The sequence below is a fragment of the Actinomadura chibensis NBRC 106107 genome (assembly GCF_001552135.1).
Classification (GTDB): Bacteria; Actinomycetota; Actinomycetes; order Streptosporangiales; family Streptosporangiaceae; genus Spirillospora; species Spirillospora chibensis.
The window spans coordinates 115344-170723 of record NZ_BCQP01000027.1 but is presented as its reverse complement, the minus strand read 5'-3'; the positions used below and the strand labels follow the sequence as shown (position 1 = coordinate 170723).

Here is a 55380-nt window from a genome sequence, read left to right as displayed (position 1 = left end):
CGGTCGCCGGACGGGGCCCAGCCGAGCAGCATCAGGTAGTTGCGCACGGCCTCGGCGAGGTAGCCCTCGGCCTGGTAGTCCTCCAGCGCGACCTTGTCGCGGCGCTTGGACAGCTTCTGCCGCTTCTCGTTGACGACGACGGGGACGTGCGCCCACACGGGCGGCTCCGCGCCGAGCGCCTCCCAGAGGAGCTGCTGCTTGGGCGCGTTCGACAGGTGCTCCTCGGCGCGGACCACGTGCGTGATGCCCTGGCTCATGTCGTCGACCACGTTGGCCAGCAGGAACGTGACCGACCCGTCCGCGCGGGCGATGACGAAGTCCTCCAGGACGGCGTTCTCGAACACCGGCTTGCCGCGCAGCAGGTCGACGACGGTGGTCTGGCCCTCGTCGGGGGTGCGGAAGCGCAGGGCGCGGCCGGGGCCGGGCTCCAGGCCGCGGTCGCGGCAGAAGCCGTCGTAGCCCTTGTGCTGGTCGCCGGTGCGGGCGATGACGGCCTCGCGGGTGCATTCGCAGTAGTAGGCGCGGCCCGCGTCCTTCAGCGTCTGGACGGCCTCGGCGTGCCGGTCGGCGTTGGCGGACTGGAAGTAGGGGCCCTCGTACTGCTCGCCGTCGATCCCGAGCCAGGCGAGGGCGCGGATGATGCCCTCGGTCCATTCGGGGCTGTTGCGGGAGGCGTCGGTGTCCTCGATCCGGAGCACGAGCGTCCCGCCGGACTGCACCGCCATCACCCAGTTGAACAGCGCCGAGCGGGCGCCGCCGACATGGAACATGCCGGTCGGGGACGGGGCGAACCGGACGCGGATCGAAGAGCTCGAAGACATGCCTCAAGGGTAGAGCGCGCGGGCCCCCGCTCGCGCCGGGACCCGCGCGGCTCCGCTAGGGCTTCCAGCGCGGGTCGCGGCCCGCCACGCCGAGGACGCGGTCGAGCAGGGGCGCGTCGGCGGGCACCGGCACCTCGGGCCCGAACACGCCGTACTGGCGGCTCATCTCCGCCGCCGGGACGATCTGCTCCCACGCCGCGTCCACGACGGCGGGCGGGAACGACGGCTCGCGGCCGGTGGCGACGGCGAGGTCCCAGCCGTGCACGACGCACTCCCCGAAGAGGATCCCGGCGATGAACGCGGCGGGCATGCCCTCCTTGTTACCGGTGAGACTCGTGTTGCCCTCCCACGCCGCCGGGTCCTGCCACGCCTCGGCGGTCCGGCGGGCCTGCTCGGCGAACCGCTCTCCCCAGCCGGGCTCGGCGGTGAAGTCGTGGTCCTCCCCCGGTCCGGCGGGCGGCTGCCTGCGCGCCGCCGTCTCGCCCCGGATGGACCAGAAGATCATGTGGTTGACCAGGGCGCGCACGTCCCAGTCGGCGCACGGGGTCGGCGCGTCCAGCCGATCCTCCGGCGTCTCCAGGACGATCTTCGCCGCGGCCTCGGCGGCGGGGACCATCTGGTTCCGGATATCCATCACGCTTTCCTCGCTCATCCGTTCGAACACGTCGCCAACGCTAGGCGGGACCCGGCCGCGCGTCTTGAAAAAACGCGACATCGCACCGGCAGGGGCCGCTTAGCCTGGGGCGATGGGACGTCCCCTACCCGACGGGACGCGGGGCATCCTGCGCCCGCGGACGGCCCTCGACAGCTTCCGGGTCGAGCGGATCGCGCCGCCGCCGGAGCTGGCCCCGTTCGTGGCGCACCTCTGGGTGCTGCGCTGGGACCTGCGCGGGCGTCCGCCGCACCGCCAGCAGGTGCTCACGCGGCCGTCGGTGCATGTGACGTTCACGAGCTACCTGACGTCCGGGACGACCCGGGCCCGCGTCGTCGGCGTGGTCCGCGACGACTTCACCGAGGAGATCGCGGGCGAGGGCCGGGTGGTCGGCGCGGCGTTCCGGCCGGGCGGGTTCCGGCCGTTCGCGGGCGGCCCGGTCGCCGCGCTGACCGGCCGGTTCGCCGGGGTGGAGGAGGTGTTCGGCGCGCCCGGCCGGGCGCTCGCCGAGGAGGTCTTCGCGACCGCCGACGACGGCGCGGCCGTCGCGCGGCTGGCGTCGTTCCTGATCGGGCTGCGGCCGGAGCCCGACCCGGCCATCGAGCGGGCGGCGGGGATCGTGGAGCGGATCGCGGCGTCGCCGGGCCTCGTCCGGGTGGACCGGCTCGCCGCGGACGCGGGGCTGAGCGCCCGCACCCTGCAGCGGCTGTTCCGCGAGTACGTGGGCGTCGGCCCGAAGTGGGTGATCCGCCGGTTCCGGATGCAGGAGGCCGCCGAGCGGGCCGCGTCCGGGTCGCCGCCCGACTGGGCGGCGCTGGCGGCCGAACTGGGCTACGCCGACCAAGCGCACTTCGTCCGCGACTTCACGGCGGCGGTCGGGACGTCCCCCGCGAGGTACGCGCGCGAAAGCGGCCCTGGCAGTATCGACGCATGACGGACGCCCCCCTCGGCCCCCCGGACGCCCCCGGCCCGTCCGACGATCCCGGCCCCTCCGACGGTCCCGGCCCGTTCGACGATCTCGGCGCGTTCCGCGCGCTCGCCGCCGCGCGGCTCGGCGCGTTCGCGCACACGACCGTCCCGGACGCGCCCGGGCTGCGCCGCGCCGGGGTCGTGCTGTGCGCGGTGGAGCACGCGGGCGTCCCGTCGGTGATCCTGATCAGGCGCGCGTACCGGGGCCGCAACGCCGGGCAGTGGGGCCTGCCCGGCGGCGGGCTCGAAGACGGCGAGACGCCCGAGGAGGCCGCGCTGCGGGAGCTGCGCGAGGAGATCGGCCTCGCCGCCGGGCCGGGCGACGTGCTCGGACGGCTCGACGACTTCCCCGCCACGTCCGGCTTCGCGATCACGCCGGTCGTGCTGGCGCTGGACGATCCGGGCCCGCTGGCGCCGAGCGCGGACGAGGTCCACTCCGTCCACCACGTGAGCCTGCGCAGGCTCGCCGCCGACGACACGCCGCGGTGGGTGCCGCAGCCGGACGGCGGCCGCCTGCTGCAGATGCGGCTCGGTCCCGACTGGCGCGTCCACGCCCCGACCGGGGCGATGCTGTGGCAGTTCCGCGAGGTGGTGCTGCTCGGACGGCGGGCGCGGGTCGCCGACTTCGTCCAGCCCGACTGGACGCGCAACTGACGGTCACCCGGCGGGCCGCGCCTCGATGACGTGGTACCCGGCGGGCGGCAGCGGTCCGGTGAGCCAGACGGTCGCGAACCCGGCGCCGTCCAGCAGGGCGCGGAACTCGGCCTCGGTCCGCTCCCGGCCGCCGGTCGAGACGAGCATGTTGAGGTCGTTGCGCACGACGCCCTGCGTCTCCGCGGTGACGATCTCCGGCATGACCTGCTCCAGCACGAGCAGCCGCGCGTCCGGGCGCATCGCGGCGCGGCAGGTCCGCAGGATCGCGGCGGCCCTCGCGTCGTCCCAGTCGTGGATCACGCTCTTCAGGACGTAGGCGTCCGCGCCCTCGGGGACGGACTCGAAGAAGTCGCCCGCCACGATCTCGATCCGGTCGGCGGCGCCGCCGAGGTTCCCGGCCGCACCGGCGAGGCCGGGCGGCAGGTCGAACAGGACGCCGCGCACCTCCGGGTTCGCGCGCAGGATCGCGGCGATGAGGGTGCCGTCGCCGCCGCCGAGGTCGGCGACCGTCCGGTAGCGGCCGAAGTCGTGGGCCGCGACGATGTCCGGCGCGACGGCCCGCGTGTGCTCCGCCATCGCCGCGTTGAACGTCTCGGACAACTCACTGTTCTTCTGGAAGAACTCGAACGGCGTCATTCCGGTGACGCGTTTCCACGCGTATTCGCCGGTGCGCAGGGTCTCGGGCATGTCGCCCCACGTCCGCCAGACGTCGGGTCCGCAGAACAGCCGGATCAGTGAGCGGACCGAGTCGGGGTCGTCGGCGCGCAGCCGCCGCCCCTCGGCGGTGAGGGCGAAGAGGTCGCGCTCCCGCTGCTCGACGACGCCGAGCCCGGCGAGGCCGCGCAGCAGCCGGTACAGGGACGGCGCGTGGGTCCCGGTGTCCGCCGCCAGCTCCGCGCTGGAGCGCGGCCCGGCGGACAGGGCGTCGGCGACGCCGATCTCGGCTGCGGTGTGGAGGAGCTGCGCCGGCATGTAGCCGAACGCGAGGTCCAGCAGCGGCGACCTCGACGGTGTCTGTGCCACGAATGGCTCCCTTCCTCGGTTTCGTTGGCTTCCGCGACGTTACGGGCGGGCCCGAGGAGGTGTCTTGGACGAATGCGACCTGACCCATGACCTGATCATGATCTTCAATTTGATCCGCTTATTCGAGACTGACGGCGTTTATGCTCCCGAGCGAAAAGGAGCTTCCCGTGAAACGCACGGGGATCGCCGTCACCGCCGTCTCTCTGTTCATCGCGGCCCTGGTCGCGCCCGCCGCGGCCGCCGAAACCGCCGCCGAAACCGCCTTCGTGGCCGCGCCGCCGCCACCGCCGGACGCGAGCGTCGCGGCCCAGCACCTCGCCGCCCTGACCGTCCGCGCCGAAGGGTCGATGGACGGATATACCCGCGAGAAATTCCCGCACTGGATCAACCAGGGCAACAATTGCAACACCCGGGAAGTCGTCCTGAAACGGGACGGCGAGAACGTCCAGGTCAACTCCGAATGCCAGGCCGTCTCGGGCACCTGGCGCAGCCCCTACGACGGGGCGACCTGGACCCACCGCGACGACCTCGACATCGACCACATGGTCCCGCTGGCGCAGGCGTGGCGGTCGGGCGCCGACACCTGGACGACCGCGCGCCGCCGCCAGTTCGCCAACGACCTGACGAGCTCGCAGCTGTGGGCGGTCACCGACAACGTCAACCAGGCCAAGGGCGACAAGGACCCGGCCCAGTGGACGCCGCCGCTGGCCTCGTTCCGCTGCATGTACGCCAGGTCGTGGATCGACGTGAAGTACCGCTACGCGCTGACCCTCGACGCCGCGGAGAAGACGGCGCTCGAACGGCTGCTGGCCACCTGCTGACCCGGGCGGGGCCCGCGGCGTTCGCAGCCGCGGGCCCCGGCCGCGCTCCGCGTCACCGCTGGAGGGCGCGCAGCCACCCGGCGGCGGCCTCGATGTGCTCGTCGGTCAGGCCGGTGAGCGGGTCGATCTCCACGAGGAGGTGGTCGGCCACGTCCGGTTCGGCCGCGATGCGGGCGGTCGCGTCGGGCTCGTCCTCGAACCAGACGAACGGGCGGCCCTCCGTCCACGCGGCGACGTGCCGGGCCTTCCACGCGCCGAGCGTCCGCCCCTCGTCGACCCCCGGGAACCGCGGGATCGGGACGAACGGCAGCTCCGGCAGCCCGATCCGCGGGGAGATCCACACGTTGGCGTTGTCGCACCAGTAGCTCGCCCACGCCAGCTCCGCGCCCGACGACTCGGCCAGGCCGAGCAGCGCCGGGCCGTGCGCCGCGTTGAGCCAGAGTTTGAACGTCATGCCGTTCGGCGAGCACCTGTGCCGCCTGTAACCGCGGTGCGGCCTTTCAAATGGATTGAGAACCCCGTCCACGTCGAGCAGAATCACCGGCGACCCCATACCCGGACCGTACGACATCCGGGCCCCGCCGTCGAAGGCCGATTTTCGCGGGCGGGAGTAATAGTCGGCGTCCGCCGGGGCATCGTCCGGACATGTGCCGACTGTTCGGGATGACGACCGGCGGGCCCCGCGCCCACGCGACGTTCTGGCTGGTGGACGCCCCCGACAGCCTCAGCGCGCAGAGCCGCCGCATGCCCGACGGGACGGGCCTCGGCTGGTTCTCGCTCGGCGAGGAGCCCGTCCGCGACCGCGCTCCCATGGCGGCCTACAAGGACGCGGATTTCAATTCCGAGGCGCGCTCGGTCGCGTCGCACACGTTCGTGTCGCACGTCCGGTACGCCTCCACGGGAGCGCCCGACGTCCACAATTCGCACCCGTTCGTCATGGACGACCGCCTTTTCGCGCACAACGGCGTGGTGCGGGGGCTCGACGTCCTCGATTCCTGGCTCACCGACGTGGACCGCGCGCGGGTCCGGGGCCAGACCGACTCCGAGCTCGTGTTCGCCTACGTCACGGCGGAGATCAGGCGGCGCGGCGACACCACGTCCGGGTTGGTCTCGGCCGTCCGGCGGATCGCCGCGGAGCTCCCGGTGTTCGCGCTGAACGTCCTGCTGGCCGAGGCGGGACGGATCTGGGCGCTGCGCTACCCCGCCGCGCACGAGCTGTGGGTGCTGCGGTCCGAGCTGCGCGAGCCGGACTCGCCCCGGCACCTCGGCGCGGGCCGCGAGCCCGGCGCCGTCCAGGTCGCCGCGCACCGGGAGCCCGCGCCCGCCTGCGTCCTCGCCAGCGAGCGCCTCGACGACGACCCGGGCTGGCGGCTCCTCGACCCCGGCGAGCTGCTCGTCGTGGCGGGCCCGGCGGCGTCCTCGCTGCACCCGTTCGACGCGCCCGCGCACCCGCTGACCGTGGCCGACCTGTCGGAGACGGAGTCCACGTCCCAGACGTGACCGGCGGACATGATCGATTGTCGGCGGCGCGACGTAGGGTGGACCGCCGGACGAGCAAGCCCCTCCGAGGAGCCCGGATGACGAGCGAACGAACCCTGATGGCGGTCCACGCCCACCCCGACGACGAGGTCCTCGGGACCGGCGGCCTGCTCGCCCGCAGCGCCGCCGAGGGCATTCGCACCGTCCTTGTGACCTGCACGAACGGCGAGCAGGGCGACGACTCGGGCGGGCTGAAGCCGGGCGACCCGGGGCACGACGCCGCCGGGGTCGCGGCGCGGCGCCTCGCCGAGCTGCGCGAGTCGGTGGGCCTGCTCGACATCGCCCATCTCGAACTGCTCGGGTACCGCGACTCGGGCATGGTCGGCTGGTCCACCAACGACGACCCGCGGGCGTTCGCGAACATCCCGCTGGACGAGTCCGCCGGGCGCCTCGCCGAGCTGATGGAGCGTTACCGGCCGCAGGTCGTCGTGACCTATGACGAGAACGGCGGGTACGGGCACCCCGACCACATCCAGGCGCACCGCGTCGCGCTGGCCGCCGCCGAGCGCACCGGGATACCCGACAAGCTGTACTACACGGCCATGCCGCGCTCCGGTATCCGGCGGATGTTCGAGGCGGCGGAGGCGGCCGGCGTGGAGATCGGCTTCGAGCCGCCGGACGACTTCGGCACCCCCGACGAGCTGGTCACGAGCGTCCTGGACGTGTCCGCGCACGTGGAGGCCAAGCGCAAGGCGCTGGAGGCGCACGCCAGCCAGGGCGAGAACATCTTCTTCCTGAAGATGCCGGAGGAGCTGCAGCACATGGCGTTCTCGCGGGAGGCGTTCGTCCGGCGCTTCTGCCGCGTCGAGGCCCCCGACCACGAGGACGACCTCTTCGCCGGCCTGCGCTGACCGTCCGAGCCTTTACTCATTCGTCCCGACATTCCGGGTATGTCCCCGAGCGCAGCCACACTACGGTCGTTCATTCGGGGGAACCCATGTCCTCAAGGCTGAATCCCTATCTGACCTTCGACGGCGACGCGCGCCAGGCGATGGAGTTCTACGCCGACGTGTTCGGCGGCGAGCTGGCCGTCAACACCGTCGGCGAGGTCGGCGGCGCCGACTCGCCGGACGCCGACCGGGTCATGCACGCGATGCTGGAGACCGCCGACGGCTACACGATCATGGCGGGCGACGTCGTCGGCGACATGCCGTACCAGCCCATGGCCGGATGCTCGGTCAGCGTCAGCGGCGACGACGGCGAGCTGCTGCGCGGCTACTGGGCCAGGCTCTCCGAGGGCGGGACGGTCACCGTCCCGATGGAGAAGCAGGTCTGGGGCGACGAGTTCGGCATGTGCGTCGACCGGTTCGGCGTGCCGTGGATGGTCAACATCAGCACGCCGCAGGGCTGATCTCCGGAAGTGTCGGCGGCGCGGATTACAGTGGCCGCGTGACGACGGACGACGCGAACCGCGACCGGGTGATCGCCGAATGCCTGGCCAAGCGGGGCTCCGCGGAGGACTACCCGTTCGGCGACGGGGTCGCCGTGTTCAAGGTGGCCGGGCGCATGTTCGCGCTGGTCTCGCTCGGCGACGCGCCGGGGAGCGTCAGCCTCAAGTGCGACCCCGACCGCGCCGACGAGCTGCGCGCCCGGCACGCCGCGATCACGCCGGGCTACCACCTCAACAAGCGCCACTGGAACACGGTCGTCCTCGACGGCTCGGTCCCCGACGACGAGCTGCTGGAGCTGATCGACCAGTCCTACGAGCTGGTCGTGGCCGGGCTGCCCAAGGCCCGGCGCGCCGAGCTGACGGGCTGACCGGCGGTGCCCGCCTGGCGCGTCGACGGCGTCTTCCTGCCCGGCGGCGATTCCGGCACGGGCGGCGTCGACGGGCGGGGCCGCTGGACGCCCACTCCCCCGGACGGCGCCGAGCCGCTCCCGGGGCGCTTCGTCCTGCCCGGTCTCGTCGACGCGCACTGCCACCTGTCCGTGGGCCCCGGCCCCGGGGGCCGTCCGCGCCCGCTGACCGAGGGCCAGGCCCGCGCGAACCTGAAGGCGGCGCGCGCGGCGGGCGTCGCCGTCGTCCGCGACCTCGGCGGCCCCGGCGGCGTGGCCCTGCGCCTGCTGGCGGACGAGGACGGCGCGGGCCTGATCGCCTGCGGCCGGTTCCTCGCGCCGCGAGACCGCTACTTCCCCGGCGTGTACACGCCCGTCGCGTCCGGCGACCTCGTCGAGGCGGCGCTCGCGGAGGTCGCGGCCGGGGCCCGCTGGGTGAAGCTGGTCGGCGACTTCCCGCCGGTGGGGCGCGGTGTCCTGCGCGCGAGCGACGCGGTCCCCACCTACCCGGCGGCGGACGTGCGCCGGCTGGTGGCGGCCGTCCACGGGGCGGGGGCGCGGGTCGCGGCGCACACCACGACCTCCCACGCGGGCGAGCTGATCGCCGCCGGGGTCGACTCGATCGAGCACGGGGACGGCATGAGCGAGGCGGACGTCGCGTCCCTGGCCGAGCGGGGCGGCGCGTGGACGCCCACCCTCTGCGCCACCGTCGCGCCCCCGTCGGGCGGCGAGGACGCGGAGGGCCGCCGGGCCCGCCTCCGGCGGCGCGAGCGGATGGCGCACCTGCTGCGCGCCGCGCGGGCCGCGGGCGTGCCGATCCTCACCGGCACCGACGTGGTCGGCGGCATCGCGGAGGAGGTGGCGCTGCTCGTCGAGCTCGGGCTGCCGCCCGCGGAGGCCCTCGCCGCGGCGAGCACGGCCGCCGCCGAGTTCCTCGGCGTCCCCGGCGGGCTGCGGCCCGGGCGTCCGGCGAACCTGGTCTGCTACGCGGGCGACCCGCGCGACGACGCCGCCGTCCTGGCGCGCCCGACCGCGGTCGTCGTGGCGGGCCGCCGCATCGTGTGACGGCGGATCGTGTGACGGCGGATCGTGTGACGGCGGATCGTGTGACGGCGCATCGTGTGACGGCGGATCGCGTGCCGGGATGCCGGGCTCAGGGCCGGTTCAGGGCCGGTAGGTGCCGAAGTACCATTCGTTGCCGTCCAGGTCGTGGGCCGCGTAGTCGCGGGAGCCGTAGTCCTGGTCGGCCAGTTCGCGGAAGATCTCGGCTCCGGCCGCCTTCGCCCGGTCGTGGTGCGCGTCCGGGTCGTCGACCGCGACGTAGATCGCCGACGTGCCGGGCGTGCCCTTGCCGAACATGAACAGGCCGGTGTCGTACTTCATCTCGGCGTGGACGACCTTCCCGGCGTCGTCCCGGTGCACCGCGACGGTCTCGAACCCGAACGCCTTCTCCATCCACTCCATGGCCTTGGCGGGGTCGGCGCAGTTGATCAGCGGGTAGAACGTCCGGCGGATCTCACTGGTCATGGTGTCCTCCCTGTCGTGTGGTCGGCATGCCCAGTCTGGCCGCCCGGGATCCCGCCGGTCTTGGACGAATGTGAACCGCGCGGCACGCCGAGGGCGGGTGTCGGCCACCGGCCCGGGGAATGAACCGGCTGTTACTCTCCGGTAGTCACCCGTCTGGAAAGGGAACCCCGCGTCGTGCAGCCTGAGCAGATCGACCGCGCCCTCGTGGACTTCGACGTCCTCGCCGGATGGATGGACGGGCAGGGCCTGCCGGGCGGCCCGTTCGAGGACGTCCGGGCACTGGCCGGGGGCACGCAGAACACGCTGATCGCGTTCGGCCGGGGCGGGCGCGGGTACGTGCTGCGGCGCGGGCCCGTCCACCTGCGGGCGCGGACGAACGACGTCCTGCGCCGCGAGGCCCGCGTGCTGGCGGCGCTCGACGGGACCGACGTCCCCGCGCCGCGCCTCATCGCGGCCTGCCCCGACGAGACCGTCATGAACGGCGCGGTCTTCTACCTCATGACCCCCGTGGACGGTTTCAACGCGACGGTGACCTTGCCCGAACCGCACGCGGACGACGAGGCGATCCAGCGCGAGATGGGGTTGAACGCCGCCCGCGCGGTGGCGGCGCTGGGCGCGGTCGACCACGAGGCGGTCGGGCTCGGCGGCTTCGGCAGGCCGGAGGGCTTCCTCGAACGGCAGGTGAGCCGCTGGCTGTCGGAGCTCGACTCCTACCGCGCGCTGGACGGCTACCCCGGGCCCGACATCCCCGGCCTGGACGACGTCGCCCGCTGGCTGGAGGAGCGCCGCCCGCTCCACTGGCGCCCAGGGATCCTGCACGGCGACTACCACCTGGCCAACCTGATGTACTCCTTCGCCGGGCCGGAGGTCGCCGCGATCGTCGACTGGGAGATGTGCACCATCGGCGATCCGCTGCTCGACCTCGGCTGGCTGCTCGCCACCTGGCCGGACCGCGACGGCCCGGGCGCGGCGCTCGCCGGGCCGCTCGGCGCGAGCGGCGCCCTGCCCGCGGCCGACGAGCTGGTCGCGACCTACGCCGAGCGCGCGGACGCCGTGGCGGGACGCGACCTGTCGTCCATCACCTGGTACGCGGTGCTGGCCTGCTTCAAGCTCGGCATCGTCCTGGAGGGCACGAACGCCCGCGCCCACGCGGGAAAGGCACCCAGGGAGACGGGCGACCTCCTCCACACGATCACCCTCGGCCTGTTCGAAAGAGCGCGGGGGTTCATCGGCGGCTGAGCGCGAATTTACCTCTTGTAGTACTACGCAGTGTCGTACTACGTTCGGTCGTATTGCTCCGGCGATTCGACCGTTACGGAGGGAATGGGCCATGTCCGCGACCGCGAAGGCGGCCACCGCGCTCGACGAACGCCTCGGGACCACCGGATTCGCGCGCCGGGCCATGCGCAAGGTGTTCCCCGACCACTGGTCCTTCCTGCTGGGCGAGATCGCGCTGTACGCGTTCCTCGTCCTGCTCGCGTCCGGCGTGTTCCTGACGCTGTTCTTCAAGCCGGGCATGACCGAAGTGGTGTACGACGGGTCGTACACACCGCTGCGCGGCGTCCGGATGAGCGAGGCGTACGCCTCGACGCTGCACATCAGCATGGACGTGCGCGGCGGCCTGCTCATGCGGCAGGTCCATCACTGGGCGGCGCTCGTCTTCGTCGCCGCGATCCTCGCCCACATGCTGCGGGTCTTCTTCACTGGAGCGTTCCGCAAGCCGCGCGAGCTGAACTGGCTGCTGGGCATCACGCTGTTCACGCTCGCCATGGCCAACGGGTTCACCGGCTACTCGCTGCCGGACGACCTGCTGTCCGGGACGGGCCTGCGGCTCATCATCGGCGCGGTCCAGGCGATCCCGCTCGTCGGAACCTATCTGGGCTTCTTCCTGCTGGGCGGCGAGTTCCCCGGCACGGACATCGTGCCCCGGCTCTACGTGCTGCACGTCCTGCTCATCCCCGCGCTGATGGTCGCGTTCGTCCCGCTGCACGCGATCGTGCTGCCGTGGGTGCAGAAGCACACCGACTTCCGGCGCGGGCGCAGCACCGCGCGGGCGGTCGAGGGCAAGCCGTTCTACCCCGTCTTCATGGCCAAGACCGCCGCGTTCCTGCTGTTCACCGCCGGGGCGATCGTGCTGCTGGCGGCCTTCCTCCAGATCAACCCGGTCTGGCAGTACGGGCCCTACTCCCCGAGCGCGATCAGCGCCGGGTCGCAGCCCGACTGGTACCTGGCGTTCGGGGACGGCGCGCTGCGCCTCATGCCCGGCTGGGACGTCACCGTCGCCGGGCACACCCTGGCCCTCGGCATCCTCGTCCCGCTGCTCGTGATCACCGTGTTCTTCACGCTGCTGGCCGGCTACCCGTTCCTGGAGCGGCGGGCGACGGGCGACCGGCGCGTCCACCACGTGCTGGACCGGCCGCGCGACGCCGCCACCCGGACGGGCCTCGGCGCCGCGGGCATCGCCTTCTACGGCGTGCTGTGGGCGGCGGCGGGCAACGACGTGATCGCCGACCGGTTCCACGTCTCGCTGTTCGCGACCACCTGGTTCTTCCGCGCGGCCGTCGTGCTCGGCCCGGTCGCGGCGTTCGCCGTCACCCGCCGGATCTGCCTCGGGCTCCAGCGCCGCGACCGCGCGCTGCTCGCCCACGGCCTGGAGACGGGCCTCATCCTGCGCACCCCGGCCGGGGGCTACCGCGAGCGCGTCCGGCCGCTGCCCACCGAGGCCGCCGAGCGGATCCGCCCGCCGGAGCGCGTGGAGAACCCGTCCGGGACGCCGCTCGCCCGCCTCTTCGCCGGCGGCGAGCTGGGCGGGCCGGGCGCTTCCACCGGTGATCGCGAACCTGCGAGGATCGGGCGCACGGAGGAGGCGCCATGAGAATCCGCAGGGGCGGGCCGGACGACGCGCCCGCGATGCTGGCGATGCTGGACGGCGCCGTGGCGTGGCTCGCCGCGAACGGCCGCACCGGCCAGTGGGGCAGCGCCCCCTGGTCGGAGGACCCCCGCCGGGTCGAGCGGATCTCCGGCATCGCGCGCGACGACGAGGTCTGGGTGGCCGAGGTGGACGGACGCCCCGCCGGGGTCCTCGCCACGGCGCCGGGCCCGCCGCACTACGTCGAGCCGGTCGACGAGCCCGAGCTGTACATCACGCTGCTCGTCACCGACCGCGCGTTCGCGGGGCGCGGGGTCGGCGGAGCGCTGATCGGCAAGGCCGGGGACGAGGCCCGCGCCAAGGGGATCGACCTCGTCCGCGTCGACTGCTACGCCGGAGGCGACGGGCGGCTCGTCGAGTACTACCGGGGCCACGGGTTCGAGCCGGTCGGGGAGCTGATGGTCGGCGCGTGGCCGGGGCGCGTCCTGTCCCGGCGGGTCGGCCGCCCGCCCGGACGGTGACGCGCGGTATCCGGGCGGGTTGCAAATCCGGACGGCGCGACGCAGCCTGGAGGTGACCGGTGAGAGCGGGGCAGTCGGTGACGCCCTTACGCCGCAAGCAGGCGGCGATCGAGCCACTCGCCCCGTTCCACCGGTCGAAACGCGTCCGGTGGTCCCCGGAACCCGATGTCGGATTCCCGCCAGCGGCACACCGCCCGAGCGGGGCATGCTCACGCCATGAACAGGAATTTCCGCTTCGGCGTCGTGGGCGAGTCGATCCGTTCCGGCGCCGGGCTGGCCGATACGGCGCGGCGCGCGGAGGAACTCGGCTACGACGTCCTGGTCCTGCGCGACCACTTCGTGGCCGAGCCGTTCGGCGAGCAGCTCGCGCCGATGGTGGCGCTGGCGTCGGCGGCGTCCGCCACGAGCACGCTGCGGCTCGGGACGATGGTGCTCGCCAACGACTACCGGCACCCGGTGGTGCTGGCGAAGGAGGCCGCCACGCTCGACCACCTGTCCGGGGGGCGTTTCGAGCTCGGCGTCGGGGCGGGGTGGCTGCGCGACGAGTACGAGGCCGCTGGGATGCCGTTCGACGAGGCCGGTGTCCGGGTCGGGCGCCTGGAGGAGTCGCTGCGGGTCCTGCGGAGCCTGCTCTCCGGTCACAAGACGACGTTCGCCGGCGACCACTACCGCGTCGACGGCCTGACGGTCTTCCCGGTGCCGGAGCGGCGCCCGCCGCTGGTCGTCGGCGCGGGCAGCCGCCGCATGCTCGGCATCGCCGGACGGCACGCCGACACGGTCGGCGTGCTGCCCCGCGCCCGCCCCGACGGGACGATCTCCGACGAGATCACCGAGCGGCTCCCGGACACCATCGCCCGCAAGGTCGACTGGATCCGCGAGGCCGCCGGGGACCGGGACGTCGAGCTGAGCATGATGGTCACGCCAACGTTCGGGCCCGACCCGCGGCGGACCGCGGCGAAGGTCGCCGTCCTGCGCGGCTGGGGGGCGTCGGCCGCCGATCTCGTGCTGGACATGCCGTCCCAGTTCGTCGGCCCGCCCGAGCACGTCGCCGAGCAGATGGCCGCCCGCCGCGACCGCTACGGGTTCAGCTACTACCAGGTCCCGGACGCGCTGATGGAGGAGTTCGCCCCCGTCATCCCGCTGCTCGCCTGAGCGGCGGCCCGGCCTACGGCGCCGGGTCGGCGAACCCGGCGTTCATGGCGACGCCGAGCTCCTGCTCGGTGAGCCGGTCCCCGTCGAGCGTGTCGACGATCCGCCCGTGCTGGAACACGACGACGCGGTGGCACAGCTCGACCAGCTCGGCGAGGTCGCTGGACGCGATCAGCACCACCTTCCCGTCCGCGGCGAGGCCCCGGACGATGTCGTGCAGCTCCCCGCGGGCGCCGACGTCGACGCCGCGGGTGGGGTCGTCCAGCGCGAGGACCGCCGGGTCCGCGTCCAGCCACTTCGCGAGCACGGCCTTCTGCTGGTTCCCGCCGGACAGCGTGCTCGCCCGCGCGTGGACGTCGCCGCGCACCCGCAGCCGCTCCAGGTGCGCGCGGGACCGCTCGACGAGCCGGGACCGGCGCGGCAGCGCGCCGCCCCGCCCCTGCCCGAGCCAGCTCACGGACGTGACGTTCTCCCACAGCGCCTTGTCCAGCATCAGCCCGCGGCCCTTGCGGTCGCCGGAGATGTAGGCGACGCCCTCGGTGACGGCGTGCCGGGCCGAGCGCGGCGACCGCCCGGTCGGCAGCCGGACCGTCCCGGACGAGGGACGCGACCGGCCGCACACCGCGTCCAGCACGGCGAGGTGCCCGGAGCCCTGGAGCCCGGCCAGGCCGACGATCTCCCCGCCGTCCGCCGTGAGGGTCACGTCGCGGAGGCGTCCCGGCACGGTCACGCGGGTCAGCGCGACCGCCGCCCCGCCGGGGCGGCGCGGGGCGGCGGCCGCGTGCTCGCCGTGCCGGGCGGGCTGCCCGAGCATCGCGGTGACCAGGGAGTCGAGCCCGACCTCGGCGACCGGCGCGCCCGGCAGGACGACCCGGCCGTCCCGCAGCACGGTGATCCGCGTCGCGACCCGCATGACCTCTTCGAGGAAGTGCGAGATGTACAGGACGGCGAGCCCCCGCTCCGCGAGCCGCCGGGTGACGGCGGCGAGCCGGGCGGCGGCGTCGCGGGGCAGCGCGGAGGTCGGCTCGTCCAGGATCAGGACGCGTGGCTCCTGCAGCAGCGCCCGGCAGATCTCCAGGAGCTGCCGGTCCGCGAGCGGCAGCTCGCCGACCTTCGCGCGCGGCGGCGGGTCGAGGCCGAGCTCCGCGAGGACGGGCTCGGCGCGCCGCCGCATCTCCCGGTTGCTGACCAGCCCGCCGCGCAGCGGCGCCCCGTAGGGGAACAGGTTCTCCAGCACGGTCAGGTCGTCGTAGGTCATCAGCTCCTGCGACACGATCGCGACGCCCTGCGCCGCGGCCTGCCGCGCGTCGGCGAACCGGACCGGCTCGCCGTCCAGCTCGATGACGCCGCCCTCCGGCCGCACCACCCCCGAGATGATCTTCACGAGGGTGGACTTGCCCGCGCCGTTCTCGCCGCAGAGGGCGTGCACCTCCCCCGCGTCCAGGGTGATGCCGACGCCGTCCAGCGCGGTGACGCCGCCGTAGTGCTTGACCAGCCCCGACGCGACCAGCATCAGCGCCTCCCGAGGAGGGACGGCCCTCCGCGCCCTGCGGCGCGGCTCCGCCGCTTCACCGTGCCTCGCCCAAGGGCTTGATGTTGGCGTCCGGGGTCGCGATCAGCTTGTCGAGCTGCGGCTTGTACCACTGGAAGGCGTTCTGCACCGACTGCTGGCGCTTGATGATCTCGTCGATGTTGGCCGAGTCCATCACGAGCCCCGGCGTCTTGAACCAGCCCTTCGGCAGCTTGCCGTCCTTCTCCCGCACCGCCTTGATCATGAGGGCGGTGGCCACGTACCCCTTCAGGTAGTGCTCGGGGTCGACGCCCGCGAAGTTGGTGCCCTTCTTGATGTACTCCAGGGTCTTCGGGTCGACGTCGAACCCGGCCGTGAGGTACTTGCCCTTGCGCTGCTCCTTGAGCCGTCCGAGGTTGTAGCTGTCGGCGTCGCCGACGCCGAGGAACGCGAGCGCGGCCGGGTTCGCGTTCACCTGCGACTGCCACGCGCCGTAGTTCTGCGCCGGGTCGCTGTAGGTCTGGAACGGGCCGAGGACGCGGATGCCCGGCGCCAGCCTGGCGAAGGTGTCCTTGATCCCCTTGGCGCGGCTGTCCAGGACGGGCGTCCCCGGGTTCGGCACGCCGACGACCACGGTGCCCTTGGCGTCCGCGCCGAGCTTCTTCACGGTCGCCTCGGCGAGCTGCCCGCCGAGCTCGTAGTTGTCGTTGCCGACGTAGAAGTCGACCTTGCTGCCCTTCGTCGGCGCGGTGTCGAGCGCCACGATCGGGATGCCCTTCTGCACGGCCTGCGCCGCCGGCCGGGTGAAGATCGGCGGGTCGAGGTTCTCCAGCACGATCCCGTCCGGGTGGGTGACGGTGAGGTTCTGGAAGAGCTGCTGCTCGGCCGGGCCGTCGGTGTTCGGCGGGCCGACGACCTTGAAGTCGATGTTCCCCGCCTGCTTCGACGCCTCCGTCGCCCCCTCGTACATCTCGCGGGCGAAGTTCAGGCTGTAGTTGGCGACGGCGATGCCCATCTTGAGCTTCCCGCTCTTGCCGCCCGAGCCCGCGCCGTCGCCGCACGCGGCGGCGCCGAGGGCGGTCGCGAGCAGCACGGCGACGGCCGCGGCGACGGATCCGCGAGGACGCGTGATCATGGGTTCCTCCCAGCTGAACGCAGGTCACGGACACGGCGCAGCAGCGGCGCGGCGCCGACGGCGACGAGGATGACGCCCCCGGTCGCGAAGGTCGTCCAGTTGATGGGGACCTCGAAGAACACCAGCGCCGCGGTGACGACGCCGAGGATGAGCGTGCCCGCCGCCGCGCCGATGACGGAGCCGCTTCCGCCCTTCAGCGGGGTGCCGCCGATGATCGCGGCGGCGATGGCGGTGAGCTCGTAGCCCTGGCCGATGGTCGGGTCCCCGGCGATGAAGAACGCGAGCGCGAGGACGGCCGCGAGCCCCGCCATCGTCGCCGACAGCGCCAGCGCCGCGATCCGGGTGCGGGTGACGGGCAGCCCGCCGAACTCGGCGGCCTCGGGGTTCGAGCCGATCGCCCGGACCCGCGCGCCGAACCTCGTCCGGGTGAACACGACGGTCAGCGCGACCACGGCGAGCGCGAACACCCACACCGCGTTCGGGACGCCGGCCGTCTCACCGCCGCCGAGCACGGTGAAGAAGGAGTGGTCCTGCGGCAGGTCGGTGATCTGCTTGCCCTCGGCGAGCGCGAGCCCGACGCCGCGCAGCAGCATCAGCGTCGCGAGCGTGACGATGAACGACGGCAGCCGCAGGTACGTCGTGATCACGGCGTTGACCGCGCCGACCGCCGCCGACAGCGCGAGGACGGCGAGCGCGGCGAACCAGGGGTTCCAGCCGTCCCGGATGAGCAGGGCGCCGACGACGACGCCCATCGCGTACACCCCGCCGACCGACAGGTCCACCTCCCGCATGGCGAGCGCGAACACCATCCCGCAGGCCATCAGCCCGACGTAGACGGAGTTGTGCGCGGTCGTCAGCAGGTTCCCGGTGTTCAGGAAGTCCGGCTTGAACAGGCCGACGACGACCACGAGCAGGACGAGCACGCCGATGACGCCCGCCTCGTCGGGGACGGACCGGCGGCCCCGGGGCCGCCGCCGCGCCGCGGGAGGGTCCTTCTCGTGCTGCGAGGCCGGCGCCGCCGACGGTTCGGGAACGGACATGCGGCCGAGCATGTGACCGACGCCACGCCACGACAAGGACGCTGTTTCAGTGAATGAAAAAGCCGCCTTGTCGGGCCCGGCGGACGTGCCGCACGCTGCAGGCCATGAGCGAGACACCGTCCACGGACGCCCCCACGAACGCGACGCGGCGGGTCGCACTGGTCACCGGCGCGGCGGGCGGGCTCGGGCGGGAGTTCGCGATCGCCCTCGCCCGGCGCGGCCACCTCGTCGCCGGACTCGACCTCGCCGACCAGTCGGGCACCGCGGAACTGGTCGGCGAGTCCTTCCACGCCGTCCGCGCGGACGTGACCGACCCCGACGAGGTCGACGCCGCCGTCGAGGAGGCCGCGGCCCGGTTCGGCGGCCTGCACATCGTCGTCAACAACGCCGGGGTCTACCCGCCCCTGGAGTTCGAGGAGACGACGCTGGAGGACTGGCGCCGGATCATGCGGGTCAACCTCGACGGGCCGTTCCTCGTGACGCGGGCGGCGCTGCCGCACATGAAGGCCGCGGGCTGGGGACGGGTCGTCAACATCGTCTCCGCGGTCGTGTTCCTCGGACCGCCCGACCTGGTCGCGTACACGACGTCCAAGGCGGGGCTCGTCGGGTTCACGCGGGCCCTGGCGAGCGCGGTCGGCGGGCACGGGATCACGGTGAACGCGATCTCCCCTGGCCTCACCCGCACCGAGACCGCCGCCCGCACCACCGGCGCGGACGGCGGCTTCGAGCGGGTGCGCGACCTGCAGGTGATCCGGAAGGTGGAGGAGCCGGGCGACCTCGTGTCCACGCTGCTGTACGTGTGCGACGAGGGCAGCGGATTCCTCACCGGCCAGACGATCAACATCGACGGCGGCTCGGCGAAGCACTGAGCCCGCCGTCCGGAACACGTGTGAACCGCCCCGGACGGGGCGTGGAAAGGCAGGACATGAGGCCGATCGAGGCGCTGCTGGAGATCGCCCGGGACGAGGGCGCGACCCGGATCTTCGGCAACCCCGGCACGACCGAGCTCCCCCTGATGGACGCCCTGGTGGAGGCCCCCGACCTGGAGTACGTGCTCGGCCTCCAGGAATGCTCCGTCGTGGCCATGGCCGACGGGTACGCGCGGGCGACCGGGCGGACGTCCCTGGTCAGCCTGCACGTCGCGGCGGGCGTCGCGAACGGGCTGATCGGGATGCTGAACGCGCTGCGCTCCCGCACCCCGATGGTGATCGTCGCGGGGCAGCAGGACCGGCGGCACCTCATGCAGGACCCGATGCTGTCCGGCGACCTCGTGGGGCTCGCGGCGGCCGCGACCAAGCAGGCGATCGAGGTGCAGCACGCCTACGACCTGCCGATCGTGCTGCGGCGCGCCTTCGCCCTCGCGGCCCGGCCTCCGGCCGGACCGGTCCTCGTCTCGGTCCCGATGGACCTGCTGGACGAGGCGACCGACGTCTCCGTCCCGGCGCGCTCCCCGGTGACCGGGCCCGGCCCGGCCGACGTCACGGCGGCGGCGGAGCTGCTCGCGGCGGCCGAGCGCCCGGTGATCATCGCGGGCGACGCGGTCGGCCGCACCGGCGCGGTCGCCGACCTCGTCGCGGTCGCCGAGCGGCTCGGCGCGGCCGTCCACCACCAGCCGATGAACGACGGGATCGACTTCCCCACCGGGCACCCGCTGTACGCGGGGATGCTGGTGCCGCGCAACGCCGCCATCCGCGAGACCCTCGGCCGGTACGACGCGGCGCTGATCGTCGGCTGCCACGCGTTCATGGCGCACCACTACACGCCGGGGCCCGCCGTGCCGGACGGGCTGCCCATCGTCCAGCTCGACGAGGACCCGGCGGAGATCGGCCGGAACTTCGCCGTCCGGGAGGGCCTGACCGGCGACCTGCCGGGGACGCTGCGGGCGCTCGCCGACCGGCTGGACGGCCGCGTCCCGGACGCGCGGGAACGCGCCGCGCGGCTCGCCGAGCGGCACGCCGCGCTGCGGGACGAGCCCGAGTCGGCGGCGCGGGCGGCGTACGGGCCGGCCCCGATGGACCCGCGGGCCGCCGCGCACGCCGTCGCCGCCGGGCTCCCGGACGACGCGATCGTCGTCGAGGAGGCGATCACCGCCGGGCTGAAGCTGCGCGCGGTCCTGCGCCAGGACCGTCCCGGCTCGTACGTCCACACAGTCGGCGGGGGGCTCGGCTGGGGCATCGGCGCGGCGGTCGGGACCCGGCTCGGCAGCGGCGACCGCCCGGTCGTCGCCGTCCTCGGCGACGGCTGCGCCATGTTCGGCCTCCAGGGCCTGTGGAGCGCCTCCCGCTACGGGACGCCCGTCGCGTTCGTCGTCATGAACAACGGCGAATACCGCACGTTGAAGGACACTCTCGACGAAGGCGGCGGCGCCTCCGCCAAACACGGGCAGTATGTGGGGATGGATCTCGCTCCCCCCGCGCTCGACTGGCAGAGCGCCGCGCGGCTGTTCGGCATCCGCTCCGTCCGCGCCGGCTCGGCGGACGAGCTGCGCGACGCGGTCGCCGCCGTCAAGGACCTGGACGCCCCCCTCCTGATCGAGGCCCCCATCACCGGCCACGAGCCCCGATGACCATGGGTTCACGGAGAGGTAGGGCCTGGTGAGGGGCGCGGCGCTCGGCTTTCCGGCCCTTGCCGACGGGCGCGATCACCGCGACCATCGAGAGATGGACCTCCAGGACCCAGACGGCGAGCCGCCGAGGTCGGTGCTCGCCCGCGGCCTCAGCCTGCTGGACGCGTTCGGGTCCGCCGACACCGAGCTGAACCTGACCGAGCTCGCCGCCCGCACCGGGCTGCCGAAGCCGACCGCGCACCGGCTGCTCAGCGAGCTCGTGCGGTGGGGCGGCGTCGAGCGGACCCCGGCCGGCTACCGGCTGAGCATGCGGCTGTTCGTGCTCGGCCAGCGCGCGCCCCGGCCGCGCGGGCTGCGCGAGGCGGCCCTCCCCTACCTGGAGGACCTCTACGAGGCGACGCACGAGAACATCCACCTTGCCGTCCTGGACGGGACGGACACGCTCTTCCTGGAGAAGGTCAGCGGCCGCCGCTCGATGCCGATCGTGTCCCGGGTGGGCGGGCGGCTGCCCGCGTACTGCACGGCGACGGGCAAGCTGTTCCTCGCGCTCGGGCCGCCGGACCGGCTGGAACGCGTCCTGGACGCGGGGCTCGTCCGGTACACGCCGCACACGATCATCATGCCGGGCCTGCTCCAGCGGGAGCTGGCCCGGACCGCCGACCGCGGCTACGCCGTGAACCGGGAGGAGTCGGAGGCCGGGGTGTCCGCCGTGGCGGCCCCGATCCTCGACCATCGGCGCCGCGTGATCGCCGCGATCTCGATCACCGGGCATGTCTGCCGGCTCGATCTCGACCGGCTGGCGCCCGCCGTCCGCACGGCGGCGCTGGCGCTGTCCAGGGAGATCGCCCGAGAGAGCGCCGCGGAGATGAAAATGGGGATTCCCCGGTGAGGTGACACCGGGGAATCCCCGTTTTCCATGCACCGGCAGCCCTGTGCCGGGTCTAGGCGAGACCTGGCGGTGCGTCCCCGGGGACGGCGCGGGCTCGGTGACCACCCTCGGTCATCACGCTGGGTGATGGCGTCCGGTGGTCGCGAGCCTCCGCACGGGCTGCTTCACGCCGCCCTCGGGAAACACGTCCGCCTGCGGCCTCAGGTCATGAGCCGAACGGCTTGGGCGCGCCCTTCTTGCCGGCGCCGGAGCCCCACTTGAGGACCTCCCACTTGACGCCCTTTATGTGGCCCGCGCTGGTGCCGGCGTTGTACTTGCTGTCGGGCTTCTTGCCGTCGAGCAGGTACCGGAAGGTGTAGGTGTCGAGGTCGAGCATGACGCCCCGGTGGGACGGCTTGCCCGGACCGCGGTCGCCGACGAAGCCGGTGATGCTGCGGCCCTTGTAGCTGACCTTGACCTTGGTGTGCATCGGCCAGCTCGGGCTGGCGAACAGGCCCTTCTGCATCGGCTTCCCGCCGGCGGGGGCACCGGTGTCGCCGTTCACGCCGGAGCCGTCGTCCCAGAAGTAGGACGCGGTGGTCTTGCCGCTCAGCAGGACCTTGGGGTCCTTCTTCGCGCTCTTGCCCGCCGGCGCGGAGTCGCGCTTGGAGTCCGCCTTCGAGCCGCTCTTCGGCAGGCCCAGATCGGACTTGCCGACCGCCTGCTTGTCAGGGGTCTTGTGCTGCTGGGAGGCCACGGCCTCCTGAGTCAGGAACTGCTTCTTGCTGGGAGCGGAGTCATCGCTGGCGGCGGCGACGCCTGCCACGAGCATGCCCGCGAGGGCGGTGCCGGTGACGCCGGTGAGGATGACGTTGATCGCTCGCTGCTGCATGAAAGTCCTTTGTTCGGGGTACAGGGCTGCCGTTCCGCACCGGGCGGCCTGGGGCCGGGTGTCCGGGCAGGGGGAAACGGCTTCCGAGACTTCGAGACTCGGGATCGACCGCCGCGAGGAATTCCGCCGGAACGATCCGCGGGCATGGCGGACCGCGCTCGCGCGCATAGGCACACGGCCGTCATTGGACGTGCGTGTCACGCGGGCTTCGATGAAGCGGAAAGAATGCCGACCGGGGGCTCACTGGCTCGACCCGGTGCACGGCCGGTGCATGGTGCGGCCGTGTTCGGCTGAGTGGATCCCGCCTGGCGGGCGGGAAGCGACGGTGCTGCGTTCAGCCAGGTCAACGGTTCATTGACCCTGACCTGACGTCGACTATATACGGCATTACCGTACTTTCGCCAAACCGGGGATTTCTTTACCTTTGACTAGGTAGATCTTTTTCTCCGGGGCTGGCCCGAGCGCCTTTCCCATAAGGCTTTCGGGCCGGTCACCGGGCGTCTCCGGCAAGAAAACGATCTTTAAGTCGGCTTGACGAAGGGTGTTTCTCGTGTGACCCAGGTCTCGGCTCCGCGAAGTGTCCGGGGACGCTATGGCCCACGTCACAAGGTGCCTGGCATAAACAGGGCCGGAAACGCTGAGCGGGCCCGCTATAGGCCCGCGAAGGGTCAAGGCTGCGTAAGCCTCAGGTGATAGGAACCGGGGGCGGGCACAGGATGTTCCCGCGCGGCGAAGCCGGGTCCGCTGGGCGCACGACTACGCCCTGAGGGGCACGTGTGGACGCTTGATCCCGGGGCGCGGGCCGTCTGCGTGGGAGCGGCTGCGGCCCCGTACGGAGCGCCGAGGCCGAACGACCGAGAGCGAGATCAGACGGGCCGGACCGAGCCCGGAGGGCCGGACCGAAGCCGGAGGGCCGAACCGAAGCCGGAGGGCCGAGAGCGAGATCAGACGGCCCGGCCGAGACCAGACGGCCCGGGCCGAAGCCGGAAGGCCGGACCGAAGCCGGAGGGCCGAGAGCGAGATCAGACGGCCCGGCCGAGACCAGACGGCCCGGGCCGAAGCCGGAAGGCTGGGCCGAGCCCGGAGGGCCGGACCGAGGCGAGGCGAAGGACCGAGGCGCCGGGGGGTGGGCCGGTTGTTCAGCGCGTCGGGTAGACGGACGGCAGGAGCGGCGTCGGGCCCGTCCCGCCGGGGAACATCTGGCCGCCCTGCTGCGGCTGGACGAACGGCGCCTCCGCGTACGGCGACTGCGTGTACCCGGGCTCGGCGTACGCGGGGTCGGGGTAGGCCGACTCGACATAGCCGGGTTCGGCGTAACCGGGTTCGGCGTAGGTGGGCTGCCCGAACGGCGACACGGCGGTCACCACGGGGCCCTGCGCGGCCGGGACGGCCTGGGCCGTGGGGGGCGGCGGGTTCGACGTCCCGGTCGGCGGCACGTGCGTCCCCTCGACCCGGAACGGCTCCGCGGCGGGCGCGGCTCCCCGCTCCATGCGGCGCTCGGCCAGCAGGGCCATGAGCGCGTGCGCGGTGTCGGCGTCCATGCGCAACAGGACGCTGGGCCTTCCCGCCTGGTCGACGAACGGGGAGACCGACGGGGCTGCTGGTAGCTGTGGCAGCGCCGCGCGCATCTCCTCACGGAGATCCTGGGCAAGCCTCAGCGCCTGTCGGTCGCTGTCACTCAAGTGTGCGTTCATCGCGATCTCCGCGGGAGTTCACGTGCGGGGGCCGGGCCTCATCCTGCTAGGAATGGCGTGCAGGTGCAAGGGCTGATGCACGTGCATTTTCACGATTTCGTCCCGTAACCCGGGTGGCCATCGATCGTTCCGAACCACTTCGGGACGCGTCCAACCGGTGTCCAAAACGCCTTGACCTGCATAGACTCACCGCAACCGGCCCCAGCGAGGGCTGCGGCGCCCCCACCGCCGTCGGCGCGGCGCTACCGCCGCAACCACCCCCCTGACGCTGGACGCGGCGCTCTAGCTCGTCCGGCATGCTGGACCCCGTGACAGAGACGCTGAGCACCCGTGCGCTGAACCGCGCGACGCTGGCCCGGCAGCTTCTCCTCGCGCGGGAGGCCGTCCCGGTCGCCGAGGCCGTGGGACGGCTGTGCGGGATGCAGGCGCAGGAGCCCAAGCCCCCGTTCGTGGGTCTCTGGACGCGGCTCGACGGCTTCACGACGTCCGACCTGCACGCGGCCCTGCACGACCGGTCGCTGGTCCGCGCGACGATGATGCGGGCCACGCTGCACCTCATGACGGACGCCGACTACACCGCGTTCCGTACCGCGATGCAGCCGATGTTGGACGGCGCCCTACGCGTCCTGGGCGACCGTGCCAAGGGCCTGGACCTGGATGTGGTGGTCCCAGCGGCACGCTCCCTCCTACAGGAGGGTCCTCGCACGTTCAACGAGGTGCGTGCCCTGCTGCAGGAGCAGTTCCCGGACGTCAACGACCGGGCGCTCGGATACGCCGTCCGCCTCTGCGTGCCCCTAGTGATGGTCCCCACCGACGACAGGTGGGGCTTCCCGCGCACAGCGCAGTTCACTCTGGCCGACACCTGGCTGGGCGCGCCTCCGGCGGCCGACGCCGCGATGGACGACCTCATGCTCCGCTACCTGGCGGCCTACGGGCCGGCGTCCGCCGCCGACGCCCAGACATGGTCCGGGCTGCCCGGGACGGGCGAGGCACTGGACCGGCTCCGTCCGGGCCTCCAGGTCTTCGCCGACGACAGGGGCCGGGAGCTGTTCGACCTGCCCGACGCGCCACGGCCGGATGAGGCCACCCCGGCGCCCGCTCGTTTCCTGCCCGAGTTCGACAGCCTCGTCCTGGCGCACGCGGACCGCAGGCGCGTCATCGCCGACGAGCACCGTCCGTCCTTGACGACGAAGAACCTGCGCGTCCGGGCCGTGTTCCTCTGGGACGGCTTCGCCCACGGGATATGGGAGACCGAGTACAAGCGCAAGGTCGCGACGCTGCGGCTACGCCCCTTCGAGCCGCTCCCCCGCGACGCCGTCGAGGCGCTCACGGCCGAGGGGGAGGCGCTGCTGCGGTTCCTCGAACCGGACGCCAAGGAGACGGTGGTCTCGGTCGTCGACGAGGGCTGACCGCGCATGACGGAGGTCACCGGTGGTTGACGCGACCGGGACGAGCGCGGATCCTCGTCGGAAGCGATGGATCCTACTCAGCCCGACATGTCGGATGGAAGGGTCCAAAGCTCACCACATGCACACATGACGCTACGAGCGTGGACAACTTCGAATAGTGATCCATCCGAGATCTGGACTGATTGAAAGATCCACCAATTGGGTTCAAGCTGTCTCCGACGTCTGGAATGCCCCGCCTGTTCCTACTGACCGACCGACCGCCGACAGGACACGATCAATGTTCGAGATCTGGGAGACGAGTGAGCCGGCCAGGCTCATCAGCGACGCGGGGAGCCTGAAGGTGGCGCTGGAGAAGGTCGACACGATGTGTCGGCTGCGGCACGACCAGGCGGTGGCGCACGTGGGCGAGGCCCGTGAGGGCTACCACTTCGAGATCAGGGACCATCGCGGCAAGGCGCTCGCACGGCTCAGCTACGTCCCCGACACGTCCCGCGCGTACCAGAGCGTGGTGGTCGAAGAGATGCGCGGCGAGGACGACGACTAGCCCCCCGTTCGCGCAGCCCCTGGCCTGACCGGCCGGGGGCTTTCGCATGCGGACCGCCGTCCGGCCGGAGGTTCCGCGCATGGCGAACCCGCCCTCCGGATGGGGGCGGCCCTCGTCACCAGTGGCAGGATGCGTCATGGCTGACGGCGGACGGCGGGAGTGCCGGTGCGGGAGGAGTGACGGTGCGGGAGGCGGGACGGCTCACGACCGAGGCCGTGCGGTCGCTCTCGCGCGGGGACGCCGCCGCGTTCCGGCGGCTCGTTGCGGACCTGTCCGGAAGGTCCGGTGGTCCCGGTTGGACGCTCGCCGTCGACCGCTGCCTGTCCGCACGGCTGCGGGAGGGCGTCACCGCCGCATGGGAACGGGGATGGGAACCGGCCGACGTGGTGAGGTATGCGTCCAGGCGGCTGAGTCCCCGGCACGGGCGTCTGGTCACGGATGCCATCGCCGGTGAGATGCGCGCCTATTCCAGCGCGTCCGTGGACCATCGCTGGCGGGAGCAGCTCGCCGCCCTCGGAGCCGAGGTCTGGTGGGAGGACGACGACGCGCACCCGTCCGCTTGGCGTGAGCGTGAAGAGGCCGCCCCCAGGGCCTATGTCGTTTGGGCGGTCGAAATCGTCCACCTGCTGGAGTTCTTGCCGCGCCTTCCTGGGCTGGGCCCGCGTCCGGGCACCTTTGCCCAAGGCGAGGACGCCTCAACGTCGTTCAGTTCAGCGCGGGCCTGGCGTGAACGATTGAGCGAAGTCGACCAGCGGATGCTGGGCAAGGTCAGGGCCCTGCTCGCCAAGGCGGAGTCGACCGAGTTCCCAGAGGAGGCGGAGGCGCTCAGCGCGCGTGCACAGCAGCTCATGGCGCGGCACAGCATCGACCGTGCTTTGCTCGCCGCGGAGACGGGAGACACGGACGGGACGTCCGGTCGGCGCATAGCCGTCGACAATCCCTACGACGCGCCCAAGGTGGTGTTGCTGACGGTGGTGTCCGACGCCAACGGCTGCAAGGCGGTGTGGCATCGGGAGCTGGGGTTCGCCACGGTCCTGGGTTTCCCGGCCGACCTGGCGGCGGTGGAGATGCTGTTCACATCGCTTCTGGTTCAGGCGACGTCCGCCATGGTGCACGCGGGTCCCAGGCGCGATGCGCGGGGACGCTCACGGACGCGGTCGTTCAGGCACGCCTTTCTGAACGCCTACGCCGGCCGCGTCGGGGAGCGACTCCGGGAGGCGGCGGACCGGGCGGCCGCGGACGTCGGCGGCGGGAAGGATCTGCTTCCCGTGCTGGCCGCGCGCGACCGGGCCGTGGAACGGGCCGTCGCCTCGATGTTCCCGAACCTGGCCAAGGGACGGGCAGGTTCGGTGTCCAACCACGAAGGCTGGGTGGCCGGGCGCGCCGCCGCGGACCTCGCCAGCCTGAACGGGCGCCACGAGGTCACCGGGGCGTCCCGCCGTTCCTAGCGCGCGGCGTCCCCCCGGGGGGCGAGGGGGACATCCGGTCATTCGCCGTTCCTTCCTTCCTGGATCTCGGGAGCGGGTCAGGTCCTCTTGCGCCGTGTGTTGCCGCCGCGGCCGCGCAGCGGCACGCCCGCCTCCTTCAGGACGTTGTAGATGAACCCGTAGGAACGGCCGGTCTCGGCGGCCAGGTCGCGGATGCTCTCACCCGACGCGTAGCGCGGGGCCAGTTCCGCGGCCAGCCGCGTTCTCTCGGCACCGGTGACACGGGTGCCTCTCGACAGTGTTCGGGCCACGAGGACCTCCTGTTCGCAATGCTGGGCGGCGGGGCCCGTCCCCGCAGCTCACAGCAGTGTTGATCTCCCCAACGTACACATTCCCCTGATTACACCGTCGATGCCGCGCGAATCACCGCGAATTCGGCCGAAGCTGGTCTTTTTCGTGGTGAACGGCGTGTCGCGGCGCTGCGTACAGCCCGGAGCGACGCTGCTCCGCGCGTCCCGTGACCTGCGACGGGGTGGACGTCCGGCACTCGCGCGAGCCGGTCTCCTGACGGGGCGCACCAGTCAGTCGGCCGACAGGCCGCGCACCGGCCGACCGTCCATTCGAGAACCCTAGCGCCGCCCGGGGGCCCGCAAGCCCGGCCGCCGGACGCCGCCGAGCGGTCCGCCCGCACGGGCGGACCGCCTGGCATGGCGCGACGTGCGCGGCAGGGCGCGACGGGGCGTCCTCAATGGGGCATCGGTCCGGAATCGGCCATCTCGTCCGGCTGGCAGGCGGCCACCGCGCCAGTGTCTCCGGGCGGGCGGCAGGCGGCGCCCACGGCCTCCTTGGCCGCGGTTCCGGTGGACGGCCCGACCTGCTGCGACGCGGCCTCGCGCAGGGAGAGCTCCGATCGGCGGACCGGATGGCTCAGCGGCGCGAACGGGAAATGCGACGTCTCCGCCAGCCCTTCGACGACGAGAAGCTCACCCGGCGCGAGGAGCCTCCAGCCCGGACGGTCGTCCATGGGCTCACTGGCAACGACGACCGCCGGCACCGAACCACCACCCCCGACCGTCGAGACGCCACCGGCACCCTGTGAGGCCGCGGCACCCCCGGCAACCGGTGAGGCCGAGGCACCCCTAGCAACCGGCGACATCGACGCACCATCAGCGGCCGGTGACGTCAAGGCACCACCGGCGACCGGTGACGTGGAAGCGCCACCGGCGACCGGTGACGTCGAGGCGCCACCGGCGACCGGTGAGGTCGAGGTGCCACCGGCGACCGGAGACGTTGAGTCGTCACCGGTCGCCGCCCCGCCCGGCAGGCTCGTCACACCGCCTTCGTCCGGCGAAAGGACCCAGAGCTCGTTACTCTCCGGGTACCGCAGCGCCCACAGCCGGCCGGATTCGGCGATGAGGAGGTTGAGGGAGAAGACGGGAAGCTCCGCACCGATGCGTTGGACCGCTTCGACCAGCCCCGCCGTCGTGTCGCGATGGCGGCGGATCTCCGCGGTCACGTAGGCGAACACCAGTTCGGAGTCGGTCTCACCGGCGATGCGGGCACGCTCGACCTCCGTCAGCCAGCGCGCGAGCATACCGAGGCCCTTGACGACCCCGTTGTGTGCGAACAGCCGGTCGTCCATCACGAACGGGTGGCAGTTGCGCACGGTCAGCCCGCCCACCGACGCGTCCCGCACGTGCGCCACGAACGTGTGTGACGGGATGTTGCGGGCGTGCATGTCGAAGTCCGCGTTCTCGAAGGCGGCCAGGGGCGCGCGGTCGCGGACGGGCTCGCCGCCCAGCGAGAACCAGCCGAGCCCGGCCCCGTGCCGCATTCGGTGGCTCTGGGCGCGAAGACTCCGCGGCGCGTCCAGCAGCCAGTGGGACGCCCGCACCCGCGGACCTCCCGTGCTCATACCGAACAGTCGGCACATGCCGTCACCCTTCAGGACGTTTTAACTCTGCGTGACGACTACATTACCGAAGGTCGCCGACAACGTCCGCGAGATGTCACCGAACCGCCGCGAATATCCGCGCCAGGCAACCCAAGGGTCAGCCCCGGGCCCAGGAACGCCCTACGAGAGGCGCGCTGGACCCAGCTCGTCGATCAAGGCGGCAGGCCCGGGTAGCCTCCGACAGCCAGCGGACTTATCCACAGAACTGAGTTCTAATGCCTCGCCCGGTCGCGACGGAACAAGCTGGCCCTGTCCCTACAGGCAGGGAAGGAGCGGTTCTCATGACCACGATCACGTTCCCGGTTCCGTCCACCACGACCTCCCGGTTCGCCGTCGCCGCCGAGCACATCCCGGACGATCTCGCCGCCGCACTCCACCGAATACCGGCCAGTCCCTACCAAGCCCATGTCGCCGGACGCCTCGGCTCGCCCCAGCTTCAACTCACCCACGAAGAACTCCCCACCCTCCGCTGGGACCCAACGCGCATCAAGGCAGCGCACCCTCAGCACAGGCAGGAGGCATACGCGTTCGGCAAGGCCACGGAGTTCGCCGTCGTCACCACGTTCGCCCCGATCACCGACCAGCCCCGCGCCGTCCAGGTGGCCCGCGCGGCGGCGAACGCCATCGCCCGCGCCACCAACGGCATCGCCGCGGATCTCGTCACGGGCCGCGTCCTCCGAACGCACGCCCCCGAACGGACACGCTTCGTCCTGGCCGACGACTGGATAGACGACGTCCCGCCACCGTTCCGCGCCAACGGCCGCTGCACAGCCGCAGAGCCCGAGCTGGACCCCGAGGGCGTGAACGGCTGCTCCTGCGTCCACCTCCGAACCCGCGGCCTCCGCCGCTTCGGCGTCCCCGAACTCCAGATCGGCGACGTGGCCTGCCCGCACGACCTGGCCGCCCTCAACGTCCTCCGCGCCACGGCCCGCCGTCTCCTGACCGACCACTGGTCCTGGCTGGCCACCGGCCCCACCGACCAGACTCGGACGATCTCCACTGTCCTCAACATCACCCAAGGCGACTTCAACGACTTCTGGGGGACCACCCGCCGCGTCCACCTGACACCGTCGCCCCCGTTCAGGCTGCAGCTATCTCCGCTGACCCCGCACCTGCTAGCCATCACCCCACCGACCGACTTCGACGGCACCATCAACGACTGGCTATGGGGCGACACCCTCCCCCTGGGCATGTACGACCTGATCCAGGCCCCCGCAGACCCACCAGCCGCCTAACTACAAAAGCCCCCACAGCACCCCTCTGCCGCAGAGACAACCACCCGCCATATCCCAATTTCCAAAGCACCGGACGGCACCTCCACACAAACCCCAACACAAGTGACGCCACCCGCTAACTGCCACGCCCCTCCTACCACTTAAGCCACCGACAAACACCCATCAACAGACCAACTCCCCCACGTCGAACCCAATTCGACCGCACAACACCCCCCGAATTCGAACCAATCCCCAATGCCCCCGCCCCACCCGGCACCGCCCCACCCGGCACCACCCCACCCGGCACCACCCCACCCGGCACCACCCCACCCGGCACCACCCCACCCGGCACCACCCCACCCCGCACCACCCCACCCCGCACCACCCCACCCGGCACCACCCCACCCGGCACCGGGCACCGGGCACCGGGCACCGGGCACCGGGCACCGGGCACCGGGCACCGGGCACCGGGCACCGGGCACCGGGCACCGGCGAGCGCGGCTCGGACCGCGGGCGTTACACCCGCACGAGTAACGCGCGCCGCTGTTCCGTGTGCTGATCGTCCACAGCCGCTTGGTTGAGAATCGGCCACGCGTAATCGACCCAAGCCCACCGCCCATGAACTGAGGTGCGGCGACATCATGGAGCACCGCGTCGGCTCGCTCACCGGGCTCCGGTATCAGGGTGATACTTGTAACACCGTCTCGCCAGGGCGAGCGCGCCCACCCACGATCCGCCGAAAATAGCCCGAATGCATTTGCTTTACCGATAAATCGTCCCACGCGAGCGCCCGAGATTTGTACCGTGAATTCGCCGCGACCAGCAAGAAGACAGCCGGCGCGCTTCCCTCCGCCACAAAAGCCCGAAATATCCCGCCATTGGGCGGCTCACCCGCATCCAGCGGGCACATCGCTCCCACCGGCCATGGCCCGGCCGCGAACGTTCATCTGCACAACTGTGAGCAATGTTCAACGCTGAGTAGCCAGATTGACTACGATCGGCATTCGCACGGTGACCGACGCGATCCCCCGGGGCGAAGATGATCCGTTTCTTGGCACACCCCACACCCGCCGTCCTGATCGGCGACCTCATCCGCTGTACATGCGGGCTGTTGGGGTGTACCGCCGTGGTCGGCGCCATCTCCCTCGGCGCGGTCGCACCCGCCGACGCGGCGGTCGCCGGCGATCCCGAGGCGCGCAGGTCCCTCCCTCCGATCTGCCGTTACGCGTTGAGCGACGGCGACCGATACACCGTGCACAAGTGCAAGGAGGCATGGCTGGCGATGATGTACGAGCGGTCCCGCAAAAGGTCGGCCCGCGGCCGGGACTTCCCCCGCTGGATGGAGAGATTCGACAGGAAACCCACGGTAAGAGACCGTCCCCCTGCCTCTGGGGGCTCTGAAGGCCCCGCCGCCAAACCCACGACGCAGACTCCCCGCAGGACCGTGCGGTCGTCACCGCCGAACACTGAGATCACGCCGCCGCGCGATCCGTCTCCGACACCGACGCGCACGAGCAAGCGGGCGGACGAGATGGACTCGCGTCCGTCCTCGCTCCAGCCCGTCCTTCTCCTCGGTCTGCTCCTGCCCGCCGCCGCGGCGATCTGCTACCCGTTCCGGCACCGTCTGTACGCCGCCGCGGGCTGGCCCGCGCCTGCCGAGACTCCCTCGGCGGCACCGCCGCCACTCGTCTACCGGCCCGTGCTCGATCCGTTCACGGTCCCGGCCGCGGGCCTGACCGGCCCGGGCGCCGTCGCCAGCGCACGCGTCCTCGCGCTGACGGCATTGGACGAGCAGGGCGACAGCTCGCTCGTCGTAATCCCCCGTCCCGACGCCACCGTCCTCTTCGGCCTCGGCGAGGACGAACTCCTCGACGACGACACCGCCGGGCTCTTCATCCCCGGCAACCTCGACGCCGCGCTCGCCTACCTCGAAACCGAACTCGCCATCCGCGAGAACACCGGCACCAACGGACGCCGCCTCCTCCTCGTGGCCGACTGCGGCACCGAGGCCGAAAGGATCAAGGCACTCCTCGTCCGCCACCCCGGTGCCGTGTCCGCGATCATCCTCGGCGACTGGACGGGCGAGCAAGCAACGGTCGACGACGACGGCCTGGTCGACGCGCCCAAAGCGCTGGCCTCCGCACTCCCCAAACGCCTGCCCGCGATGTCCCGCACCGAAGCCCGGGACCGGTTGCTGTCCGCGCTGGCCCGCCAGCAACAGGAGCAGAAGCCGCCCCCCAAACGCCGCTCCAACCCTCGCCGCTCCTGAGCACACCACTCACCAGCGACTCGCCACAGCCACCCATTGACCCCAAGGCGTCCGCCGATTCCGCTCTAGCCGCGAAGGCGCCGCGCCATCCGGCCACCGCATCGCGTAGCTACCGTTCCGACTAAGCCATCACATCCCCGACCCGCCACAGCACCGCTACTGCAGGCAGTTCCACCAAGAACTGCCAAGGGCCCGGCCACGCGACGGCCGCATCGAGCACTTGCCGCACCTCACCACACGACCTCACGCCACGACTCGCGATAGCCCACCACCGCAGTCAGTTCGGCCCAACATTCGCAAGCGCCCGGCGATGCGAAAGCCGCGCGCGCATGACCTCATCAGATACGACACAACACCCTCAGCCGGCGCTGCGGCCAGGCAAGGTCCGGACGCCAGTTGCCCCACCTGCTAGACCACGCCCCGACCCGCCCTCAGCCCGATCGCCTCTGCCCGCCCTCCCAGAACTCGCCCCCACAGCCCGACCGCCATAAACCGGCCGCCTCTGCCCGACCACCACAGCCCGATCACCACAACCCGGCCGCCACAAACCGGCTGCCACAAACCGGCCGCCCTGCCCGACCGCCTCTGCCCGACCGCCTCTGCCCGACCGCCTCTGCCCGACCGCCCTGAGCGACCGCCTCTGCCTGCAGCCCAAAGCTCGACCTCTACAAACCGGCCGCTACAGCAGGCAGTCCCAGCCATTAGTGCCAGGCACCCGTCTGCGCGAAAGCCGCATCGGGTAGGTGGCGCGTTTGACCGTGCCATCGCGACCCCGATTCACCATGGTCCGACCGCCACCGCAGCGAGTTCTGCCATACCTGCAAGCCCCCGGGGCGGGCGGCGGTCGGATTCATCGATTGCCGCGCCTGGACGTGTCACCGAGCGGCTCCGCGGCGGCGCCTGGACGATCACCTGCGGCATGTCGCTCGTCGCTGCCGCCCTGCTGGTCCTGTTCCCAACTCGCCGCTGGGCGGTCGTTGTGTCATTCGGTTCCGGCCATCGCGGCGAGGCGCGCCGCGAGTGCGGCGGCCGCTTTGCGTAGTTCCGGGGGTTCCAGGACTTCCGCCTCGAAGCCCAGACGGGCCACGTGGACGGCGAGCCAATCGAGGTTCTCTCCGCCGACTACGAGTACGCTCCACCCGTCGCGATCGTCCTCGACGCGTCCCACCTGGGGTGGGATCAGTTCTCGCACCCGGTCGGGCGGGGCGTGCAGCCGTACGCGGCCGAGGTACCGGTATGGCGCCTCGGTCACGGACCGCTGGACGTAGGCGACGGGGTCCGGATGCTCCCGCGTCCGGAAGCGCCAGGTCGTCGCCACCGCCTCGCGCATCCGGTCCAGCCGGAAGGTGCGCCAGTCATCGCGGTCGACGTCCCAGGCCATGAGGTACCAGCGTCGGCCGGTGGCGACCATCCGCACCGGTTCGACCGTGCGCTCGCGCTCCCCGCCGTCGCGGGCCGCGTACCGGAACCGGACCCGTACCGCGTCGCGGCAGGCCCGCGCGAGGGTCACCAGCAACTCCGCGTCGATCTCGACGCCGGGATCGGCCATGGTCGCGGTGGCGCCGTGCACCGCTCTGACCTCGGCGCGCAGCCGCGGCGGCATCACCTGGTCGAGCTTCGCGAGCGCCCGTAGCGCCGCCTCGCCCGACCCCGCGACCGTGCCGCCCGACGCGAGCCGCAGGGACACCGCCGTCGCGATCGCCTCCTCGTCGTCGAGGAGCAGCGGCGGCAGCCGCGTGCCCGCGCCGAGCTGGTAGCCGCCGCCGACGCCCGCCGTCGCGTGGACGGGGTACCCGAGCGCGCGTAGCCGCTCCACGTCGCGCCGGACCGAGCGATCCGTCACGCCCAGCTCGGTGGCGAGTTCGGCAGCCGTCCAGGACGGTCGGCGCTGGAGCAGAGCCAGCAGCCGCAGCACTCGCTCGGTGGTCGCCTCGACGGTCACGCGACCATCGTTCCACAGAACGCGGAACGAACCTGTCCGCTATTCGCGGGAGGCTCGGACCATGGCCGACCAGACCTGGAACACCCAGATCCGAGATCAGATCACCTGGCACTGGTCCCGGCAGTTGCGTCCCCGCCTCGACGGACTCACCGACGAGGAGTACTTCTGGGAGCCGGTGCCCGGCTGCTGGAGCGTGCACCCGCGCGGGATCGGCGGCGCGCCGGTCCAGGGCGGGTCCGGCGCGATGACCATCGACTTCGCGGTGCCGGAGCCGGATCCGCCGCCGTTCACGACGATAGCCTGGCGTCTCGGACACGTGATCGTGGGCGTGCTCGCGATGCGCAACGCCGCGCATTTCGGTCGCGCGCCCACCGACTACACCTCGTTCGAGTACGCGACGACCGCGTCCGCGGCGCTGGCGCAGCTCGACGCGGAGTACGCCACGTGGATGACCGGCGTCGAGTCCCTCGGCGAGAGCGGCCTCGCACGCCCCTGCGGGGAGGCGGAAGGACCGTACGCCGATCGACCATTGGCGGCGCTGGTGCTCCACATCAACCGCGAGCTGATCCACCACCTGGCCGAGGTGTGCCTGCTCCGCGACCTCTACCTGCACACTCACCGGCAGTACCGACAGGAGACGACCTGACATGACCCGCGAGATCCAGATCACCTTCGACTGCGGCGACCCCGCCGCCCTGGCCGCGTTCTGGGCCGACGCCCTCGGCTACCGCTTGCAGGACCCGCCCCAGGGCTTCGAGTCATGGGAGCAGGCTCTGGACGCCATGGGCGTCCCGCCCGAGAGGCGCAACGACGCGTCGGCGGTGGTCGATCCGGAGGGCTCCGGACCGCGGCTGTTCTTCCAGCGTGTGCCGGAGGGGAAACAGGCGAAGAACCGCGTGCACCTCGACGTACGGGCCGCTCCCGGCCTGGCGGGCGACGCTCGGATGGCTGCGCTGGAGGCGGAGGCCGAGCGGCTCGTCTCGCGTGGCGCCGTCCGGGTCCAGCGGTATGAGCCCGCTCCCCCGCTGGGCGCCGGTCACATCGTGATGACCGACCCCGAGGGCAACGAGTTCTGCCTCGACTGACCGGACGAGCTCTGCAACGGGCTCGCCGCAGGGGGAAGGTTATCTCCGCCCACACGCCGCGCCTCGGACACTCAAGGGTTCGCGGGGCTCCAGGGTCGGGCGAGCACAGTCACCTTGGAGTGAGGCGGACTATCGGGTATTCGCGGTCGGACTTGCTCTGGTACTTCGCCAGGCGGGGCTGGGCGGCGGCGATGCGCTGCCACGCCTCGTCACGCTCAGCACCGTCGAGCCGGTGCGGCGTCACCCCGACGGCGTCGCGGCCGGGGAGTTCGATCGATGCCTGATCGGGGTGCGCCATCAGATTGGCGTACCAGTCCGGGTTCTGGCTCCCACCGCCCGATGCGACGACCAACCGCGTGTCGTCGGTGTCGGGGAACCACGCCACCGGCGTCTGCCGGGGCTCTCCGCTTCGGCGGCCCACCGTGTTCAGGATCAGGACGTCCATGCCCATGAACGTGCCGCGACCGCGTCGGATCTTTCGGTTCATGCGGGCGTTCATCGTCCGCTGCATCCACCGGGACACCGGCCCGGGCGTGCCGGGCTTGCGTGCTTCTCGCTGGTCGGTTCGCTGATTCCGCGCCATTCGCCTACCTCCTGTCCTCCGCTGGCTCTCAGCGCAGCTCGTTGATGCGGATCATGTTTCCCGCGGGGTCGCGGAAGGCGCAGTCGCGAATCCCGTAGGGCTGCTCGGTCGGCTCCTGGACGACTTCGGCCGCGTCGCTGGCCTGCAGCCGCTCGAAGGTGCCGTCGAGGTCGGTCGTGGCCAGGGTGATGATGGCGTAGGTGCCCTTGGCCATCATCTCGGTGATCGTGCGGCGCTCCTCTTCGGTGATGCCGGGATCGGCGGCCGGCGGGTGCAGGACGATGGAGGTCTCGGGCTGGTCGGGAGGTCCGACCGTGATCCAGCGCATCCCTTCGTATCCGACGTCGTTGCGCACCTCGAACCCGAGCGTGTCGCGGTAGAAGGCCAGGGCCGCCTCCGGGTCGTCGTGCGGCAGGAAGGTGGAGTGAATGGTGACGTCCATGGAGGTCACGCTAGCCACGGCCCGTCAGCCGGTGCTTCTTGATTCCTGATCGGTCTGGTCACCTCTTTCCCACGGAGCCCTGGACTGGACGACAGCCGGGCCCACGCTGCCCGTGGTCGCGTCGGCCGACGAATGGGCGCCCGCGTTGGCCCCAGGAGAGCGATCGGACAGGACTCGGGTCGGTTCTGAAGGCGGTCGTGGGGGTCGTCCTGCTCCGTTGGCGTCGGGCGGCTTGGTTCGTCGCTTGGCGGACATGCTCTTCGTGGATGGCTGTCGTGGGTACCCATCGGTTGGATGCCGCACCTGCTCGTGGAGGCGGAGAACGGGGCAGTCGGCTGGCGTGCGTAGGGCGTCGGTCAGGAATCGGGAGGCGGGATGGGCGCGAGGATCGCCTTGCCTACGGGGCCCTTCGGTCATGCCTCGCGAGTTCCGTCCTGATGTTCGTCAGGTTGCGGAGCGCCCGGTTGAGGGAGCCCGTGTCCGGCGGTTCCTCGGCGTCGCCGTCGAGGTAGGCGGAGCAGCGCAGGATCCAGCCGCGCACGACGTCCTCGACCCTGATCTCGGAACGGCGCGTCCGGGTGAGGGCCAGCCGGCGCTTTTCCTCGTCGGCTCCGCGCATGAGCTCGTCGTCCGCCGCCAGGGCCTGGACGTCGGCGAGCGCGTACCGGCCGAGCCGGTCGATCGGGAGGTCGCGCTCCCCGGCGATGCGGTCGAACGTCCTGCGCGGCCAGCCGAGGATCGTCGCCGCCCCGCCGGCGTCGACGGTCTCCATCAGCGGCCCCTTCCGGGCGGCGACGACCGACCGGACGGAGGCCGGGTCGAGCCGGTCCAGGTCCTTCAGGAGGTAGACCGGGTGCCCGCGGAAGGTGCTGATGACGTTGAGCTCGCCTTGGGCGGCGAGCACCTCGACGTCCCGCCGCTCGACGTCGAGCCCCACACGCTCTGCCAGCCAGATGGCCGCCTTGGTCGATCCGATCGGCGGGATCTCGCCGAAGGCGGCGATGACCTGCTCGCCGCGGCCGCGGCCTCGGCACTCGTCGGCGAGGGCCGCCGACCAGCGCTCGCCGTCGAGGTCGGGACGCGGAAGGATGCCGTGCTCCAGGCCGACGCGCAGTTGCCATCGGGTGATTCCCAGGTGTCCCGCGAACTGGTGCGCACCGTATTGGTCACGGACGATCTGTACGGGCATTGTCGTGCCTTTCTTCCCGCGATGAGATGGTGACGCGATTCAGCCTCGCGGACCGGACCCGACCACGGCATTAGAATTCGATTCTGTGGATAACCCGCCAAGCATTACCCGGCAATTCAGACAAGTCGGTCCGGTATGAGTCTGCTAAGGGGCCATGTCAGGCTGGGGGAATGAACGCGATACAGCGACTGGGGATCGGCCTAGCGGCCCTGGGGCGGCCCGCGTACATCAACGTGGGCCGTGCGGCCGAGCTACCGTCCAGCCGGAGCGTGCCGCAGATGCGCGACGCGACCTGGAACGTCCTGGACGCGGCCTACGCCGCCGGCGTCCGATGGGTGGACGCGGCCCGTTCGTACGGCCGGGCCGAAGAGTTCCTCGGCGGCTGGGTGAACGCACGCGCTCCTGACGGCCTGACGGTGTCGAGCAAATGGGGATACACGTACGTCGGCGAATGGAGGATGGACGCTCCAGTACACGAGGTCAAAGAGCACAGCCTTGAGCGCTACCAGGCCCAGTACAAGGAGACGCAGGCACTTCTCAACGGCCACCTCTCCGTCTACCAAGTGCATTCGCTCACCGAGGACAGTCCGCTGTTCGAGGACACGCGGCTACAAGGAGCCCTAGCGGAAGCCGCCGCAGAGGATGTCCGCGTCGGCTTCTCTACATCGGGCCCAGGGCAGTCCGACACGATCCGGCGGGCGATGGCGCTGGAGGTGTCCGGGCAACGGCTCTTCAGCACCGTTCAATCGACGTGGAACGTCCTCGAGACGTCCGCTGAGGGTGCTCTGCGCGAAGCCCATGCCGCGGGCCTGCATGTGCTGCTCAAGGAGGTGCTGGCTAACGGACGGCTCGCAACGCGACCGCCCGAGGCTGTGCGGTCCGTGGCGTCCCGGAAGGGAGTGGGACCGGACGCTGTCGCGCTGGCCGCCGCACTCAGCAGGCCATGGGCGGGGACGGTCCTCATCGGTGCGGTCAGTCCCGTGCAGTTGCAAGCGAACCTGGCAGCCGCGCAGGTGACTCTTGATGAGGAAGACCTCGCTTTGATGGGCGACTTGAGCGTCCCGCCTGACGTCTACTGGGCCGAGCGGAGCGAACTCCCCTGGGTGTGAAGGTTTCCCGGTAAGGAGACCAGCCGAGGGCATGGCACGATTGGGCGCGAGCCCACCTTGATCGGACGCCCGTGCCCATGCAGTCAGACCTTCCGCAGATGATCGGCCCGTACCGCGTGGTCGCACGGCTCGGTTCCGGAGGGATGGGCGAGGTCTTCCTGGGAGCGTCTCCCAGCAGACGCCTTGTGGCCGTGAAGGTCATTCGTCCGGAACTACTGGACGACCCCAGGTGGCGTGCCAGATTCCGCCGCGAGGTCACCTCCGCCCAGTCGGTCAGTGGTTTCTACACGGCGCCCGTGGTCGACGCCGACCCGGACGCGGACCAGCCCTGGCTGGCCACGCAGTACATCCGTGGTGTGAGCCTCTCCAAGGTGGTCCGGGAAAAGGGGCCGCTGCGCGAACAGACCGCGTGCCGACTGGGCGCGGGACTAGCGGAGGCCCTGCTGGCGATCCATCGCGCGGGGATCGTGCACAGGGATTTGAAGCCGTCGAACGTCCTGCTGGCCTCCGACGGGCCGCGGGTCATCGACTTCGGCATCGCGCGGCCGCTGAACGCGCTGCCCCTGTCACGCACGGAGATTCTCGGGACTCCCGCCTACATGTCGCCGGAGCAGGCCCTAGGTGAACCCGTCCGATCGGAAAGCGACGTCTTCTCCCTTGGCGCGACCCTCGTTTTCGCAACGACCGGCGCGGCGCCCTTCGGGACGGACCATAAGGTGCGCGCACGAATCGTCCACGGCGCACCGGACCTCACCAGGTTGCCGGATCCCATGCGCGGGCTGGTGACGCGCTGCCTAGTGAAGGATCCCGCTGAACGTCCGTCCCCTGAGCAGGTGCTGGTGGCGCTCTCCACGCTGTTGGACGCCCACTATGGCGAGGAGTGGCCGCCCGTCGATGTGGAGCAATTGATCGGCGTCCAGGAGAGGACCCTGGTCGAAGTCACCGCGGAGTTGCCGACGCTACGCGAGCCTCCGCAGTGATGGGCTAAGGGAGTCCTTCGGCTAGGGCGTCCCAGAAGGCGGTCTCGTATGCGTGCAGCAGGCGGGCCGCGCGGGCGGCCTCCTCTGGGTCGTCGCCAGCCGCGAGACCGGATTCGATGACGCTCAGCGCCTGTTCCTCGAAACCTGGCGGCGACTCCGAGAAGAACGTGAAGAAGCCCACGGCCTTCTCATCGAGACCGTAGTTGGCGCGGAGGGCCCGTGCTGTACGGGAGCAGTACGACCCCCACTCTTCGAGGTTGGCCAGCATGGCGAGGGCGACTTCACTGCTGGTTCCGAACACAGCCCTCTGAGCGAGGTAGGCCGGGTATGCCTGGGCGAGCGGTTTCGGCTCGTATGCCCTGAGATTCTTCTCACTCTCGCCGAGTGCGGCCGCGAAGTCATCGAGGAGCTTCGACGCCTGCCCTTCGCCCTGGGCGAGCCCGAGGAAGAACTCCCCCGCCGGCTCTTCGGGAAAGCGCGCGGCCAGGAGCGCGAAACTCCGCCTGTCGCTGCCGACGATGCGGTACTCCTCGCAGGCCAGCCAGGCAAGGCGTTCTCTCGGGATCTCGCCCGATTCGAGCAGGTCGACGAAGCGGTTCGCGGTCGTCAAGAGGGCGAGTTCCCCGCGGACACGTGCGGCGAGTTCCGCGGCGCAGGGATGGGTCATGACTCCACCGGAGCACCCGCGCCGCCCGTCGTCAACGAGGCAGGCCCAGATCGGCGTCTGTGATCACGTGGATACGATGATGAGCGGAACGTCTATGCAGGTGTGGACCCAGTTGGGAGTGAGCGAGTATGTCGGATTTCGAGCTCGGCCACGCGGGCGGCCGGATGCCCCTGGAAGTGACCGAGTCGACCGAGGGTCCCTCGGGTCTGGTCGTCGGCAGCCTCCTCAAAGAGACAGGTCACGTCACGCTCGATCCCGGTTTCACCAACACCGCGTCCACCACGTCGGCCATCACCTACATCGACGGTGAGGCGGGCATCCTGCGCTACCGGGGTTATCCGATCGAGGAGCTGGCGGAGAAATCGTCCTTCCTCGAAGTCGCCTACCTCCTGATATACGGCGAGCTTCCGTCGTCCGACCAGCTCTCCGAGTTCACGGGCAGCATCCGCAACCACACTCTGCTGGACGAGAAGTTCCGCGCGTTCTTCTCCGCCTTCCCGCGTAGGGCGCACCCCATGGCGGTGTTGTCGTCCGCGGTCAGTGCGCTGTCGACGTTCTACCAGGACAGCCTCGACCCATTCGATCCGGAACAGGTCGACCAGTCCAGCATCCGGCTCATCGCCAAGCTCCCGACCCTCGCGGCGTACGCGTACAAGACGTCCAACGGCCAGCCTCTGCTCTACCCGGACAACTCTCTCGGGTACGTGGAGAACTTCCTGCGCATGACGTTCGGTCTCCCGACGCAGCCGTACGAGATCGACCCGGAGATCGTGCGCGTCCTGGACATGCTGTTCGTCCTGCATGCCGACCACGAGCAAAACTGTTCCACCTCGACCGTCCGGCTGGTGGGGTCCAGCCAGGCGAACCTGTTCTCGTCGGTGTCCGCAGGGGTGGACGCTCTGTTCGGCCCTCTGCACGGGGGCGCCAACCAGGCCGTGCTGGAGATGCTGGAGCGCATCCACGAGAACGGCGACAACATCGACTCGTTCGTCGAACGCGTCAAGAACAAGGAGCCCGGCGTCAAGCTGATGGGCTTCGGGCACCGCGTCTACCGCAACTACGACCCGCGCGCGGCGGTCGTGAAAAAGGCGACGGGCAAGGTCCTGGACGCGCTCGGCATGTCGGACCCGCTGCTGGACCTGGCCATGCGCCTGGAAGAGGTCGCCCTGAGCGACGACTACTTCATCGAGCGCAAGCTCTACCCGAACGTCGACTTCTACACCGGCGTCATCTACAAGGCGATGGGCTTCCCCACCAACATGTTCACCGTCCTGTTCGCCCTGGGGCGGCTCCCGGGGTGGATCGCGCAGTGGCGGGAGATGATGAACGACTCGTCCACCAAAATCGGGCGTCCGCGTCAGGTCTACGTGGGCCCGGTCGAGCGCCACTATGTGGAGCCCGCCGCGCGCTGACGGGTTTTCTCCTTTCGGCGGCTGGGGCGAAGCCGAATAGCACGCTGGTTAGAGCGGGCGGGTCTCGGTACCCGCCCGCTCTTGATCGCGTTCCGTGGACGGCGGAGTTAGCCTGAGGACGGCGACTCCCAACGGAAAGCGGCTCCCACACATGCCCTCCCTTGTAGAGCAGAAGCTGTCGGACCTCGATTTCTGGGCGAAATCACAAGCCGAGCGGGACGAGTTGTTCGCGTCGCTCCGGGCCACACAGGAGCGCGTCTTCTGCCCCGTCCCAGACGAACCCGGCTTTTACGCCCTGACCCGGTACGAGCAGGTAGCCGAGGCCAGCCGCAATCCGGGCGTGTTCAGTTCCGAGCCCACCGCCGTCAGCCTGATCGACCCGTCCACGCAGATGGCCGAGTACAGCGGCTCCATGATCAGCATGGACGATCCGCGGCACGCGCGGCTGCGGCGAGTCGTCTCCCGTTCCTTCACCCCGCGTCTGATCGAGCGGGTCACCGGGGACGTCGCGTCCTTGGCACGCCACATCGTGGAGGATCTCGCCGAGCGGGGTCCGTGCGACTTCGTGGAGCACGTCGCCACGCCGATGCCCCTTCAGATCATCTGCTCCATGATGGGCATTCCCGATTCCGAGTTCGACGACGTCATTGACGCCACCAACCTCATCCTCGCCGTCGGCGACCCGGACCACCTCGACGCGGACGGCAAGGACCGGGCGACGAGCCTCGCCGAGAAGTTCTCCTTCCTGCACGAGCTCATGGCCGACCTCGGCAGGCTGCGTCGCAAGCAGCCGGCCGACGACCTCGTCACCGCGCTGACCCACGCGAACGTGGAAGGCGAGGCCCTCGACGACCGGGACCTGGGGCGGTTCTTCTCCCTCCTCGTCATCGCCGGCAACGAGACCACTCGCAATGCGCTCTCGCACGCGCTCGTCCTGCTCACCGACCATCCCGCACAGCGGGAGCTGCTCCTGGCGGACATGGACGCACGGCTGCCCGGCGCCGTCGAGGAGATCGTCCGCTATGCCACGCCGGTGACCTGGATGCGCCGAACCCTGACCCGCGACTACGAACTGCAGGGCCAGATGTACCGGGCGGGTGATCGCGTGATTTTGTACTACAACTCGGCCAACCGGGACGAGAACGTCTTCAAGGACCCGTACGTGTTCGACATCACGCGCTCCCCCAACCCACATCTCGCTTTCGGAGCACCAGGGCCGCATTTCTGCCTCGGCGCACACCTCGCACGCCGCGAGGTGACAGTCCTGTTGCGTGAGCTGTACGCTCGTCTGCCGAATCTTCACGCCACGGACGCACCGGTCAGGCAACGCACCAGCTTCATCCATGGCATCCGGTCGTTGCCCTGCGCATTCTAATTACCGCAAGCCCGACATTAGCCACCATTTCTCGGGCGGTTATCCACAGGTGGCGATTGTGTGGCCGCCGCGGGCGGCGCTCCTCGATGCTTGTCGGCACCTGCCGGTTCAAGGCCCGAGGAGGCCCGCCATGCCCGTCACCATCACGGTTCCCGAGGAGACGACCACCGGCTTCGTCGTCGCCGCCGACCGGGACCTCGACGACCTGCGCACCGCGATCCGGCGCCGGCTTCCCGCACCGTTCGCCGAGGCGGTCTCGCTGCGCCTCGGCACTCCCGGCCTCGTCGTGGCCAGCCACCGCGCCGCCGACTCACCGTGGAGCCTCGACGACGTGTCCGCCGAGGAGGACGATGACGCGGAGCGGGCCCAGGCGGCCACGCGGCACATCGGCGTGACGTCCGTCCTGCCGGTCGGCGACCTTCCGTCCGGGCCGCACCTCGCCCGTGCCACGGCGACGGCGATCGCCGAATCGGTGTGCGGCGTCCTGGTCGACCTCGGCCCCACCGAGGTGGTGCCCATCACCCCTTTCGGGCGCTTCGACGAGTTCGTTCTGGCAGACAACTGGATCGGCGCCTCGTTACCGCCCTACCGCGACTCCGGCAGGTGCACCGCCGACGAGGACGACATCGACGGCTGCGCCTGCGTCGACCTGGCCAGCCGCGGCCTGCACCGGTTCGGCCTGCCCGAGCTGGAGATCACGGGAGCGGCCTGCCCGCACGGCATCGCCGCGCTCAACCTCGTCCGGACGACCGCGCAGCGGCTGCTGCCCCTGGCCCGGCATCCGGGCGTGCACACCCTCCCGGACGAGCTGATCCTCACGAGCCTGGACTTCGCCGCGTACTGGGGAAGTCCCGACCCGGTCTGGGACGACGGGCCCGTCCTGGTACGCCTGACGGAACCCGCGCCGGGGCGGCTGGGCATCGGCCCGCCCGCGGACTTCTCCGGCACCCTCAACGAGTGGCTCTGGGACGAGGTCCCGCCGATCCTGCACGAAGTCCTCACCCACGACCCCGACCAGCCCTTCCCCTCCTGACTCGCCCACCACCCGAGGAAGGACGGCTGGTTGAGGTCGGGTCAGGTGCGGGATGTGCGGCGACGGTGGGCCTTCTGGCGGCAGGAGGGGCTGCAGTAGCGGGGCGGGCGGCCGGTGGAGGCGCGGGTGATGGGGGTCTGACAGATCTCGCAGCTGGTTTCGTTACGAGGTGTTGCCATGGTTTCGTTTTGTTTCGTTACGGGCCGCAGGGCATCGAAGGCCAGGGAGGTCATGCGGCCGGGCGGAGCGTCCTGGCGGCGCAGGCGCTCCATGAGCATGGTGCCGACCATGAGGGTTCGCACATCGCGGACGTTGACGTCGGTGCGTACTGCTCCGGCTTCCTGGGCGCGGCGCAGCAGGACGTCCAGGGCCTCGGTGAACTTCTGGTCCAGGCCGTCCACGTTGAAGGTGCCGATGTCGGCCGCGAGGGCGTCGCAGAGGGCGTGGTTGAACATCGCGCGCTCGACGGCCCACTGTAGGAAGCCGTGGAAGGCGTCCGCGGGGTCGTCCGCGTCGGCCAGGGCTTGGGCCTCGTCCACCATCTGGGCGATGCGCTCGGTGATGACGGCGTGGAAGAGGGCTTCCTTGGTCGGGAAGTTGCGGTAGACCGTGCCGGCGCCGACTCCGGCGCGGCGGGCTATGTCGTCCAGCGGGACGAGGCGTCCGTCGGCGGCGAACGCCTCGAACGCGGCCTGGAGGATCCGCTCGCGGTTGCGGCGCGCGTCGGCACGCCGCGGCTGTCCGCTCATCGGGCCTCCTCGGGTTGACAAACGGGGCGATCGTTCCGGTAGCGTCGCTAAGCGGGTTGTTCGTTCCGAGTATAGGAGGACCGATGGCGGTCACGGCGGTTGACGAGATGCGGCGCAGGCTGGGCAGGGTCGGCGCAGCGCTCACCACACCGATCGCGCCGGCGGCGGAGTGGCGGCACGCCGCCCGCCGGGTGGAGGACGCCGGTTACGGGTCGATCTGGGTGAACGAGGCGATCGGGGGGCGTGAGGTGTTCACCCAGCTGAGCGTGATGCTGGCGGCGACCGACCGCGTCGTACTCGGATCGTCCATCGCGAATCTGTGGGCGCGGCATCCCGCCGCCATGCAGGGCGCCGCCTCCGTGCTGGCCGACGCCTATCCGGGACGGCTCGCGCTGGGAATCGGCGTCAGCATGGGGGCGCTGGTCGAGCAGAGCGGGCAGGAATGGACGAGCCCGCTCAACCGAATGCGTGAATACCTCGACGGAATGGACGCTTCGGTCGACGCCGCGCCCGTTCCGGAAACTCCGTTCCCGAGGCTCCTGGCGGCGCTCGGGCCGAAGATGCAGGGCCTTGCCAGAGACCGCGCGGACGGCGCGCTGCCCGCCGCCATGCCGGTCGAGCACACCAGGCAGGCGCGGGAAAGGCTCGGTGATGACAAACTGCTGATCGTTCTCCAGGGGGCGATTCTCGAGACGGATCCGGAAAAGGCGCGCGGGGCGGCGCGGCAGACGCGGATGCTCGAAATGCCGGGCTCGCCGTACACTCGCGCGCTCAAGGGCCTCGGCTATTCGGATGAGGCGCTGGCGGGTGGCGGCTCGGACGAGGTCGTCGACGCCTGCTACGGCTGGGGCGACGAGTCCGCGATCGCCAAGCGAATCCAGGACCATTTGGACGCCGGGGCCGACCACGTGTGCCTCAGCGTCTTCGCACCCGACCTGGCCTCGTCCGCCGACCAATTCGAGCGCCTCGCCCCCGCCGTCCTTTCATAGACCGAATCCCACAACCCTTTACCAGTCACCCGTCCTTCAATTCAACCGTCCTTCAATCTCAGAACTCTGCGGGAGCCGCCCTTCCTTCATGATCCCGCCATCCTTTTTCCGTGACCCGAGCCGATATTCATTGACAAGGCCTTTCAGAAGGGTACTGAGGGAACAACCAGCAACGAGATAATCACCGACCCGTCGGCCGACGGATATCCGTTCATAGTGCCGAGAGGCCGATCCTTGTCAGGGTCGATCCCTTCGCTGCCCTTTTATGGATCGCGCTCCGGCCGTCCTTTCATGGTTCGCGGTCCGGCCGCCCTTCCAGAGGCCGTCGCCCTTCCAGAGGCCGTCGTCCTCTCAGTGGCCACGTACCTTCAACGCCCCGCCGTTCCCCCAGCGCCCGCCGATCCCTAAGGAGCCGCCGTCCTCTCAGCGCCCCATCGTTCCTCCAGGGCCCACCCTTCCCAGTGCCCGCCGTCCTTCCAGTGGCCATTGTTTCTTCAGGAGCCGCTGTTCCCCAGCACCCGCCGTTCCCTGCGGGCCGTCGTTCTCCAGGGGGCCGCCGAGCCTTCGCGGCCTGCGCTCGCTTCCTTGGCCCGCCGTCCTCACTCATGGTTTGGAGGCTCGTCCCCAATCTTGGTCCAGCTCAGGCTGTCCCTAATGGGCCGCCGTCCCCCTAAGGGTCCGGGCCTCGCTGTCTCCTCATGAGGTCAGGTTCTCACCCAACCTTTCCCGGAGGCCGCGCCTTCACCAGCGCCCCTTATGAAGCGGACCCGCTGCTCATCCTTGGAGGAGACCCGGCCGCTCGTTCGTGGGGCGGCCCCGATCGCTCATCGTGGGCGGCCCGGCTGCTCGTCGGGGGCGGGGCTGGTTGGTCGTTCGTGGGGCGTGGGCCTGTTGCTCTTTCGCCGCGCAGGGGGTGGTTAGCGCTTGGAAGTTGGATCAGGGGGGCACTGGGGGTGGATCAGGCGGGATTCGTAGGCGGCTATCACCAGTTGGGCGCGGTCGCGGGCCTGGAGTTTGGACAGGAGGTGGCCGATGTGCGTCTTCACGGTCGCCGGGCTCAAGTGCAGATGTGCGGCGAGTTCGCTGTTGGACAGGCCGCGCGCGATGAGCGTGAGGACTTCGCGTTCGCGGTCCGTCAGGGCGTCGAGGGCGGGCGGCGCGTCCGGCGACGGGCCGGGACGTCGCACGAACTCGGCGATCAGCCGCCGGGTCACCGACGGCGCGAGCAGCGACTCGCCGGAGGCGACGACGCGGACGGCGGAGAGGAGGTCGGCGGGCGGGGTGTCCTTGAGGAGGAAGCCGCTGGCCCCGGCGCGGAGCGCGGAGTAGACGTAGGCGTCCAGGTCGAAGGTGGTGAGGATCAGGACACGGACGCCGGGCACGTCGGAGCAGATGCGCCGGGTCGCCTCGATGCCGTCCATCTCGGGCATGCGGACGTCCATGAGGACGACGTCGGGCCGTTCGCGTTCGGCGAGCCGGACGGCCTCGGCCCCGGTCCCGGCCTCGCCGACGGTGCGCAGCCCGGGCGCGGTGTCGAGGAGGACGCGGAAGCTGCCCCGGACGAGTGCCTGGTCGTCGGCGACGAGCACGCGCAGATCCACGGGGCTCCCTAGGGCTCGTAGGCGAAGGCGGCGGACACGGCGAAGCCTCCTTCGGGACGCGGCCCGGCGGTGAAGTCGCCGCCGTACATCATGACGCGCTCGCGCATCCCGATGAGCCCGTGCCCGTCCCCGCCGGGGAGGACGCGGACGCCCGGCCCGTCGTCGGTCACGTCGATCCGCACCCGCGGCCCGTCCACCCGGACGCGGACGCAGCAGCGGGCGGGAGCGGCGTGCTTGACGACGTTGGTGACCGCCTCCTGCACGATCCGGTAGGCGGACAGTTCGACGCCTTCGGGGAGGTCGGCTGCGTCCACCTCCAGGTCGACGTGCACACCGGCCATCGCGGCGCGCTCGGCGAGGCCGGGCAGTCCGGACAGGCCCGGGGACGGCGCGAGGTCGGCCTCGCCGGTCCGGAGGACGCCGAGCAGGTGGCGCATCTCGGCGAGGGACGCGCGGCTCGTCGTCTCGATCACGCGGAGGGCGTCGACGGCCTCCGCCGGGCGGGCCTCCGCGACGTGCACCGCGACACCGGCCTTGACCGCGATGAGGCTCATGCTGTGCGCGACGACGTCGTGGAGTTCGCGGGCGATGCGGAGCCGTTCGTCCGAGACGGCCTGGTCGGCGAGCTGGCGGGCGGACCGCGCGGTCTGCGCGCGGCGCTCGCGGACGACCCGGCCGAGCGTCCAGGACGCGCCGAGCACCGCGAACCCCATCAGCACCCGCCCGGCGGTCTCGGCGTGCCAGTCGGCGGGCCCGGCGATCGCCCCGGCGAAGATGAGGACGGCGCTGACGAACCCGATGAGCGGCGTCGGGATCCAGCGCCGCCGACGGCGGGTGAGCGCGACCGGGTAGAGGGCGAACGCGGCGGCGGCGTAGGAGTCCCACGGCAGGTCGAGCGGCAACGACGCGGACGAGGCGGCCAGCACGACGGCGAACACCGGGACGGGCCACACCCGCCGCGCCGCGAGCGGCAGCCCGGTCGCCGCCGCGACGGGAACGGCGAGGAGCGCCGTGACGCCCGTCTCGCCCGGCAGGACCAGCAGCGCGAAGGTGTACAGGACGGCGGCGAGGGCGTCCAGGCTGATCAGCCGGCGCTCGCTCAGCCGCCGGAAAAAGGAATGTGGGTCGGGTTCGTCCACGTCACGACGTTATCCGGACGCCCGGAAGCACCGCCTCATACCAGGGTCCGAGGCGCACGGGACGGTCTCGGAGCACGGTCCGACGGACGGGCCCGCCCTCGATCCGATGTGCGGAGGAGGCGTCCCGTACGAGGGTCGAGCGCATGATCGAAGTACGCGAGCTGACCAAGCGCTACGGCGCGACGACGGCGGTGGACCGGCTGTCCTTCGCCGTCAGGCCCGGGACGGTGACCGGCTTCCTCGGTCCGAACGGCGCGGGGAAGTCGACGACGATGCGCGTCCTGCTCGGGCTGGACGCGGCGACGTCCGGCGAGGCGCTGGTGAACGGCGGCCGGTACGCGGCGCTGCGGCGGCCGATGCGGCAGGTCGGCGCGCTGCTGGACGCGGGCGCCGTACACGGCGGGCGCCGGGCGTTCGACCATCTCGGCTGGCTGGCGCGCAGCAACGGGATCCCGGCGCGGCGGGTGACGGAGGTCCTCGAACAGGTGGGTCTAGCTGGCGTGGCGCGCAAGCGGGTCGCCGGGTTCTCGCTCGGCATGCGGCAGCGGCTCGGGATCGCGGCGACCCTGCTCGGCGACCCCGGCGTGCTCATGTTCGACGAGCCGGTGAACGGCCTGGACCCGGACGGCGTCCGCTGGATCCGGGAGCTGATGCGGGCGCTCGCCGCCGAGGGCCGGACCGTGCTGATCTCCAGCCATCTGATGAGCGAGATGGAGCTGACCGCCGACCGGCTGATCGTCATCGGCCGCGGACGGCTGATCGCCGACACGTCCGTGCGCGAACTGGCGGAGCGGTTCGGGCGCGGGGTGCTCGTCCGGACGCCGCGTCCGGCGGAGCTGACCGAGGTACTGGAGGCGGCGGGCGGCCGCGTCGAACCCGCCCCCGGCGGCCCGGCCGGGGACGGCGGCAGGCTGACGGTCGGCGGGCTGGACGTCGCCGCCATCGGCGACATGGCCGCCGCGAAGGGCATCCCGCTGCACGAGGTGACGCCGCACAGCGCCTCGCTGGAAGAGGCGTACATGGCGCTCACCTCCGGCACCACCGAGTTCACCACCGAGCCCGCCACCCAGCCCGCCACCGCCGCCGAGCCCGCCACCCAGCCCGCCACCGCCGCCGAGCCCGACGCCCAGCCCGCCGACGCCGCCGCCGCTGAGTCCGACGCCAATGCCGACGACAACGCCGACTTCGCCGCCCAGTCCGCTTTCGCCGCCGCCGAGTCCACCACCAACGCCGACGCCGCCGACGCCGAGTCCGATGCCAACGCCGCCGAGTTCGCCGCCGAGCCCGCTGCCACCGAGCCCGCTGCCACCGACGCCGCTGACACCAAGGCCGCTGCTACCAAGGCCGACGCCGAGCCCACCGACGAGCCCACCGACGAGCCCGCCGACGCCGAAGAAGGAAGCAGCGCTGAGGCTGCGGGGAGGGTGTCGTGATCGATGCGTTCGCGGCGGAGTGGTACAAGCTCCGCACGGTCCGCTCGACCGGGGCCGTGTTCGGCGCGGTCGGGGCGTTCATGCTGCTCTGCGTCCTGTACTCGTGGTACGTGGGCCACTACTGGGACGGCCTGTCGGCGGCCGAGCGGGCGAGGATGGAGGCGTCTCCCCCGGACCAGTTGCTGGCCGTCACGCTGCCGGTGTGCGCGATCGTGCTGGGAGCCCTGACGCTGACGTCGGAGTACGCGTCCGGCATGCACCGGACGACCCTCACCGCGCTGCCGCGTCGGCTGACGCTGTTCACCGCGAAGGCGGGGGTGGCCGGGGGCGCCATGCTCGTGGCGGCGCTGGCGAGCCTCGCCGCCGGGTTTCTCGGCGGGAAGGCGGTCGTGGGCGACCGGGCGGTGCCCACATTCCATGGTCCGGCAGGCGCGACGGCGGCGCATCTGCTGTGGGTGGGGCTGGCGGCAGCGGCCCTGACGCTGATCACGTACGCGGTCGGCGCGGTGCTCCGGTCGACCGCGGCGACGATCACGTCCATGCTGGGGCTGCTGATCGTGGTTCCCGTCCTCACGCGGCTGCTGCCGTCGCCGTGGGACGACCGGGCCTGGTCGCTGCTGCCGGAGGCGCTGCCCGGCCAGATCGCGGCGGCGCCCGGGACGTCCGGCGGCACCGGCGTCCTGCCGGGACCGGTCGCGGCCGTGCTGATGGCGGTGTACGTGGCGGTCGCGCTGGCGGTCGGCGCGTTCTCGTTCGTCCGCAGGGACGCGTGAGCGGGCGGCGCGGGGCGGCGGACGCGGTCGCCGCCGAATGGTGGAAGCTGCGTTCGGTCCGGTCGACGTACTGGGTGCTGACGGCGACGGCGCTGATGCTCGGGCTCGTCCTGCTGCTCGGCGTCCAGGTGGCGCAGGCATGGGACGGCATGTCCGCCGCTGATCGGGCGAAGTTCGAGCTGCGTCCACTGCAGGAGATCGGGCCGTGGGCGGCGGGGCTGTGCGTCGGCGTCCTCGGCGTGCTCGCGATCACGTCCGAGTACCGGACGGGCATGATCCGTACGACGTTCACGGCGGTGCCGCGGCGCGGCGTGCTCCTCGCCGCCAAAGCCGCTGTCGTCGGGGCGGTCGCGCTGGTCGCGGGCGAGGCGGTGACCCTCGGCTCGCTCGTCGGGACGCGGCTCGTCGTCCGCGACCGGCGGTTCGCGGACCAGGGCGCGTCCCTCGCGCACGAGCTGCCCGGCTTCGCCGTCGTCGGCGCGACCCCGGCGGTGTACGCGCTGCTCGGCCTCGCGCTCGGCGCGCTGCTGCGCTCGGCGGCGGGCTCGATCGTCTCGCTGGTGTTCGCCTGGCACGTCCTGCCGCTGCTGGTGTTCCACCTGCCGGGGCCGTGGGACGAGCGGCTCGGCTCGGTGATGATCGGCGGCCTGCCCGCCCAGATCGCCGGACGCGACGCGGACGACTCCATCTACGGCGACCTGCTACCGCCGGGCGCGGCGGCGGCGCTGCTCGTGGCGTACGCGGTCGTGCCGCTCGTCCTGGCGTCCGCCGCCCTCCGCCACCGCGACACCTGAGCCCACACCGCGACACCTCAACCCGCACCACGACACCCCAACCCGCACCACGACACCTGAGCCCCGCAGCGACACCCCAACCCGCACCACGACGCCTAAGCCCGCAGCGACACCTAAGCCCGGCACCGCGACGCCTAGCCCGCACCACGACGCCCAAGCCCGCAGCGACACTTGAGCCCGCACCGCGACGCCTGGCCCGCACCACGACGCCTGGCCCGCACCACGACGGCTGAGCCCGCAGCGACGTTTAAGCCTGCGCCGCGGCGCCCGGGCAGAGGTGGGGGAAAAGACGGCGGCGCCCCGGGAGCGGGGCGCCGCCGTTGGGGCGTGTCGGGTCGGGTCAGCCGGTGCGCAGGGCGGACGTCCGCAGCGCCAGGCGTTCGCGGAGCATGTCGATGGCCTCGTCGATGCGCCGGGCGGCGGCCTGGGCGCGGACGCGGCGGCCGTCGAGGTCGACGACGGCCTGGGCGAGCGCCGGGCGCGGCAGCGACGGGTCGGCCACGACGCTGAGCGTGACCTTGACGGACGTGACGTGGTGCGCTCCGGCGAGCGCGTCGCGGACAGCGCGCTCGGCCGCCCCGCGCTCGTGCGCCGTGACGTCCCCCGAGGTGAGGAACCGGATCTCCGGTCGCTCTCGGGTCGCGTTCATGATCCCCCCAGTGCTGTTCGCTTCGTTGCGTGAGCGGCGGCGGCCTGTTCGCCGATCGCCCCTCCGCCTTATCAACGCCGCGCGCGTCCCGAACATCACCCCGCTCCGACGAGAGCTTCGTCACGAAGATCCCGGCCGCCCCGGCGGCGCCGAACCGCGAATTCACCGGAATGCCCAGTGGCCGTCATTCGCGGGCCATACCGACCGGCGGGAATGTTCCGTCCGATTGGCCGCGCCCGCGCGGCGGAACCGTCCCCAATTGGCGCGCCAACGGCGGGGCGGCCGGGCCCGGAATTGGTCGGGCGCGGCACTCACGCACCGTGATCGGACCACGCTGCGGAGCCATTGCGCCACTGACAGCACTGGTCACCGGGCGTCTTTTCGGTCCCGGCGCCGCCCGGCGGCCGGGCACGACCCGCGATCGCCACGCGAACCTCACCCGGCAGACCCGCGCCGGATGTTTTCAAGCGGAAGCATTTTCCGCGCTTCCCAACAACGGTGTGGGATCCTCTAACATGGGTCGGTGCCTCTCCGTCCTACGAGCAGACCCTTCGACTGGCTGGTGACCCCTTGGCCCAGGATTCAGCTGCCCCGACACCTCCGTCCGAAGGTGATCCAGCCGGACGGCTGATCGATTATCCGCGGCGCGGTGGTCCGACCGTCCTGCGCATTCTGCTCGGCGCCCAGTTGCGCCGGCTGCGCGAGGCGCGCGGAATCTCCACCGAGCAGGCCGGCTACGAGATCCGCGGCTCGCACTCCAAGATCAGCCGGATGGAGCTCGGCCGGGTCGGCTTCAAGGAGCGCGACGTCTCCGACCTCCTCACGCTGTACGGGGTGTCCGACCCCGCCGAGCGGGCGCCGCTGCTGCAGCTCGCGAAGGAGGCCAACACCCCCGGCTGGTGGCACCGGTACGGCGACGTGCTGCCGAGCTGGTTCGAGGTGTACCTCGGCCTGGAGGAGGCGGCCTCCCTGCTGCGGACCTACGAGCTGCAGTTCGTCCCCGGGCTGCTCCAGACCGAGGACTACGCCCGCGCCGTCGTCCGCCTGGGCTTCCCCGACGCCTCCGAGGAGGAGGTCGAGCGGCGCGTCCTGCTCCGCCGCACCCGGCAGGAGCGGTTCACCTCCCCCGGCGCGCCGACGCTGTGGGCCGTCGTGGACGAGGCCGTCATCCGCCGCCCCCTCGGCGGGCGGGCCGTGCTGCGCCGCCAGATCGAGCACCTCATCGAGGTGTCGGAGCTTCCCAACGTGACCCTGCAGATCGTGCCGTTCGGCGCGGGCGGGCACGCCGCGGCGGGCGGGCCGTTCACGATCCTGCGCTTCGCCGAGCCGGGCCTTTCCGACGTCGTCTACCTGGAGCAGCTCACCAGCGCGCTCTACCTCGACAAGCCGACGGACGTCGACACCTACATGCGCGCCATGAACAACCTGTGCGTCACGGCGGCGCGACCCGACGCCACCGCCGACCACCTCACCCGCGCCCTGCGCGACCTCTGACCCCTCCGCCGTCCCCCCGCGCGGACTCCGGCATCAGTCTCGCGGGGGCGGCGGCCCGTCGAGGACGCGCTGGTCGCGGCTGCGCGCGCCGCCGCGGAACTCCGCGATGACCGCTCCGTCCGGGACGCGCCGCACCGTCACGTCGTAGATCCCGCTGCGGCCGTAGCGGGTGCGCTCGACGGCGGTCGCCTCCAGGACGTCCCCGGCGCGGGCGGGCGCGACGAACACGATGTCGGCGGACGCGGCGACCGTCACGCTGTCATGGGTGTTGCACGCGTAGGCGAACGCGGAGTCGGCCAGCAGGAACACGTACCCGCCGTGCGCTATCTCGTGGCCGTTGACCATCGCCTCGCCGACCGTCATCCGCAGGGACGCCCGTCCGGGCGCTATCTCGGTCACCCGCATGGACAGGTCCTGCGCCACCTTGTCCCGCGCGTACATCGTCTCGGCGCATCGCCGCGCCGTTTCTGCCGCGTCCACGCGCCCAGGGTAATGACGGCCGGAATCAGCGGCGCGCGGCTGGGAAGGTCATCGGGCGTCCGGAGGTTATGCGGACGGCCGCCGCGACGCGAGGCCACCGGCACCGAGTCCGGGACGACGTCAACGCCGAGGAGAGACCGATGCTGTACGGGAAAGAACACGTCGAGCGCTACCAGGAGACCGACGGCGCGGAGGGGCACGACTGGCAGGGCACGGTGACGCTGCTGCTCACCACCAAGGGGCGCCGCACCGGCAAGGAGCACACGACCCCGCTCATCTACCAGCCGGACGGCGACGCCTACGTCGTCGTGGCGTCCAAGGGCGGCGCCGAGGACGACCCGCTCTGGTTCAAGAACATCGAGGCCGACCCGCAGGTGAAGGTCCAGGTGAAGGGCGACCGGTTCACCGCCCACGCGCGGGTCGCGGGGCCGGACGAGAAGCCCGCGCTGTGGCGGAAGATGGCCGCGGTCTGGCCCGACTACGACGAATACCAGAAGAAGACCGACCGGCAGATTCCGGTGGTCATCCTCGAACGGGTCTGATCGGGGCGCGGCCCCTTTCGCGATTCCCTTTTGCGGTGCGGGACGGGACGTGTAGCGTCGACGTAGAACATCCTTTC

The 55380-nt window shown here is 71.6% G+C and carries 54 protein-coding genes and 1 pseudogene (1 of these 55 cut by a window edge); 33 read left to right on the top strand and 22 right to left on the bottom strand.

Annotated elements, in window-relative coordinates; translation table 11 throughout:
* A protein-coding gene (gene gltX, locus ACH01S_RS16290) for a glutamate--tRNA ligase (protein ID WP_083980748.1) crosses the window boundary here: on the bottom strand, positions 1-821 show its 5' portion. The gene continues 580 nt to the left of window position 1, outside the view; 821 of the gene's 1401 nt are visible here — the first part of the coding sequence; its start codon is at positions 819-821; its stop codon lies off the left edge, out of view.
* A 55-nt stretch (positions 822-876) separates the two neighbouring features.
* A complete protein-coding gene (locus ACH01S_RS16285) occupies positions 877-1485 on the bottom strand; it encodes a TIGR03086 family metal-binding protein (protein WP_246237212.1) in 609 nt (202 codons plus the stop codon).
* A gap of 82 nt (positions 1486-1567) precedes the next feature.
* Between ACH01S_RS16285 and ACH01S_RS16280 the strand changes: the two genes are divergently transcribed.
* Both ACH01S_RS16280 and ACH01S_RS16275 read left to right on the top strand, forming a co-directional pair.
* On the top strand, positions 1568-2407 hold the full coding sequence (locus tag ACH01S_RS16280) for a helix-turn-helix domain-containing protein (protein ID WP_067891907.1): 840 nt from the start codon (positions 1568-1570) through the stop codon (positions 2405-2407).
* On the top strand, positions 2404-3096 hold the full coding sequence (locus ACH01S_RS16275) for an NUDIX hydrolase (protein WP_067891905.1): 693 nt from the start codon (positions 2404-2406) through the stop codon (positions 3094-3096). The genes ACH01S_RS16280 and ACH01S_RS16275 overlap by 4 nt, the downstream gene beginning before the upstream one ends.
* A gap of 3 nt (positions 3097-3099) precedes the next feature.
* Here the strand turns inward: ACH01S_RS16275 and ACH01S_RS16270 are convergent, their stop codons facing one another.
* The gene (locus ACH01S_RS16270) at positions 3100-4119 is read right to left on the bottom strand and encodes a methyltransferase (protein ID WP_067891904.1); all 1020 of its coding nucleotides are present in this window, start codon (positions 4117-4119) and stop codon (positions 3100-3102) included.
* Positions 4120-4286: 167 nt separating this feature from the next.
* Between ACH01S_RS16270 and ACH01S_RS16265 the strand changes: the two genes are divergently transcribed.
* Entirely contained in the window at positions 4287-4940 is a 654-nt protein-coding gene (locus ACH01S_RS16265) for a GmrSD restriction endonuclease domain-containing protein (RefSeq protein WP_246237213.1), read from the top strand.
* A 52-nt stretch (positions 4941-4992) separates the two neighbouring features.
* On the opposite strand, the gene ACH01S_RS16260 is transcribed toward ACH01S_RS16265, so the two are convergent.
* The gene (locus ACH01S_RS16260; RefSeq protein ID WP_067891900.1) at positions 4993-5493 is read right to left on the bottom strand and encodes an HAD domain-containing protein; all 501 of its coding nucleotides are present in this window, start codon (positions 5491-5493) and stop codon (positions 4993-4995) included.
* A 92-nt stretch (positions 5494-5585) separates the two neighbouring features.
* Between ACH01S_RS16260 and ACH01S_RS16255 the strand changes: the two genes are divergently transcribed.
* The 5 genes from ACH01S_RS16255 (at position 5586) to ACH01S_RS16235 (ending at position 9320) form a co-directional block, all read left to right on the top strand.
* Positions 5586-6440 carry a class II glutamine amidotransferase gene (locus ACH01S_RS16255; protein WP_067891898.1) on the top strand — a complete coding sequence of 285 codons (855 nt, stop codon included), beginning with the start codon at positions 5586-5588 and terminating at the stop codon, positions 6438-6440.
* A gap of 77 nt (positions 6441-6517) precedes the next feature.
* Positions 6518-7330 (top strand): PIG-L family deacetylase, encoded by an 813-nt coding sequence (locus tag ACH01S_RS16250; RefSeq protein WP_067891893.1) that lies wholly within the window; start codon positions 6518-6520, stop codon positions 7328-7330.
* An 86-nt stretch (positions 7331-7416) separates the two neighbouring features.
* Positions 7417-7830 (top strand): VOC family protein, encoded by a 414-nt coding sequence (locus ACH01S_RS16245; RefSeq protein ID WP_067891891.1) that lies wholly within the window; start codon positions 7417-7419, stop codon positions 7828-7830.
* 38 nt (positions 7831-7868) lie between these two features.
* A complete protein-coding gene (locus ACH01S_RS16240; protein ID WP_067891888.1) occupies positions 7869-8237 on the top strand; it encodes an MmcQ/YjbR family DNA-binding protein in 369 nt (122 codons plus the stop codon).
* A gap of 6 nt (positions 8238-8243) precedes the next feature.
* Positions 8244-9320, top strand: coding sequence for an amidohydrolase family protein (locus ACH01S_RS16235; RefSeq protein ID WP_067891883.1), 1077 nt, complete (start codon positions 8244-8246; stop codon positions 9318-9320).
* A gap of 99 nt (positions 9321-9419) precedes the next feature.
* Here the strand turns inward: ACH01S_RS16235 and ACH01S_RS16230 are convergent, their stop codons facing one another.
* On the bottom strand, positions 9420-9782 hold the full coding sequence (locus ACH01S_RS16230; RefSeq protein WP_067891881.1) for a VOC family protein: 363 nt from the start codon (positions 9780-9782) through the stop codon (positions 9420-9422).
* A gap of 174 nt (positions 9783-9956) precedes the next feature.
* On the opposite strand from ACH01S_RS16230, the gene ACH01S_RS16225 reads away from it, so the two are divergent.
* The 4 genes from ACH01S_RS16225 (at position 9957) to ACH01S_RS16210 (ending at position 14324) form a co-directional block, all read left to right on the top strand.
* A complete protein-coding gene (locus tag ACH01S_RS16225; protein ID WP_306303246.1) occupies positions 9957-11021 on the top strand; it encodes a phosphotransferase family protein in 1065 nt (354 codons plus the stop codon).
* 91 nt (positions 11022-11112) lie between these two features.
* On the top strand, positions 11113-12657 hold the full coding sequence (gene qcrB / locus ACH01S_RS16220) for a cytochrome bc1 complex cytochrome b subunit (protein WP_067891879.1): 1545 nt from the start codon (positions 11113-11115) through the stop codon (positions 12655-12657).
* Positions 12654-13172: a GNAT family N-acetyltransferase gene (locus ACH01S_RS16215; RefSeq protein ID WP_067891878.1), complete on the top strand. Its 519-nt coding sequence runs from the start codon at positions 12654-12656 to the stop codon at positions 13170-13172. The genes qcrB and ACH01S_RS16215 overlap by 4 nt, the downstream gene beginning before the upstream one ends.
* Positions 13173-13388: 216 nt before the next feature.
* Positions 13389-14324, top strand: a complete 936-nt coding sequence (locus tag ACH01S_RS16210) for a TIGR03621 family F420-dependent LLM class oxidoreductase (RefSeq protein WP_067891877.1) — start codon at positions 13389-13391, stop codon at positions 14322-14324.
* A gap of 13 nt (positions 14325-14337) precedes the next feature.
* Here the strand turns inward: ACH01S_RS16210 and ACH01S_RS16205 are convergent, their stop codons facing one another.
* The 3 genes from ACH01S_RS16205 to ACH01S_RS16195 are packed head-to-tail and all read right to left on the bottom strand — an operon-like array spanning position 14338 to position 18006.
* Positions 14338-15834: a sugar ABC transporter ATP-binding protein gene (locus ACH01S_RS16205; RefSeq protein WP_067891874.1), complete on the bottom strand. Its 1497-nt coding sequence runs from the start codon at positions 15832-15834 to the stop codon at positions 14338-14340.
* A 55-nt stretch (positions 15835-15889) separates the two neighbouring features.
* Positions 15890-16966 carry a sugar ABC transporter substrate-binding protein gene (locus ACH01S_RS16200; RefSeq protein WP_067891871.1) on the bottom strand — a complete coding sequence of 359 codons (1077 nt, stop codon included), beginning with the start codon at positions 16964-16966 and terminating at the stop codon, positions 15890-15892.
* Positions 16963-18006, bottom strand: coding sequence for an ABC transporter permease (locus ACH01S_RS16195; protein ID WP_067892000.1), 1044 nt, complete (start codon positions 18004-18006; stop codon positions 16963-16965). The genes ACH01S_RS16200 and ACH01S_RS16195 overlap by 4 nt, the downstream gene beginning before the upstream one ends.
* A gap of 104 nt (positions 18007-18110) precedes the next feature.
* On the opposite strand from ACH01S_RS16195, the gene ACH01S_RS16190 reads away from it, so the two are divergent.
* The 3 genes from ACH01S_RS16190 to ACH01S_RS16180 all read left to right on the top strand — a co-directional run bounded on the left by ACH01S_RS16190 (position 18111) and on the right by ACH01S_RS16180 (position 21461).
* Entirely contained in the window at positions 18111-18875 is a 765-nt protein-coding gene (locus ACH01S_RS16190; RefSeq protein WP_067891870.1) for an SDR family NAD(P)-dependent oxidoreductase, read from the top strand.
* A gap of 56 nt (positions 18876-18931) precedes the next feature.
* Positions 18932-20572 carry a thiamine pyrophosphate-binding protein gene (locus tag ACH01S_RS16185; RefSeq protein WP_067891869.1) on the top strand — a complete coding sequence of 547 codons (1641 nt, stop codon included), beginning with the start codon at positions 18932-18934 and terminating at the stop codon, positions 20570-20572.
* Between the two features lie 94 nt (positions 20573-20666).
* Positions 20667-21461, top strand: a complete 795-nt coding sequence (locus ACH01S_RS16180; RefSeq protein WP_067891868.1) for an IclR family transcriptional regulator — start codon at positions 20667-20669, stop codon at positions 21459-21461.
* Between the two features lie 205 nt (positions 21462-21666).
* Here the strand turns inward: ACH01S_RS16180 and ACH01S_RS16175 are convergent, their stop codons facing one another.
* Positions 21667-22332 (bottom strand): RlpA-like double-psi beta-barrel domain-containing protein, encoded by a 666-nt coding sequence (locus tag ACH01S_RS16175; RefSeq protein WP_067891866.1) that lies wholly within the window; start codon positions 22330-22332, stop codon positions 21667-21669.
* Between the two features lie 1139 nt (positions 22333-23471).
* Positions 23472-23873 carry a hypothetical protein gene (locus ACH01S_RS16170; protein ID WP_067891863.1) on the bottom strand — a complete coding sequence of 134 codons (402 nt, stop codon included), beginning with the start codon at positions 23871-23873 and terminating at the stop codon, positions 23472-23474.
* A 461-nt stretch (positions 23874-24334) separates the two neighbouring features.
* Here ACH01S_RS16170 and ACH01S_RS16165 point away from each other — a divergent pair, with 461 nt between their 5' ends.
* From ACH01S_RS16165 to ACH01S_RS16155, 3 genes are all read left to right on the top strand, one after another.
* Positions 24335-25435 (top strand): winged helix DNA-binding domain-containing protein, encoded by a 1101-nt coding sequence (locus ACH01S_RS16165; protein WP_246237214.1) that lies wholly within the window; start codon positions 24335-24337, stop codon positions 25433-25435.
* A 277-nt stretch (positions 25436-25712) separates the two neighbouring features.
* Positions 25713-25979, top strand: a complete 267-nt coding sequence (locus tag ACH01S_RS16160; RefSeq protein ID WP_067891856.1) for a hypothetical protein — start codon at positions 25713-25715, stop codon at positions 25977-25979.
* A 455-nt stretch (positions 25980-26434) separates the two neighbouring features.
* Complete coding sequence (locus ACH01S_RS16155) at positions 26435-27427, top strand: DUF2786 domain-containing protein (RefSeq protein WP_148344801.1); 993 nt, start codon at positions 26435-26437, stop codon at positions 27425-27427.
* A gap of 77 nt (positions 27428-27504) precedes the next feature.
* On the opposite strand, the gene ACH01S_RS16150 is transcribed toward ACH01S_RS16155, so the two are convergent.
* Together ACH01S_RS16150 and ACH01S_RS45990 are read right to left on the bottom strand one after the other, a co-directional pair.
* Positions 27505-27717, bottom strand: coding sequence for a helix-turn-helix domain-containing protein (locus tag ACH01S_RS16150; RefSeq protein ID WP_067891851.1), 213 nt, complete (start codon positions 27715-27717; stop codon positions 27505-27507).
* Between the two features lie 434 nt (positions 27718-28151).
* Positions 28152-29339, bottom strand: a complete 1188-nt coding sequence (locus ACH01S_RS45990) for a class II glutamine amidotransferase (RefSeq protein WP_255220200.1) — start codon at positions 29337-29339, stop codon at positions 28152-28154.
* 302 nt (positions 29340-29641) lie between these two features.
* Here ACH01S_RS45990 and ACH01S_RS16140 point away from each other — a divergent pair, with 302 nt between their 5' ends.
* The gene (locus ACH01S_RS16140; RefSeq protein WP_067891848.1) at positions 29642-30595 is read left to right on the top strand and encodes a hypothetical protein; all 954 of its coding nucleotides are present in this window, start codon (positions 29642-29644) and stop codon (positions 30593-30595) included.
* A gap of 1510 nt (positions 30596-32105) precedes the next feature.
* On the top strand, positions 32106-32843 hold the full coding sequence (locus tag ACH01S_RS16135; protein ID WP_067891842.1) for a hypothetical protein: 738 nt from the start codon (positions 32106-32108) through the stop codon (positions 32841-32843).
* Between the two features lie 982 nt (positions 32844-33825).
* Here ACH01S_RS16135 and ACH01S_RS16130 read toward each other — a convergent pair.
* Positions 33826-34785 carry a helix-turn-helix transcriptional regulator gene (locus ACH01S_RS16130; RefSeq protein ID WP_067891839.1) on the bottom strand — a complete coding sequence of 320 codons (960 nt, stop codon included), beginning with the start codon at positions 34783-34785 and terminating at the stop codon, positions 33826-33828.
* A 61-nt stretch (positions 34786-34846) separates the two neighbouring features.
* Here ACH01S_RS16130 and ACH01S_RS16125 point away from each other — a divergent pair, with 61 nt between their 5' ends.
* Both ACH01S_RS16125 and ACH01S_RS16120 read left to right on the top strand, forming a co-directional pair.
* Positions 34847-35431 carry a DinB family protein gene (locus tag ACH01S_RS16125; protein WP_067891836.1) on the top strand — a complete coding sequence of 195 codons (585 nt, stop codon included), beginning with the start codon at positions 34847-34849 and terminating at the stop codon, positions 35429-35431.
* Position 35432: 1 nt separating this feature from the next.
* On the top strand, positions 35433-35870 hold the full coding sequence (locus ACH01S_RS16120; protein WP_067891834.1) for a VOC family protein: 438 nt from the start codon (positions 35433-35435) through the stop codon (positions 35868-35870).
* A 109-nt stretch (positions 35871-35979) separates the two neighbouring features.
* Here the strand turns inward: ACH01S_RS16120 and ACH01S_RS16115 are convergent, their stop codons facing one another.
* The 3 genes from ACH01S_RS16115 to ACH01S_RS16105 all read right to left on the bottom strand — a co-directional run bounded on the left by ACH01S_RS16115 (position 35980) and on the right by ACH01S_RS16105 (position 38084).
* Positions 35980-36369, bottom strand: coding sequence for a nitroreductase family deazaflavin-dependent oxidoreductase (locus ACH01S_RS16115; protein WP_246237215.1), 390 nt, complete (start codon positions 36367-36369; stop codon positions 35980-35982).
* Positions 36370-36481: 112 nt separating this feature from the next.
* Positions 36482-36895: a VOC family protein gene (locus ACH01S_RS16110; RefSeq protein WP_067891997.1), complete on the bottom strand. Its 414-nt coding sequence runs from the start codon at positions 36893-36895 to the stop codon at positions 36482-36484.
* Positions 36896-37292: 397 nt separating this feature from the next.
* On the bottom strand, positions 37293-38084 hold the full coding sequence (locus ACH01S_RS16105; RefSeq protein ID WP_067891832.1) for a hypothetical protein: 792 nt from the start codon (positions 38082-38084) through the stop codon (positions 37293-37295).
* Positions 38085-38254: 170 nt separating this feature from the next.
* On the opposite strand from ACH01S_RS16105, the gene ACH01S_RS16100 reads away from it, so the two are divergent.
* Entirely contained in the window at positions 38255-39193 is a 939-nt protein-coding gene (locus ACH01S_RS16100) for an aldo/keto reductase (protein ID WP_067891826.1), read from the top strand.
* Between the two features lie 98 nt (positions 39194-39291).
* Positions 39292-40173 carry a serine/threonine-protein kinase gene (locus tag ACH01S_RS16095; RefSeq protein ID WP_169809278.1) on the top strand — a complete coding sequence of 294 codons (882 nt, stop codon included), beginning with the start codon at positions 39292-39294 and terminating at the stop codon, positions 40171-40173.
* A gap of 4 nt (positions 40174-40177) precedes the next feature.
* On the opposite strand, the gene ACH01S_RS16090 is transcribed toward ACH01S_RS16095, so the two are convergent.
* Positions 40178-40840 carry a thiaminase II/PqqC family protein gene (locus tag ACH01S_RS16090; protein WP_067891824.1) on the bottom strand — a complete coding sequence of 221 codons (663 nt, stop codon included), beginning with the start codon at positions 40838-40840 and terminating at the stop codon, positions 40178-40180.
* A gap of 128 nt (positions 40841-40968) precedes the next feature.
* Here ACH01S_RS16090 and ACH01S_RS16085 point away from each other — a divergent pair, with 128 nt between their 5' ends.
* The 3 genes from ACH01S_RS16085 to ACH01S_RS16075 all read left to right on the top strand — a co-directional run bounded on the left by ACH01S_RS16085 (position 40969) and on the right by ACH01S_RS16075 (position 44660).
* Positions 40969-42252 carry a citrate synthase gene (locus tag ACH01S_RS16085; RefSeq protein ID WP_067891822.1) on the top strand — a complete coding sequence of 428 codons (1284 nt, stop codon included), beginning with the start codon at positions 40969-40971 and terminating at the stop codon, positions 42250-42252.
* 151 nt (positions 42253-42403) lie between these two features.
* Positions 42404-43627, top strand: coding sequence for a cytochrome P450 (locus ACH01S_RS16080; RefSeq protein WP_067891820.1), 1224 nt, complete (start codon positions 42404-42406; stop codon positions 43625-43627).
* 130 nt (positions 43628-43757) lie between these two features.
* A complete protein-coding gene (locus tag ACH01S_RS16075; RefSeq protein WP_067891814.1) occupies positions 43758-44660 on the top strand; it encodes a hypothetical protein in 903 nt (300 codons plus the stop codon).
* A gap of 41 nt (positions 44661-44701) precedes the next feature.
* Here ACH01S_RS16075 and ACH01S_RS16070 read toward each other — a convergent pair whose 3' ends face one another.
* On the bottom strand, positions 44702-45409 hold the full coding sequence (locus tag ACH01S_RS16070) for a TetR/AcrR family transcriptional regulator (protein ID WP_067891811.1): 708 nt from the start codon (positions 45407-45409) through the stop codon (positions 44702-44704).
* A gap of 83 nt (positions 45410-45492) precedes the next feature.
* Between ACH01S_RS16070 and ACH01S_RS16065 the strand changes: the two genes are divergently transcribed.
* Positions 45493-46398: a TIGR03620 family F420-dependent LLM class oxidoreductase gene (locus tag ACH01S_RS16065; protein ID WP_067891808.1), complete on the top strand. Its 906-nt coding sequence runs from the start codon at positions 45493-45495 to the stop codon at positions 46396-46398.
* 917 nt (positions 46399-47315) lie between these two features.
* On the opposite strand, the gene ACH01S_RS16060 is transcribed toward ACH01S_RS16065, so the two are convergent.
* Both ACH01S_RS16060 and ACH01S_RS16055 read right to left on the bottom strand, forming a co-directional pair.
* Positions 47316-47999 carry a response regulator transcription factor gene (locus tag ACH01S_RS16060; RefSeq protein WP_174564883.1) on the bottom strand — a complete coding sequence of 228 codons (684 nt, stop codon included), beginning with the start codon at positions 47997-47999 and terminating at the stop codon, positions 47316-47318.
* Between the two features lie 8 nt (positions 48000-48007).
* Positions 48008-49138, bottom strand: a complete 1131-nt coding sequence (locus ACH01S_RS16055) for a sensor histidine kinase (protein WP_174564882.1) — start codon at positions 49136-49138, stop codon at positions 48008-48010.
* Positions 49139-49281: 143 nt separating this feature from the next.
* Here ACH01S_RS16055 and ACH01S_RS45985 point away from each other — a divergent pair.
* The 3 genes and pseudogenes from ACH01S_RS45985 to ACH01S_RS16040 form a co-directional block, all read left to right on the top strand.
* Positions 49282-50211 (top strand): annotated as a pseudogene (locus ACH01S_RS45985) (ABC transporter ATP-binding protein); the annotation flags it as partial.
* Positions 50212-50567: 356 nt separating this feature from the next.
* A complete protein-coding gene (locus tag ACH01S_RS16045; protein ID WP_067891807.1) occupies positions 50568-51344 on the top strand; it encodes an ABC transporter permease in 777 nt (258 codons plus the stop codon).
* On the top strand, positions 51341-52138 hold the full coding sequence (locus ACH01S_RS16040; protein WP_067891806.1) for an ABC transporter permease: 798 nt from the start codon (positions 51341-51343) through the stop codon (positions 52136-52138). Before ACH01S_RS16045 ends, ACH01S_RS16040 begins: the two co-directional genes overlap by 4 nt.
* Before the next feature lie 340 nt (positions 52139-52478).
* On the opposite strand, the gene ACH01S_RS16035 is transcribed toward ACH01S_RS16040, so the two are convergent.
* Entirely contained in the window at positions 52479-52787 is a 309-nt protein-coding gene (locus ACH01S_RS16035; protein ID WP_067891803.1) for a hypothetical protein, read from the bottom strand.
* A 627-nt stretch (positions 52788-53414) separates the two neighbouring features.
* On the opposite strand from ACH01S_RS16035, the gene ACH01S_RS16030 reads away from it, so the two are divergent.
* Positions 53415-54281: a Sco1979 family transcriptional regulator gene (locus tag ACH01S_RS16030; protein WP_067891989.1), complete on the top strand. Its 867-nt coding sequence runs from the start codon at positions 53415-53417 to the stop codon at positions 54279-54281.
* A 33-nt stretch (positions 54282-54314) separates the two neighbouring features.
* Here ACH01S_RS16030 and paaI read toward each other — a convergent pair whose 3' ends face one another.
* Positions 54315-54722 (bottom strand): hydroxyphenylacetyl-CoA thioesterase PaaI, encoded by a 408-nt coding sequence (gene paaI / locus ACH01S_RS16025; protein WP_067891794.1) that lies wholly within the window; start codon positions 54720-54722, stop codon positions 54315-54317.
* Between the two features lie 179 nt (positions 54723-54901).
* Here paaI and ACH01S_RS16020 point away from each other — a divergent pair, with 179 nt between their 5' ends.
* On the top strand, positions 54902-55303 hold the full coding sequence (locus tag ACH01S_RS16020; RefSeq protein ID WP_067891986.1) for a nitroreductase family deazaflavin-dependent oxidoreductase: 402 nt from the start codon (positions 54902-54904) through the stop codon (positions 55301-55303).
* Positions 55304-55380 lie beyond the last annotated feature (77 nt).

Coding starts and splice junctions, on each gene's coding strand:
- ACH01S_RS16280 (WP_067891907.1), top strand. CDS start 1,568: ATGGGACGTCCCCTACCCGACGGGACGCGGGGCATCCTGCGCCCGCGG.
- ACH01S_RS16275 (WP_067891905.1), top strand. CDS start 2,404: ATGACGGACGCCCCCCTCGGCCCCCCGGACGCCCCCGGCCCGTCCGAC.
- ACH01S_RS16260 (WP_067891900.1), bottom strand. CDS start 5,493: ATGGGGTCGCCGGTGATTCTGCTCGACGTGGACGGGGTTCTCAATCCA.
- ACH01S_RS16255 (WP_067891898.1), top strand. CDS start 5,586: ATGTGCCGACTGTTCGGGATGACGACCGGCGGGCCCCGCGCCCACGCG.
- ACH01S_RS16250 (WP_067891893.1), top strand. CDS start 6,518: ATGACGAGCGAACGAACCCTGATGGCGGTCCACGCCCACCCCGACGAC.
- ACH01S_RS16245 (WP_067891891.1), top strand. CDS start 7,417: ATGTCCTCAAGGCTGAATCCCTATCTGACCTTCGACGGCGACGCGCGC.
- ACH01S_RS16230 (WP_067891881.1), bottom strand. CDS start 9,782: ATGACCAGTGAGATCCGCCGGACGTTCTACCCGCTGATCAACTGCGCC.
- qcrB (WP_067891879.1), top strand. CDS start 11,113: ATGTCCGCGACCGCGAAGGCGGCCACCGCGCTCGACGAACGCCTCGGG.
- ACH01S_RS16215 (WP_067891878.1), top strand. CDS start 12,654: ATGAGAATCCGCAGGGGCGGGCCGGACGACGCGCCCGCGATGCTGGCG.
- ACH01S_RS16210 (WP_067891877.1), top strand. CDS start 13,389: ATGAACAGGAATTTCCGCTTCGGCGTCGTGGGCGAGTCGATCCGTTCC.
- ACH01S_RS16205 (WP_067891874.1), bottom strand. CDS start 15,834: ATGCTGGTCGCGTCGGGGCTGGTCAAGCACTACGGCGGCGTCACCGCG.
- ACH01S_RS16200 (WP_067891871.1), bottom strand. CDS start 16,966: ATGATCACGCGTCCTCGCGGATCCGTCGCCGCGGCCGTCGCCGTGCTG.
- ACH01S_RS16195 (WP_067892000.1), bottom strand. CDS start 18,006: ATGTCCGTTCCCGAACCGTCGGCGGCGCCGGCCTCGCAGCACGAGAAG.
- ACH01S_RS16190 (WP_067891870.1), top strand. CDS start 18,111: ATGAGCGAGACACCGTCCACGGACGCCCCCACGAACGCGACGCGGCGG.
- ACH01S_RS16185 (WP_067891869.1), top strand. CDS start 18,932: ATGAGGCCGATCGAGGCGCTGCTGGAGATCGCCCGGGACGAGGGCGCG.
- ACH01S_RS16180 (WP_067891868.1), top strand. CDS start 20,667: ATGGACCTCCAGGACCCAGACGGCGAGCCGCCGAGGTCGGTGCTCGCC.
- ACH01S_RS16175 (WP_067891866.1), bottom strand. CDS start 22,332: ATGCAGCAGCGAGCGATCAACGTCATCCTCACCGGCGTCACCGGCACC.
- ACH01S_RS16170 (WP_067891863.1), bottom strand. CDS start 23,873: ATGGACGCCGACACCGCGCACGCGCTCATGGCCCTGCTGGCCGAGCGC.
- ACH01S_RS16160 (WP_067891856.1), top strand. CDS start 25,713: ATGTTCGAGATCTGGGAGACGAGTGAGCCGGCCAGGCTCATCAGCGAC.
- ACH01S_RS16155 (WP_148344801.1), top strand. CDS start 26,435: ATGCGCGCCTATTCCAGCGCGTCCGTGGACCATCGCTGGCGGGAGCAG.
- ACH01S_RS45990 (WP_255220200.1), bottom strand. CDS start 29,339: ATGTGCCGACTGTTCGGTATGAGCACGGGAGGTCCGCGGGTGCGGGCG.
- ACH01S_RS16140 (WP_067891848.1), top strand. CDS start 29,642: ATGACCACGATCACGTTCCCGGTTCCGTCCACCACGACCTCCCGGTTC.
- ACH01S_RS16135 (WP_067891842.1), top strand. CDS start 32,106: ATGGACTCGCGTCCGTCCTCGCTCCAGCCCGTCCTTCTCCTCGGTCTG.
- ACH01S_RS16125 (WP_067891836.1), top strand. CDS start 34,847: ATGGCCGACCAGACCTGGAACACCCAGATCCGAGATCAGATCACCTGG.
- ACH01S_RS16120 (WP_067891834.1), top strand. CDS start 35,433: ATGACCCGCGAGATCCAGATCACCTTCGACTGCGGCGACCCCGCCGCC.
- ACH01S_RS16115 (WP_246237215.1), bottom strand. CDS start 36,369: ATGAACGCCCGCATGAACCGAAAGATCCGACGCGGTCGCGGCACGTTC.
- ACH01S_RS16110 (WP_067891997.1), bottom strand. CDS start 36,895: ATGGACGTCACCATTCACTCCACCTTCCTGCCGCACGACGACCCGGAG.
- ACH01S_RS16105 (WP_067891832.1), bottom strand. CDS start 38,084: ATGCCCGTACAGATCGTCCGTGACCAATACGGTGCGCACCAGTTCGCG.
- ACH01S_RS16100 (WP_067891826.1), top strand. CDS start 38,255: ATGAACGCGATACAGCGACTGGGGATCGGCCTAGCGGCCCTGGGGCGG.
- ACH01S_RS16095 (WP_169809278.1), top strand. CDS start 39,292: ATGATCGGCCCGTACCGCGTGGTCGCACGGCTCGGTTCCGGAGGGATG.
- ACH01S_RS16090 (WP_067891824.1), bottom strand. CDS start 40,840: ATGACCCATCCCTGCGCCGCGGAACTCGCCGCACGTGTCCGCGGGGAA.
- ACH01S_RS16085 (WP_067891822.1), top strand. CDS start 40,969: ATGTCGGATTTCGAGCTCGGCCACGCGGGCGGCCGGATGCCCCTGGAA.
- ACH01S_RS16080 (WP_067891820.1), top strand. CDS start 42,404: ATGCCCTCCCTTGTAGAGCAGAAGCTGTCGGACCTCGATTTCTGGGCG.
- ACH01S_RS16075 (WP_067891814.1), top strand. CDS start 43,758: ATGCCCGTCACCATCACGGTTCCCGAGGAGACGACCACCGGCTTCGTC.
- ACH01S_RS16070 (WP_067891811.1), bottom strand. CDS start 45,409: ATGAGCGGACAGCCGCGGCGTGCCGACGCGCGCCGCAACCGCGAGCGG.
- ACH01S_RS16065 (WP_067891808.1), top strand. CDS start 45,493: ATGGCGGTCACGGCGGTTGACGAGATGCGGCGCAGGCTGGGCAGGGTC.
- ACH01S_RS16035 (WP_067891803.1), bottom strand. CDS start 52,787: ATGAACGCGACCCGAGAGCGACCGGAGATCCGGTTCCTCACCTCGGGG.
- paaI (WP_067891794.1), bottom strand. CDS start 54,722: ATGTACGCGCGGGACAAGGTGGCGCAGGACCTGTCCATGCGGGTGACC.
- ACH01S_RS16020 (WP_067891986.1), top strand. CDS start 54,902: ATGCTGTACGGGAAAGAACACGTCGAGCGCTACCAGGAGACCGACGGC.